General features: G+C 61.7%; 46 protein-coding genes and 3 tRNA genes (1 of these 49 cut by a window edge). 9 read left to right on the top strand and 40 right to left on the bottom strand.

Annotated features, from left to right (window positions below; all coding sequences use genetic code 11):
- Nucleotides 1-344: 344 nt before the first annotated feature.
- The 9 genes from lolD to R3F00_RS14520 form a co-directional block, all read right to left on the bottom strand.
- Nucleotides 345-1031, bottom strand: coding sequence for a lipoprotein-releasing ABC transporter ATP-binding protein LolD (gene lolD / locus R3F00_RS14560; protein ID WP_371282528.1), 687 nt, complete (start codon nucleotides 1029-1031; stop codon nucleotides 345-347).
- A 40-nt stretch (nucleotides 1032-1071) separates the two neighbouring features.
- Nucleotides 1072-2313 carry a lipoprotein-releasing ABC transporter permease subunit gene (locus R3F00_RS14555; protein WP_371282524.1) on the bottom strand — a complete coding sequence of 414 codons (1242 nt, stop codon included), beginning with the start codon at nucleotides 2311-2313 and terminating at the stop codon, nucleotides 1072-1074.
- Between the two features lie 124 nt (nucleotides 2314-2437).
- Nucleotides 2438-2875, bottom strand: a complete 438-nt coding sequence (locus R3F00_RS14550; RefSeq protein WP_371282523.1) for a hypothetical protein — start codon at nucleotides 2873-2875, stop codon at nucleotides 2438-2440.
- On the bottom strand, nucleotides 2847-3092 hold the full coding sequence (locus tag R3F00_RS14545) for a succinate dehydrogenase assembly factor 2 (protein WP_371282522.1): 246 nt from the start codon (nucleotides 3090-3092) through the stop codon (nucleotides 2847-2849). The genes R3F00_RS14550 and R3F00_RS14545 overlap by 29 nt, the downstream gene beginning before the upstream one ends.
- Before the next feature lie 19 nt (nucleotides 3093-3111).
- A complete protein-coding gene (locus tag R3F00_RS14540) occupies nucleotides 3112-3894 on the bottom strand; it encodes a succinate dehydrogenase iron-sulfur subunit (protein ID WP_371282521.1) in 783 nt (260 codons plus the stop codon).
- A gap of 162 nt (nucleotides 3895-4056) precedes the next feature.
- Nucleotides 4057-5847, bottom strand: a complete 1791-nt coding sequence (gene sdhA, locus R3F00_RS14535) for a succinate dehydrogenase flavoprotein subunit (RefSeq protein WP_371282520.1) — start codon at nucleotides 5845-5847, stop codon at nucleotides 4057-4059.
- 2 nt (nucleotides 5848-5849) lie between these two features.
- Entirely contained in the window at nucleotides 5850-6242 is a 393-nt protein-coding gene (sdhD, locus tag R3F00_RS14530; protein WP_371282519.1) for a succinate dehydrogenase, hydrophobic membrane anchor protein, read from the bottom strand.
- Nucleotides 6239-6634, bottom strand: a complete 396-nt coding sequence (gene sdhC / locus R3F00_RS14525; RefSeq protein ID WP_371282518.1) for a succinate dehydrogenase, cytochrome b556 subunit — start codon at nucleotides 6632-6634, stop codon at nucleotides 6239-6241. Before sdhC ends, sdhD begins: the two co-directional genes overlap by 4 nt.
- A 36-nt stretch (nucleotides 6635-6670) precedes the next feature.
- A complete protein-coding gene (locus tag R3F00_RS14520) occupies nucleotides 6671-6862 on the bottom strand; it encodes a DUF1674 domain-containing protein (RefSeq protein WP_371282517.1) in 192 nt (63 codons plus the stop codon).
- 126 nt (nucleotides 6863-6988) lie between these two features.
- Here R3F00_RS14520 and R3F00_RS14515 point away from each other — a divergent pair, with 126 nt between their 5' ends.
- From R3F00_RS14515 to R3F00_RS14505, 3 genes are all read left to right on the top strand, one after another.
- The gene (locus tag R3F00_RS14515; protein ID WP_371282516.1) at nucleotides 6989-7828 is read left to right on the top strand and encodes a folate-binding protein YgfZ; all 840 of its coding nucleotides are present in this window, start codon (nucleotides 6989-6991) and stop codon (nucleotides 7826-7828) included.
- An 85-nt stretch (nucleotides 7829-7913) separates the two neighbouring features.
- The gene (locus R3F00_RS14510; RefSeq protein WP_371282515.1) at nucleotides 7914-8753 is read left to right on the top strand and encodes a phosphate/phosphite/phosphonate ABC transporter substrate-binding protein; all 840 of its coding nucleotides are present in this window, start codon (nucleotides 7914-7916) and stop codon (nucleotides 8751-8753) included.
- A gap of 574 nt (nucleotides 8754-9327) precedes the next feature.
- Nucleotides 9328-9765 carry a cell wall hydrolase gene (locus R3F00_RS14505; protein WP_371282514.1) on the top strand — a complete coding sequence of 146 codons (438 nt, stop codon included), beginning with the start codon at nucleotides 9328-9330 and terminating at the stop codon, nucleotides 9763-9765.
- 87 nt (nucleotides 9766-9852) lie between these two features.
- Here R3F00_RS14505 and R3F00_RS14500 read toward each other — a convergent pair whose 3' ends face one another.
- Entirely contained in the window at nucleotides 9853-10299 is a 447-nt protein-coding gene (locus R3F00_RS14500; RefSeq protein WP_371282513.1) for a glycine zipper 2TM domain-containing protein, read from the bottom strand.
- A 207-nt stretch (nucleotides 10300-10506) separates the two neighbouring features.
- Here R3F00_RS14500 and R3F00_RS14495 point away from each other — a divergent pair, with 207 nt between their 5' ends.
- Both R3F00_RS14495 and R3F00_RS14490 read left to right on the top strand, forming a co-directional pair.
- A complete protein-coding gene (locus tag R3F00_RS14495) occupies nucleotides 10507-11709 on the top strand; it encodes a magnesium transporter (RefSeq protein WP_371282512.1) in 1203 nt (400 codons plus the stop codon).
- 27 nt (nucleotides 11710-11736) lie between these two features.
- Complete coding sequence (locus R3F00_RS14490; protein ID WP_371282511.1) at nucleotides 11737-12498, top strand: TatD family hydrolase; 762 nt, start codon at nucleotides 11737-11739, stop codon at nucleotides 12496-12498.
- Nucleotides 12499-12508: 10 nt separating this feature from the next.
- On the opposite strand, the gene R3F00_RS14485 is transcribed toward R3F00_RS14490, so the two are convergent.
- A complete protein-coding gene (locus tag R3F00_RS14485) occupies nucleotides 12509-13339 on the bottom strand; it encodes a ThiF family adenylyltransferase (RefSeq protein ID WP_371282510.1) in 831 nt (276 codons plus the stop codon).
- A gap of 97 nt (nucleotides 13340-13436) precedes the next feature.
- Here R3F00_RS14485 and R3F00_RS14480 point away from each other — a divergent pair, with 97 nt between their 5' ends.
- The 3 genes from R3F00_RS14480 (at nucleotide 13437) to R3F00_RS14470 (ending at nucleotide 14706) form a co-directional block, all read left to right on the top strand.
- A complete protein-coding gene (locus R3F00_RS14480) occupies nucleotides 13437-13820 on the top strand; it encodes a hypothetical protein (protein ID WP_371282509.1) in 384 nt (127 codons plus the stop codon).
- 105 nt (nucleotides 13821-13925) lie between these two features.
- Complete coding sequence (locus R3F00_RS14475; RefSeq protein WP_371282508.1) at nucleotides 13926-14369, top strand: SRPBCC family protein; 444 nt, start codon at nucleotides 13926-13928, stop codon at nucleotides 14367-14369.
- Nucleotides 14359-14706 carry an ArsR/SmtB family transcription factor gene (locus R3F00_RS14470; protein ID WP_371282507.1) on the top strand — a complete coding sequence of 116 codons (348 nt, stop codon included), beginning with the start codon at nucleotides 14359-14361 and terminating at the stop codon, nucleotides 14704-14706. Before R3F00_RS14475 ends, R3F00_RS14470 begins: the two co-directional genes overlap by 11 nt.
- A gap of 36 nt (nucleotides 14707-14742) precedes the next feature.
- On the opposite strand, the gene R3F00_RS14465 is transcribed toward R3F00_RS14470, so the two are convergent.
- The 24 genes from R3F00_RS14465 to kdsB all read right to left on the bottom strand — a co-directional run bounded on the left by R3F00_RS14465 (nucleotide 14743) and on the right by kdsB (nucleotide 39202).
- The gene (locus R3F00_RS14465) at nucleotides 14743-14901 is read right to left on the bottom strand and encodes a hypothetical protein (RefSeq protein WP_371282506.1); all 159 of its coding nucleotides are present in this window, start codon (nucleotides 14899-14901) and stop codon (nucleotides 14743-14745) included.
- A 56-nt stretch (nucleotides 14902-14957) separates the two neighbouring features.
- Complete coding sequence (locus tag R3F00_RS14460) at nucleotides 14958-15329, bottom strand: hypothetical protein (protein ID WP_371282505.1); 372 nt, start codon at nucleotides 15327-15329, stop codon at nucleotides 14958-14960.
- Nucleotides 15330-15347: 18 nt separating this feature from the next.
- Complete coding sequence (locus R3F00_RS14455; protein ID WP_371282504.1) at nucleotides 15348-18194, bottom strand: esterase-like activity of phytase family protein; 2847 nt, start codon at nucleotides 18192-18194, stop codon at nucleotides 15348-15350.
- Between the two features lie 420 nt (nucleotides 18195-18614).
- Nucleotides 18615-19244, bottom strand: a complete 630-nt coding sequence (locus R3F00_RS14450; RefSeq protein WP_371282503.1) for an OmpW family protein — start codon at nucleotides 19242-19244, stop codon at nucleotides 18615-18617.
- A 546-nt stretch (nucleotides 19245-19790) separates the two neighbouring features.
- Nucleotides 19791-20345: a YdeI/OmpD-associated family protein gene (locus R3F00_RS14445; protein WP_371282502.1), complete on the bottom strand. Its 555-nt coding sequence runs from the start codon at nucleotides 20343-20345 to the stop codon at nucleotides 19791-19793.
- Nucleotides 20346-20437: 92 nt separating this feature from the next.
- A complete protein-coding gene (locus tag R3F00_RS14440; RefSeq protein ID WP_371282501.1) occupies nucleotides 20438-21148 on the bottom strand; it encodes a hypothetical protein in 711 nt (236 codons plus the stop codon).
- A 196-nt stretch (nucleotides 21149-21344) separates the two neighbouring features.
- Entirely contained in the window at nucleotides 21345-22643 is a 1299-nt protein-coding gene (locus R3F00_RS14435; protein WP_371282500.1) for an NAD(P)/FAD-dependent oxidoreductase, read from the bottom strand.
- Between the two features lie 153 nt (nucleotides 22644-22796).
- Nucleotides 22797-24692 carry a prolyl oligopeptidase family serine peptidase gene (locus R3F00_RS14430; RefSeq protein WP_371282499.1) on the bottom strand — a complete coding sequence of 632 codons (1896 nt, stop codon included), beginning with the start codon at nucleotides 24690-24692 and terminating at the stop codon, nucleotides 22797-22799.
- 154 nt (nucleotides 24693-24846) lie between these two features.
- Entirely contained in the window at nucleotides 24847-25455 is a 609-nt protein-coding gene (locus tag R3F00_RS14425) for a GNAT family acetyltransferase (protein ID WP_371282498.1), read from the bottom strand.
- A gap of 1 nt (nucleotide 25456) precedes the next feature.
- On the bottom strand, nucleotides 25457-25864 hold the full coding sequence (locus tag R3F00_RS14420; RefSeq protein WP_371282497.1) for a ketosteroid isomerase-related protein: 408 nt from the start codon (nucleotides 25862-25864) through the stop codon (nucleotides 25457-25459).
- Between the two features lie 473 nt (nucleotides 25865-26337).
- Entirely contained in the window at nucleotides 26338-27150 is an 813-nt protein-coding gene (gene istB, locus R3F00_RS14415; protein WP_371282496.1) for an IS21-like element helper ATPase IstB, read from the bottom strand.
- On the bottom strand, nucleotides 27140-28648 hold the full coding sequence (gene istA / locus R3F00_RS14410; RefSeq protein WP_371282495.1) for an IS21 family transposase: 1509 nt from the start codon (nucleotides 28646-28648) through the stop codon (nucleotides 27140-27142). The genes istB and istA overlap by 11 nt, the downstream gene beginning before the upstream one ends.
- Before the next feature lie 277 nt (nucleotides 28649-28925).
- The gene (locus R3F00_RS14405) at nucleotides 28926-30062 is read right to left on the bottom strand and encodes a hypothetical protein (protein ID WP_371282494.1); all 1137 of its coding nucleotides are present in this window, start codon (nucleotides 30060-30062) and stop codon (nucleotides 28926-28928) included.
- Nucleotides 30062-30688, bottom strand: a complete 627-nt coding sequence (locus R3F00_RS14400) for a hypothetical protein (RefSeq protein ID WP_371282493.1) — start codon at nucleotides 30686-30688, stop codon at nucleotides 30062-30064. The genes R3F00_RS14405 and R3F00_RS14400 overlap by 1 nt, the downstream gene beginning before the upstream one ends.
- A 407-nt stretch (nucleotides 30689-31095) precedes the next feature.
- Entirely contained in the window at nucleotides 31096-31956 is an 861-nt protein-coding gene (locus R3F00_RS14395) for a hypothetical protein (protein ID WP_371282492.1), read from the bottom strand.
- Nucleotides 31957-32266: 310 nt separating this feature from the next.
- Nucleotides 32267-32647, bottom strand: coding sequence for a hypothetical protein (locus R3F00_RS14390; protein ID WP_371282491.1), 381 nt, complete (start codon nucleotides 32645-32647; stop codon nucleotides 32267-32269).
- A gap of 248 nt (nucleotides 32648-32895) precedes the next feature.
- Nucleotides 32896-32982, bottom strand: a tRNA-Leu gene (locus tag R3F00_RS14385).
- Nucleotides 32983-33046: 64 nt separating this feature from the next.
- Nucleotides 33047-33120: transfer RNA gene (locus tag R3F00_RS14380), tRNA-Cys, on the bottom strand.
- A gap of 142 nt (nucleotides 33121-33262) precedes the next feature.
- A tRNA-Gly gene (locus R3F00_RS14375) sits at nucleotides 33263-33338 on the bottom strand.
- Between the two features lie 104 nt (nucleotides 33339-33442).
- Nucleotides 33443-34033 carry a CDP-diacylglycerol--glycerol-3-phosphate 3-phosphatidyltransferase gene (pgsA, locus tag R3F00_RS14370; protein ID WP_371282490.1) on the bottom strand — a complete coding sequence of 197 codons (591 nt, stop codon included), beginning with the start codon at nucleotides 34031-34033 and terminating at the stop codon, nucleotides 33443-33445.
- A gap of 10 nt (nucleotides 34034-34043) precedes the next feature.
- Nucleotides 34044-35861: an excinuclease ABC subunit UvrC gene (uvrC, locus tag R3F00_RS14365; RefSeq protein WP_371282489.1), complete on the bottom strand. Its 1818-nt coding sequence runs from the start codon at nucleotides 35859-35861 to the stop codon at nucleotides 34044-34046.
- A 622-nt stretch (nucleotides 35862-36483) separates the two neighbouring features.
- Nucleotides 36484-37908 (bottom strand): thioredoxin-like domain-containing protein, encoded by a 1425-nt coding sequence (locus R3F00_RS14360; RefSeq protein WP_371282488.1) that lies wholly within the window; start codon nucleotides 37906-37908, stop codon nucleotides 36484-36486.
- Nucleotides 37909-37967: 59 nt separating this feature from the next.
- Nucleotides 37968-38426, bottom strand: coding sequence for a low molecular weight protein-tyrosine-phosphatase (locus R3F00_RS14355; RefSeq protein WP_371282487.1), 459 nt, complete (start codon nucleotides 38424-38426; stop codon nucleotides 37968-37970).
- Nucleotides 38423-39202 carry a 3-deoxy-manno-octulosonate cytidylyltransferase gene (gene kdsB / locus R3F00_RS14350; protein WP_371282486.1) on the bottom strand — a complete coding sequence of 260 codons (780 nt, stop codon included), beginning with the start codon at nucleotides 39200-39202 and terminating at the stop codon, nucleotides 38423-38425. The genes R3F00_RS14355 and kdsB overlap by 4 nt, the downstream gene beginning before the upstream one ends.
- 141 nt (nucleotides 39203-39343) lie before the next feature.
- On the opposite strand from kdsB, the gene R3F00_RS14345 reads away from it, so the two are divergent.
- The gene (locus R3F00_RS14345; protein WP_371282527.1) at nucleotides 39344-40231 is read left to right on the top strand and encodes a DMT family transporter; all 888 of its coding nucleotides are present in this window, start codon (nucleotides 39344-39346) and stop codon (nucleotides 40229-40231) included.
- A gap of 593 nt (nucleotides 40232-40824) precedes the next feature.
- Here R3F00_RS14345 and R3F00_RS14340 read toward each other — a convergent pair.
- The 5 genes in view from R3F00_RS14340 to R3F00_RS14320 are tightly spaced (at most 29 nt apart) and all read right to left on the bottom strand, a layout consistent with a single transcriptional unit that may run on beyond the window.
- Nucleotides 40825-42543: a hypothetical protein gene (locus R3F00_RS14340; protein WP_371282485.1), complete on the bottom strand. Its 1719-nt coding sequence runs from the start codon at nucleotides 42541-42543 to the stop codon at nucleotides 40825-40827.
- Complete coding sequence (locus R3F00_RS14335; RefSeq protein ID WP_371282484.1) at nucleotides 42540-44693, bottom strand: DUF4175 family protein; 2154 nt, start codon at nucleotides 44691-44693, stop codon at nucleotides 42540-42542. Before R3F00_RS14335 ends, R3F00_RS14340 begins: the two co-directional genes overlap by 4 nt.
- A complete protein-coding gene (locus R3F00_RS14330; RefSeq protein ID WP_371282483.1) occupies nucleotides 44690-45838 on the bottom strand; it encodes a BatA domain-containing protein in 1149 nt (382 codons plus the stop codon). Before R3F00_RS14330 ends, R3F00_RS14335 begins: the two co-directional genes overlap by 4 nt.
- The gene (locus R3F00_RS14325; protein WP_371282482.1) at nucleotides 45835-46731 is read right to left on the bottom strand and encodes a DUF58 domain-containing protein; all 897 of its coding nucleotides are present in this window, start codon (nucleotides 46729-46731) and stop codon (nucleotides 45835-45837) included. Before R3F00_RS14325 ends, R3F00_RS14330 begins: the two co-directional genes overlap by 4 nt.
- Before the next feature lie 29 nt (nucleotides 46732-46760).
- Nucleotides 46761-46827, bottom strand: partial view of an AAA family ATPase gene (locus tag R3F00_RS14320; RefSeq protein ID WP_371282481.1) — the 3' end only. 929 nt of this gene lie beyond the right edge of the window; 67 of the gene's 996 nt are visible here — the last part of the coding sequence; its start codon lies off the right edge, out of view — the gene reads right to left on this strand; its stop codon occupies nucleotides 46761-46763.

The raw sequence follows: 46827 nt of genomic DNA, 5'->3' as shown, positions 1-46827 counted from the left end.
AGGCTTGGAAGTGACCAACCGGTGCTAGACCGCGTCTGTTTTTGTGCACTCGTTTGCTCTGCTTCCTGCACGCTATCGTTCCTTCCTGGAAATCGATCAGTTCAAACCCGGCTGACTGCCTGCTCCGAAGTCTCGCTCAAGCCTATTGGAAGTCAAGACCATTGCAACAGGTCGAGGCACCACTGAGCGCGCTCACAAGCTGCACCAACTCAATGTTTCTCCCGCCATTGGGAGAAGCATGCCTTCACTTGGCTGGCTCCTGATTTTCCTTCTCCCGCTGGCGGGAGAAGGTCCCGCAGGGGGATGAGGGTGGACCAACAAAGCACCCAGTGCACATTTGCGAATCAGGTGAGCACTTCCGCGCCCAACTCATGCAGGCTCCCGCCCCGCAACTCCAGCGTACGATCCATGCGTGCGGCGAGACCGCGATCGTGCGTCACCAGCACCAGTGCCGTGCCAATTTCCCGATTGAGTTCAAGCATGAGCTGGTAGACCTGGGCCGCGTTCTCCTCATCCAGATTTCCGGTCGGTTCATCGCCCAGCACGCAAGCCGGTCGTGTGACCAGGGCACGGGCCACGGCCGCGCGCTGGCGCTCGCCACCACTCAATTCTCCAGGCTTGTGCGCCATGCGCGCGCCGAGCCCGACACGCTCGAGCAATGCCGCTGCAAGCTGACGCGCCTGCGGGATCGGCGTGCCGCGAATCAGCAATGGCATGCAGACGTTTTCGAGCGCCGTGAATTCCGGCAGCAGGTGATGGAACTGATAGATAAAGCCGAGTGAGCGATTGCGCAAATCGCCGCGTGCCCTGTCGGACAGGCGCGACATGACCTGGCCATCGACTTCGATTTCCCCGGCCGTCGCCGTATCGAGGCCGCCAAGAATATGCAGCAGGGTGCTCTTGCCGGTGCCCGATGCGCCGACAATCGAAACGGTTTCGCCCCGCTGCACCTGGAAACTGACGTCGTGCAGGACATCCGTACGCAGGTCGCCTTCCTTGTAGATCTTGGCGACGTGGCTGGCGCGCAGGATCACCTGCCTGGCGCCGGATTCATTCGCTTTCACCTTCGAATCACTCATAACGAAGCGCCGCCGCCGGATCGATGCGTGCCGCGCGCCAGGCCGGATACAGCGTGGCGAGGATGCAGAACAGGAATGCCGTCACCGTGATCCAGCCGACATCCGTCCATTGCAGCTCCGAGGGCAGCTCGCTGATGTAGTAGACATCGGCCGAGAGGAAGGAAACGCCGAAGGTCTGCTCGACCCAGCGCACCAGCGCCGACAGATTGAGCGAAAGCGCGACACCGAAGCCGACACCCAACGCGATTCCCAGGGTGCCGACCAGCACACCCTGCACCATGAACACACCCATGATGCTGCCGGGACTTTGTCCCAGAGTGCGCAGGATGGCGATATCCGCCTGCTTGTCGGTGACCAGCATGACCAGGGTGGAAACCAGGTTGAACGCGGCCACGGCCACGATCAGCGACAGGATCAGGAACATGACCTTCTTCTCCATGGCGATGGCCTTGAAGAAATTGCTGTGGCCCTGCATCCAGTCCGATACCCGATAGGACTGACCCAGTTGTCCGGAGATGTCGCGGGCCACGGCATACGCGCGAAACATGTCGTCGAGGCGCAGGCGGATGCCGGTCGGGCCATTGAGCCGGTACAGGGTTTCGGCGTCCTTCATGTGCACGACAGCCAGGGCGCCGTCGTATTCCTGCATGCCGATCTCGAAGATGCCGCTGACCGTAAACCGCTTGAAGCGGGGCTGCACGCCCACCGGCGAGGTACTGACCTCCGGCGTAATCACGGTGGCATGGTCGCCGACACCCACGCCGAGTTTCATGGCCAGTTCGCGACCGAGCAGGATGTTGAATCCTCCCGGCACCAGATCGGCCATCGTTCCCTCGACCATCTTGCGATCGATTTCCGAAACATCAGGTTCGTATTCGGGAAGGACGCCGCGCACGATCGATCCGGAGACACGCTCGCCCTGCAGCATCGCTTCGCGTTCCACATAGGGTGCCGCACCCAGCACATCCGGATTGGCTTCCGCGCGCTTCAGAGCCTCCGGCCAGTCACGCACGCTTTCGCCGACACCTTCGACCGTGGCGTGGGCGACCATGCCCAGGATTCGGCTCTTCAACTCGTGATCGAATCCGTTCATCACCGAGATCACGGTGATCAGCGCGGTCACGCCAACCGCGATGCCCATGATCGACACCAGCGATATGAACGAGATGAAATGATTGCGGCGCTTGGCGCGCGTGTAGCGCAAGCCGATGAAGAATTCGAGCGGTCGGAACATGCCGGATGACTATCCTTGGGAAGCGCTGCACGGAATCGGTATTCCGATAGTGGACCGCGCCAAGGCGGAAGAGTGCCGCAAGCGGGCATCAGGCGGCAAGCACGCACGAAAGAGTCGCACGGATTCAGGCTCGCTGCACGGTCTGTTGGCCGGGCTCGCCTGCAGCAAGTACGAGCAGCAGTCGCCTGCGCAGATCAGCATCGCAATTGTCGGGAGCGAGAAGGAAACGTGTACGAGCCGTCGACTCGGCGCCGAATTCCAGCACCAGCAAGCCGCCGCGTTCGACATGAGCGAGCAGGCTCACCGGATGCTCCCTGGCCTCGCCATCAACCAGGATCCAGCCACCCGCACCATGGGCAATCCTGGAGAATCGCGGACGAAGATGCCGAACCAGGACGAAACAGCCGAATGCCCCGGCCAGCACGGCCGCCAACAGTCGCCACGGAAACGCCAGTCCACTCAGCAGCGCAGCCGTGATGGCAATCGCCGTCATCGCCGCCATGGCCAAGGCCAGCAGGCGACTGGGGCGGTAGTCAAGGGCGATGGCGGGTGCGGATTTCATCGATCACGCGCGCCTGCTCGGTATCTTCCGGCGATCCCTTGCCGAGTATCCAGTTCCACAGATCCGGATCCTGCTGTTCAAGCAGCCCGGCGAATCCGGCGCGAAGTGCCGCATCGGCGCTTGGGTAGCGCTCCTCCAGCCACCAGCCCACGAGCTGATCGAGTTCGCGCGTGCCTCGCCGACATCGCCAGCGCAGACGCTTGAGCTCGGCATCCATGAGAAAAAAGCGAACGCGATCAGGTGCGGCGCTCGATCATGAGCTTCTTGATCTCGGCGATCGCCTTGGCCGGATTCAGCCCCTTCGGACAGGTGCGCGTGCAGTTCATGATCGTATGGCAGCGATACAGGCGGAACGGGTCCTCGAGCTCGTCGAGGCGCTCCCCGGTGTCTTCGTCACGACTGTCGACGATCCAGCGATAGGCTTGCAACAGGATCGCCGGTCCCAGATAGCGATCGCCATTCCACCAGTAGCTCGGACAGCTGGTCGAACAGCAGGCGCAAAGGATGCACTCATACAGACCGTCGAGCTTGGAACGGTCTTCCTTGGATTGCAGGCGTTCTTTCGGTGGCGCGGCGCTCTGGGTGCGCAACCACGGCTTGATCGAGGCGTACTGCGCGTAGAAATGCGTCATGTCCGGAACCAGGTCCTTGACCACCGACATGTGCGGCAAGGGATAGATCGGCACGTCGCCCTTCGAACAATCCTCGATGGCCTTGGTACAGGCCAGCGTGTTGGTTCCGTCGATGTTCATTGCGCAGGATCCGCAGATGCCTTCGCGGCAGGAGCGACGGAAGGTCAAGGTGGGATCGATCTCGTTCTTGATCTTGATCAGCGCGTCGAGAACCATGGGGCCGCAGGTCGACATGTCGACCTCGTAGGTATCGATGCGTGGATTCGCCCCGTCATCCGGACTCCAGCGATAGACACGGAACTCGCGCACATTCTTAGCGCCCGGCTTGGCCGCGTAGCGCTTGCCCTGCTGGATCTTCGAGTTTTTCGGAAGTGCAAACTCAGCCATGACTGGAATTCTCCGTGCGAACCCACTTTGAGATCCGCGACAATTTGGGCCATCGGGAACAAGGCTCCCTCGGTCCTGCGAGTAAAGCATCGCGCCTGAAGGCGCTCCTACAATGGAACCGGCAACCGCCGATTCCCCAATTCCGAATCCCGAATCCCGGACTCAATACACCCGCTTCTTCGGCGGAATCACCTCGACATCGTCGCTCAGCGTGTACATGTGCACCGGGCGGAAGTCGAAGCTGGCCGTACCCTTTTCGTCGACCTTGACCAGGGTGTGTTTCTGCCAGTTAGCATCATCGCGATCCGGGAAATCCTCATGCGCATGTGCGCCGCGGCTTTCCTTTCGCTGCTCTGCCGACGTGATCGTGGCCACCGCGTTGTAGAGCAAATTTTGCAACTCGTAGGTTTCGATCAGATCCGAATTCCAGACCAGTGAGCGATCACTGACCTTCACGTCTTCGAAGCTCGAGAAGACCTTCGCCATCTTCTCGCAACCTTCGGTCAGGGTCTTCGAGGTGCGGAAGACCGCGGCGTCGCTTTGCATGGTGCGCTGCATGTTCAGGCGAATTTCGGCTGTAGGCGAGCTTCCGTTGGCATTGCGCAGCCTGTCGAGATTGGCCAGCGCCTTGTCGCAGACCGAGGCCGGCAGCACCTTGTGCGGCATGCCCGGCTTGATGGTTTCCGCACAGCGGCTGGCAACGGCGCGACCGAACACGACCAGATCCAGCAGCGAATTCGATCCGAGGCGGTTGGCGCCATGCACCGATACGCAAGCCGCTTCGCCGATGGCATAGAGGCCCTGCACGACATGATCCGGATTCTCGCCGACCTTCTGCACGACTTCGCCGTGGTAATTGGTCGGAATGCCGCCCATGTTGTAGTGAACGGTCGGCAGAACCGGGATCGGCTGCCGGGTCACGTCGACGTTGGCGAAGATGCGCGCGCTCTCGGCGATGCCGGGAAGTTTTTCGTGGATGACTTCAGGGCCGAGGTGGGTCAGATCGAGCAGGATGTGGTCCTTCTCTTCGCCAACGCCACGCCCTTCACGAATCTCGATCGTCATCGAGCGACTGACGACATCGCGCGAAGCGAGATCCTTGGAACTCGGTGCATAGCGCTCCATGAAGCGCTCGCCCTTCGAATTGCGCAGGATGCCACCTTCGCCGCGAACGCCCTCGGTAATCAGGCAACCGGCACCGTAGATGCCGGTGGGATGGAACTGCACGAATTCCATGTCCTGCATGGCGAGTCCGGAGCGCATCATCAGGCCGCCGCCATCGCCGGTACAGGTATGTGCGGACGTCGCACTGAAGTAGGCGCGTCCGTAACCACCGGTGGCCAGCACCACGCCATGTCCACGGAACAGATGCAGGGTACCCTCGGCCATGTCCAGCGCGAGCACGCCACAGCATGCGCCGTCGCTGTCCCAGATCAGGTCGAGTGCGAAATACTCGATCATGAAGCGCGCATCGTGGGCAAGCGACTGCTGGTACAGGGTATGCAGCATGGCGTGGCCGGTACGATCGGCTGCCGCGCACGTGCGCTGGGCCGCCGGGCCTTCACCGTATTTGGTCGTCATGCCGCCGAACGGGCGCTGATAGATCTTGCCGTCTTCAGTGCGTGAGAACGGGACGCCGTAGTGCTCGAGTTCGATGATCGCGGCAGGCGCTTCCTTGCACATGTACTCGATCGCATCCTGGTCACCGAGCCAGTCGGATCCCTTGATCGTGTCGTAGTAGTGATAGCGCCAGTCGTCTTCACCCATGTTGCCCAGCGCAGCGGATATGCCGCCCTGTGCAGCCACGGTATGCGAGCGGGTCGGGAAAACCTTGGTCAGGCAGACCGTCTTCAAGCCTTTCGAAGCGAGACCGAAGGTTGCGCGCAAGCCTGCACCGCCGGCGCCGACGACGATCATGTCGTACTGATGTTCCTGGATCTTGTAGGCGGACATGCTCAAGCCCCCAATGCAATTCGAACCACGGCGAAAATGCTCGCCAAGGCAGCGAGGGCACAGACGAACTTGACCACCAGCTGCGAAGTCAACGCCAGCCACGGTGTATGTACGTAATCTTCGATGACCACCTGCATGCCCAGTTGTCCGTGCCAGAACATGGCGACAAGGAAGGCGACCAGCAGGGTTGCATTGCAGGGATGCGCGACGGCAGCGCGGGCAGCCTGGTAGTCGGAACCGATCAGGGATACCAGCAGATAGACCACATACACGCACAAGGCCAGCAGCGCTACCGCGGTTACACGCTGCACCATGAAGTGATGCACGCCATCCTTTGCGGAGCCGAGGCCACGGGCGTTCTTGATCGGGTGGCGGTACTTGTCGCTCTGGCTCATGCAGCACCTCCGCACCAGGCGACCACGGCCCAGACGATTGCGGTCAAGACGAAACTGCCAATCACCGAGATCCAGGAATTGCTGACGAAGCGGGCAATAGAAAAGCCGAATCCGGCATCCTGAAGAAGGTGACGAATGCCATTCAGCCAGTGATAGGCCAACGCCCAGGTCCAGCCGATCAGGATGACCTGCCCGTACCATGCGCCAGCCAGTCCGAGCACGCAGGCCCAGGATTCTGGCCCGCTCGCCAGTGCGAGCAGTGCGGCGGCGACAAGCAGGCTTCCAATGACGAGGATGACACCCGTCGCCCTGTGCAGGATCGAAGTGACCATCTGGATCTGCCAGCGATAAACCTGCAGATGCGGAGACAGCGGTCTAGTGGTTGAAGGCATGGTGCAGGCCCTTGCGGTTGGCTGGCGACCCGAAGGTCAGAGTCCGGGATGACGGTTCCGGAAATCGATGCAGCGACCATTCTTTTCCCAATCGCCGTAGCGAACAGGGTCCGGACCATCACGCCCGCCTATTTCCTCGGGCATTTTCTCGACACGTGACCGATCAGCCGGCTCCACTGGAGCGGGTGATTTCGTGGGTGCGTCGGGATCTGGTCTGGGCTTCGACATGGGATTTGTCTAGTCGGAAATTTTAATGCCCACGGCGGGTTCTGACAACCGCCGCGTACACTTGCGTTGGTGAGCCTATGATCCCACTGTGAAGGCTCAAGCTGTTTTTCGGAGACGACGTCGAAAGTGAGCAAGCTGAGTGACCACGCGGAAGTCGTTGAGCTGTCGGGCCCCGATGCCGAGAATTTCGCGCAATCCCAGTTCAGCAGCGATGTATCGACGCTGGCTGTCGGCAGTTGGCAATGGAGCGCCTGGCTCGATGCTCAGGGTCGCGTACGTTTCCTGTTTGCCCTGCTGCACCCGCAGACAGGTCAATTGGTCGCCTGGTTGCCGCGAGGCAGTGCAACCGACATGGCAAGGGAACTGTCGCGCTTTCTGCTGCGCTCTCGTCTGGCGATCCAGTCTCTGCCCGACGCCTGCCTTGTTGAAACGCCGGCAACGGAGAAAGCCGTACAAACCGTGCTCAGCGATGATAATGGCTGGTCGATAGACTTGCCCGGGGCGCACACGCGGCAAATAACGATCCGCCGTCAGCAAGCAGACGCTTCCACGGACGAAGCGCGCCGCATCGACTGGGAACTGGCGGATATCGCTGCCGGACTGCCCTGGGTCCCCACTGAACTCTCGGGCGAGTTCACCGCAGCTGCGCTGGGCCTGGAGCGACTCGGCGCTGTCAGCCTGAAAAAGGGCTGCTATCCGGGCCAGGAAATCGTCGCCCGGTTGCACTTTCGCGGAGGCAACAAGCGGCAGTGCGTGCGGCTGTACATCGAAGGTGGCGAGCTACCCGCCAGCGGAGAGCCGATCTACAAGGATTTGAGTGAGGCGCCAACAGGGCGCATTCTCTATGCGGCGCGACCTTCGCCGGCCGGCAGCCGGGCATTGGCCATCGTGCCACTGGATCTTGCAGACGGTACCGGCCTGCATCTGGCCACGGGTGGCAGGATCACGCATATTGAAGCTGCCTGATTGCCCGCCGGCATCGACGAAAATGGTACGAACCTTGCATGTTTCGAGTCTGGCGCAGCAACCACCATCCAAGGAAACAGCACGCATGAGCCGCTTGACCAACAAAAGTCCGCAATGCCGACGCACAGCGCACCTGGCATGCCTGGCCCTGCTGCTTGCAGGTTCGGTCGCCGCTGCAGCCGAATATCGATTCACTCCAGAGCCTACCTATACCCCGGAGGCTGCGGAAGAAATCTACAGACCGCTGCTGGACTACCTCAGCAAGGCCACGGGCGAAACCTTCATTCTTGTCGCTCCAGCCAACTACTCGAGCTACTGGCGCGAGATCAGGCAGCCGGACAACACCGACTTTTCCTACGACGAAGCACATTTCGCCGACTATCGGATCCAGCGCGCAAATTTCATTCCGCTTGTTCGAAGGCTGCAGCCAACCTCCTACACCTTGCAGGCCAGCCCCTACTTCGAGGGCAATACCGAAAGCCCCAAGGGCCTGGAAAACGCGAAGATTGCGACCATGCCTGCACCGAGCCTCGGTTACGCCCTGCTTGCCGAGATCTTCCCGGATCCGGTCCAGCAACCCGAAATCAAGTCCAATTCCGCTTCCTGGCGGGATGCCATGGACATCCTCAACAGCGGCGAAGCGGATGCCATGATATTCCCGACCTGGATGCTTGAGACCTTCGGTAACCCAAGCAATATCACCGTATTCACGTCCAGCGAGTTTGCAGGCCCCGCCGTTCTCGCCTCGCCCAGCGTGCCCGAGGACGTTCGCAACAAGGTGCGTGATGCCTTGCTGAACGTCGAAGGCGCCCCGGAGCTGGCTGAGCTGTTGCTCGAACTGGGTGTGACCCGGTTTGTTCCGGCCTCCGCAGAGGACTACAAGGGCAATCAGTCCATGCTGAGCGGGTTTTACGGATACAAGTAAGAGAGCAGACAGCTCGGCAATTGGCGAGAAAATGCGGGTCGCTCAAGGACAGGAGCGCCCGACTGGCCATCTTTCATGCCACATTGCTCTCGCAAGACATCGATGCGTGCAATTGCCGCATTGCAACAATCACTCGAATTCAATCTGAACGGAGCATTCATGTTCAGGTGCATTTTTGAGTGACAACTCAATCCCGAGCAAGTAATCTCCGCGCCGAGTCGTATGAGTGGTGGTGTTCATGCCCGCCCGCAACTTTCAGTTTTGATGATCCAGATTCCGTTCAGTCATCGTTGAGAGAGATACGAAACACCGAGTCAGTGCGACCGCCGCGACAGGCAGACGACTAGGCCCGGATTAGAAGGCGCAGCAGACGAGCGCCGGTTCATTCCAACTAATGCAGTGCGGTGGTAACGAATTCATCAATTCGCAACCGGAACCGCCTGCGCATCGTGGTGTCCGAACTGAGTTCCAGTCGGCATCGGATGGCTGAGAGTTCAAGCGTTCGGTTTCGGCATCCCATTGCAGATGCGACCGTGCGCGAATCCGGCAGCCAGGTTTGCAGGAGAATGCGACAATGAAATTGGCATGGTTACTATGGCTGGCATCCGTTATGCCGGCGCATGAGGCCGATCGAACGTGCCTGGCCGCCATGGTTTATCTGGAGGCCCGCAGCGAATCCCAGCTGGGGCAAGCGGCAGTGGCAGAAGTCGCCATGCGGCGTCGTGAAGATGGCCGTTGGGGTGACAGCGTTTGCGATGTCGTCAATGCACGACTGCAATTCGCTATTTCCACAACCAACAAGAATTACATGTTGCGCAACCCGGAAGCCTGGAAGAAGGCCTGGCTGGTTGCCGATCATGCCATGCAGATGTGGGAGCTTCCGGCCGATCAGCGCGAATTCGTCGTGCCCGACGCCAGCCATTTCGTAGCTGGCGAACACGCATCGCCGGCGTGGAGCAAGGGCCATCCGGTCGCGGTCATTGGTGCTCACAGCTTCTACAACATCAACTGACTCGATAGCGAATGTGAAAAGCAGAAAGCAGGAAGCCGGCCAATGGCCGGCTTCTTTCGTTTCAGCACCTGATGGCCGACGCCATTGCTACCAACCGGGCACGACGTATCCGTTGTCGATATAGACGGGGTCGCCTCGACGAAGCCCGTATGCGTCCGGTTGCTCGAAGGTGTAGGTACGTCCGGAGCGGTCCATGCGCACGAGAATGCGATAGACGGTGCGATACTGGTTGTTGCGGCGTTCGACGTTATTGCCGATCACGCCACCCGCGACGGCGCCGGCAATGGTCGCCGCGGTTCGCCCGTCACCCTTGCCGACCTGGTTTCCAAGCGCACCGCCAATGACCGCGCCTAGCACGGCGCCTCCGCCGGAGGTCGTATTCCTCTGGCCGATGGACTGGATATTCATCACCGTGCCCGATTCTCCCCCGCCATTGGCAGGCGCATAGCCGCCGCCATAGCCGCGCGGCTGCACGGGCGCGCAGGCCACCATGGCGAGCATCGACAGAATCGCTAATGCAGTTCGAAATGACATGAAATCAACTCCTGGTACGCGCTGTTGGAAGATTTGCTTGCGCTCCGTTGCAAGCATGTCATTCACACATGAACCCAGGCTCAATGTTCGCGACGAGGCTGAACGTTGCGTTTTGTTTGCCGCGTTCGCCTCTGCCACCCGGGTGCCCTTCCTGTCCTCCGCAACGGGCATGGGTTAGCATCGCGCGCAGTCCGGGAAAGAACCCTTATGCACGAACAAGTCACGCAACTCGACGATTTGCGAAACATGGATGCGGAAGCGGCGGCTCGCCGCCTGAGTGCCCAGCCTGACGAATCAATCGCCGCGTTGCTGCATGCAATGGGCCCGGGACGTGGACTTGCCATCCTCGACCGCTTCGGACCGGAACGCCGCAGCCGGATCGCCTTCGCTGCCGGCCAGGGCGCCAGCGAGCAATGGCAATCCAGCCGCAACTGGCCCGAGGGCTCGGTCGGCCGCCTGATGGAACCCGCTCCGGAATCCTTCAATCCCGACGTCCAGGTTGCCCACGCGCTGGAACGGCTGCGACCGGTCGCATCGAGAACCCTGGTTACCTATGTCTTCGTGGTCGATGCCAACCACCATCTGGTTGGCGTGGTGACCTTTCGCGAGCTGGTTTTCGCACGACCCGACCAGCGCCTCGAGGAAATCATGGTGCCGCATCCGTTTTCGCTGCGACCCGAAACCGACGTGGTCGATGCGATGCGCGAAGTCGTCCGCCGCCACTACCCGGTCTACCCGGTATGCGATGTCGACGGCAGGCTCATTGGCGTGGTTCGCGGCTCCGTCGTATTCGAGGAGCAGGCATTCGAAATCAGCGCGCAGGCCGGCTCCATGGTCGGTGTCGAGAAGGAAGAACGCCTGAGCACCTCCTGGATGCGCAGCCTGCGGTTTCGTCATCCCTGGCTGCAATTGAATCTCGTGGCCACGTTTGCGACGGCGGCGGTTGTCGGCCTGTTCCAGGACACCATCAACCAGATCGTGCTCCTCGCGGTTTTCCTGCCCGTACTCTCCGACCAGTGCAACAACACCGGTTGCCAGGCGCTGGCCGTCACCCTGCGCGGAATGACATTTGGCGATCTCAAACCCGGAAAGGGATGGCGCCTGATCGGCAAGGAGTCCTGGCTCGGCATGGTCAACGGATCCCTGACCGGCGTTCTGGGTGGTGCTGCGATGTATCTGCTGGCCCGCAATCAGGGCAACAGCGACGCCGTGTTGCTGGCCGTGATCACCTGGCTGGCCATGGCCGGCAGCTGCGGTATCGCAGGTCTGGTGGGTGCCGGCGTACCTCAGGTCCTGCGCAGGTTTGGCGCCGATCCGGCCACGGCCTCGAGCATCTTCCTGACCAAGGCGACCGACATAGTCAGCCTCGGCATGTTCCTCGGTCTCGCCGCCTGGCTGGTGGTTCGCTAGCGACCCGGCGCGCCTCATGCCACGCCCATGCTGATCGACAGCCACAGCCACATCGACACCGAGGCCTTCGATGCCGATCGCGACGCGGTATTGAGCCGTGCCGCTCACGCTGGTGTCGATCGACAGATCGTGCCGGCCATTGCCCGATCAGGCTGGGCGAAGCTCGGCGAACTGTGTGCGGCCAAGGCAGGCCTGTATCCCGCGTACGGCCTGCATCCCATGTATCTGGAGGAGCACCGCCCCGAACACCTCGACGCGCTGGTGGCCATCATCGAACGGGAAAACCCGGTCGCGATCGGCGAATGCGGCCTGGACTACTACGTCGAGGAGCTCGATCACGATGAGCAGATGCGCTACTTCAAGCGCCAGCTGGAGCTGGCCAGACACTACGACCTGCCCGTCGTGGTTCATGCCCGCCGCGCCTTCGACGAGGTAGCCGCCTGCATTCGACGTGTCGGCAAGCTGCGCGGCGTGATTCACAGTTTTTCCGGCAGCACCCAGCAGGCCGAGGCCTTCTACAAGCTCGATTTCATGCTCGGTATCGGCGGACCCGTGACCTACCCGCGCGCGCGCCGACTGCGCGAACTGGTTGCCGACATGCCTGACGAATTCCTGCTGCTGGAAACCGATTCGCCGGATCAGCCGCTGTCAGGCCACCAGGGTGAGCGCAACGAGCCCGCCCGATTGCGCGAGGTCCTTTCCGTCGTTGCAGGATTGCGCAAGGAAAGCGACGAACAGACTGCGCGAATCACGACAATCAATGCCGAGCGACTGTTCGGCCTGACATGAGGCGAGACGCTCAGCGGGTACCTGGAGTCCGCTCCGAGCCCTCTTTCGCCAGCAACTTCTGGATGGCAGCGGCAACAGCAACAAAAGCGAAAGTCGCGGTCACGTGCGTTGCGGCGCCGAGTCCGCCTCCACAATCGAGCTTGAGCCCACCTTCCCCGCTCTCCGGACGAAGGCCGCAAACGCTGCCATCCGCTTGCGGATAGCGCACGTTCTCCAGCGAATAAATGGCCTGTACACCGAAGTAGCGCTTCGGTCCGCGCGGAAAGCGGAACTCCTCGCGCAACTTCTTGCGGATCAGTGCAAGCATGGCATCGTGTTCGGTGCGCGAAAGATCCCGAACGCGGACCAGGGTCGGATCGACGCGGCCACCGGCCGAACCGCTGACGATCAGCGGCAACTTGCGCCGTCGACACCACGCGATCATCTCGACCTTGACACGAAACGCATCACAGCAGTCGATGACCAGGTCGAAGTCGCGGTCCAGCAGCGACTGCAGATTCGCCGGGGTCAGAAATTCGGCGAACGTCTCGATCCGGATCGATGGATTGATCGCGCGCGCGCGCTCGGCCATGACCTCGACCTTGGTCCGACCGAACTGGCCGTCGAGCGCATGCAGCTGACGATTGGTATTGCTGACACAGACCTCGTCCGCGTCGATCAGTGCCAGGTTTCCGACGGCGCTGCGGGCCAGCGCTTCGACGACCCAGGAGCCGACCCCACCGATGCCGACGATGCAGACACGCTTGCCAGCCAGGCGCGCACTGCTGCCCTGACCGTAGAGCCGGTCCAGGCCACGGAATCGTTCGTCGATCACGGCGTTGTTGTCGATGCGGGTATTCATGCGGCGCGGGAGATTAGCATGCGATCGAGTGCTCCGCAGGTACAAAACGCCGGCCAAGTCGTTACCATTCTCCAATCACTGCCTGGAAAAACCCTGCATGCGCTATCTCGTCTGCCTTCTGGTCGGCCTCCTCGTCGGCGCCCTTGTCGCCACCACGGCGGCGAATATCCTCAACCGCAGGGATCCCTACCCCAAGGCTTTGATGAATGTCATGAAACACGAACTGGGCATGGCCAGTGCCGCCGCCGACAGGCTGCAATGCGAAGAAGACCGCTATGCGATGAGCAAGCTGGCCATGATGGCGGGAGACATCGAGATTGCCATGCCGGCAGGTCAGAAACCGGATCGGGTTTTCAAGCAGTATGTGGAAAACTTCAGAAAGGCCATCTACAAGGCCGGCGATACTCCCTGCCCGCAGCGCGCAGAGGCCCTGATCGAGCTCAAGAACGCCTGCGACGACTGCCATCGGGACTATCGCTGACGGGGCTCCGCTCGGCCTCCAGTGCCAAGCATCGGGAAAATGCAACTAAATGGTTGCCTTTTCAGCGCGCGTGTGGAATCCTGATATGCAACCAGGAGGTAGCATATGACCAACACGATCACGAAAGAAATCGAAATCAGCGCTCCCGTTTCACGCGTCTGGAAGGCATTGACCGACCACAAGGAATTCGGCGAGTGGTTCCGGGTGAGAATCGACGGTCCATTCAGGCAAGGCGAACTCAGCCGCGGACAGATCACCGTGCCCGGCTACGAGCACGTGAAATGGGAGGCCACGGTGACGCTCATCGAGCCCGAGCGAAGGTTTGCATACACCTGGCATCCCTACGCCGTCGAGCCTGATACCGACTACTCGAAGGAAGAACCGACCCTCGTCGAATTCACCCTCAAACCCAGCGCCAGCGGCACCCTGCTCAAGGTGGTCGAGTCGGGTTTCGACAGGATTCCCGAAGGTCGCCGCCCTGAAGCCCTGCGCATGAATACGGGGGGCTGGGAAGCGCAGTTGAAAAACATCAAGCGTCATGCCGAATAGCGCACTGAAGAAGCTGGAAGCCAGGACGCCCGAGGCCGCGAACGTCTTCGCGGCACTCGGCGACACGACCCGACTCGGCCTGGTAGCGCGCCTCTGTGACGGTTCGCAATGCTCGATCAGCGAACTGTCACAGGGAACCGCCCTTACCCGCCAGGCCATCACCAAGCATCTGCGCGTGCTCGAAGAAGCGGGCGTCGTCAGCAGCAGAAAATCGGGACGCGAAAGCCTCTACGCGCTCAACCCGCAATGCCTGCATGACGCGACCGCCTACATGGATGTCGTTGCACGCCAGTGGGATCAGGCACTGGGACGCCTCAAGGCCCATGTCGAGGGCTGATCACAGGACAGGAAAACATTCCCCGACAAATACGACCTACTTTCCGGCAACAAATTTCTGCACCCGCCCGCCGCCGATGTCGCCGACATACACCGCGCCATCCTTGCCCACGGCAACATCGTGTGCCATGCGGAACTGGCCGTCATAGTTGCCCCATCGGCCAAAGCGTTCGACCGGAGTTCCATCAAGTTTCACTACGCCCACGCCGGATCGATCAGGTGGATGGTCCGGCGGCTCGCCACCATCGGCAATCAATGCCTGTCGTTTGGTGCAATGGCGATTGCATAGGGACGACCAATGACCGCGCTCTTCCATTGCGCATGGATGCGTCCCTCGGGCAACTCGGGCCAGCCATGCACGACTTCAAACGCTTGCCGTTCGGAAACATCTGGCGGCCGCAGCTGTGTACCGGCAGCGTCGGCCAGGCCGAGCGTGAGAAACGTCGCAAGAACGATCAAACCCTGAAGGTTCATGGCGGCTTTCCTGGAGGAGACCACTTTGGCCATCGATGCGGATCCATTCAGCATTTCGTTCGCGCCGGTCGGTGTTTGCGCAACCCTGCCGTCGATTGCAGGAACCCAGCCGCGAACGCGCCGGCGATCCGGCGCGTTCGCATTCGACATGGGCTGCCACAGGGTCGGTCAATCGAATCCGTTGCGGAACAGCACCGCTGACATCGAGTACAAGGTGGTCGTTCCGCTGATCTCGTTGGCTACGGCGATCATCGAATCCCCAGTGGGGCTTTCGCTGGCCGGGATGAAGCGGATGCCTTCGGGGCCGAGATCACCGGCACCGGCCGGATCGCCATCAAGGTCGATCGTGACAGCAAAGTTGCGATTGTTCGCATAGCCCATCATTTGCACGGCATACGGATCGGTGACATCGAAAACCACAATCCCGCCAATGCGCTCAAGGCCGACGAAGGCATAGGTGCGCCCATCGCTGGCCGTACCCACGGCCAGTGCTTCCGGCTCGGGACCCTTGTTGTCGCTGCGCGATTCGAGGGACTGATTCTCTTCGTTTTCCGAGTTGAAGTCATTCGGATACTGCTGTGCCGTGATCAGCTCGATCAGGTCGCCGCTGTCATAGACAAGATTGCCGAACTTGTCCCAAACCGCCATCGACCGGCTGCCATAGACCTGCAGACGATCATGATCGCCGTCACCATCGAGATCGCCATCGAGGGTGGAGATGCCGAGTCGACCGATTGCAGCGTTGTCCTTCAGGGCGGCCGCATTCGGGAACACGGCCGGATCGAGAATCACGCCGCCGCTGCCGATTCGTGCATCCTCGCCGCGGTCGTCGCCCTCGCCCGCGCTGGCGTAGAAAGTTTCACCGTTGCCGTCGGCGAACGCCGCTACCGTATCAGGCATGTGCATACCGAAGACCGGCCAGTTGGTGATGTTGATTGCCGGACCATCGCGATCGGAGGCATCAAGCCCGCTGCCAATGTCGAATCGCACAAGACCAAGCTGGATCGGTGTCGGTTCGGGATCGAGCGGTACCGTTCCATTCGGTGGATTCGGCAATTGCTCGGGAGCAACGCCGAAATCGTTGTCGTTGAGCAGGGCCAGTTCGCCGTTGCCGAGGATGGCGATACCTTCGAGCTTGTCGCCTTCGAAGTAGCCGATGGAGGGCAGGTTGGCGACCTTGATCTTGGCCACCGCATGGATGCCGGCCTGGACCAGCTGTTCCGGCGTGTGCTGTTCAAGGGTGAGCCCCGGCAACAGGGCCGGCGCCATCGGCCCACGCAGATTGGTGGCCCCGATCAGGTTGAACTCGAACAGCATCTTCTTGCCGCTGCGCTCGACCGAATCATCACGCTCGACGATGTAGAACTGTCCGTTCCCGGCGTACACCGCATCGCCGATCTTGTCGGTGTTCTGCTCGCGAAAGGGCACCTTGTCGATCAGATAGACATACTCGGCAACTACCTGGCCATCCGTCGGGTCGATACCCAGCATGCGGATCACCTTCGAGGCATCGCTCGCGGCCCGGTTCGGGTTGGCCAGCGGCGTCTGGATAAACGCATAGAGGATGCCTGCATCGGTATCCAGCGCCATGCCTTCGAAACCGCGATTGGCGCGCCGCGTGCTGTATTCGGCCGGCAGCGTCTCCAAGCCATAGGTACCCACCGGTTGGCCGCCGAGTGCTGCCGTTCCGGCGGGCACGTAACGTGCGAGCAAGGCTCCGGCCGGACTGAACTGATAGATCGCCGGTCGATATTCGTCGACCATCCAGTAGTTGCCGCTGCCATCGATGACCAGGCCTTCAAGATCGGCGCCGAGCGGATCGTAGTCCAGCACATTGCCGAACAGATCGACCGGCTCCTCATCGACGCCGGCGATGTTGGGCAGGCCGGTCATCGGCGACGTGCCATCTGCCCGCGTCAACATCAGCGGACTTCCAAGCTCGATCTGGCCATTCGCTGGATTGAACATGAACCGGGCAATGCGAGGCTGATAGTCCGGCAGCGCGAATGGGCGTTCCAGCGCTGGATCGCCATCGACGTTGCTCGGCTCGCCATTCGGACCGCGATCCGGCACGGTGGCAAAGCGCAACTTTCCGGTAGGCCCGTCGATTCCCTCGAACCAGAGCGCCGAGAAACCGCCGAGGCGGATATCCTGCCCGCCCGCCGTGGTGCCGAGCACCGGCAAGGTCGGGAAATTGTAGGTCTCGACCCGTGGCAATCCGCGCGCATGATTCTTGAGTCCGGCAGCCACGATATCGAGCACCTGACGCGAGGCGATATCAATGACCGCAAATGCATTCGCTTCCTGCAGCGAAACAAACGCCTGTGAGTTGTCGGGCGAAACCGCGACGTATTCGGGTTCGAGGTCACGGCTTGCCGAGCGGCCCGGGAAGATGCGCACGCCTCGCGCGCGCAACTCTTCTTCACGGCCATCGAAATCGGTCAGACCGATCTGGTAGGCGACGGCCTTGTTGATGCCTTCGGCAAGATCGACCAGGGTGATCGACCCGCGTGGATCGACAAAATCAGGCTCGCCTTCCTCGCCAACCGGCTCGCCCTCGTTTGCAGCCAGCACGGACAACCCGTCTGGACTGAACACCACGTTGTCCGGCAGCACGCCGGCGCTTGCAACGCGCAGGAACTGGCCGTCCGTGTCGAAGAACGCGATGACACCGGGTGCCACGCTCGAGGCATTCGGAATGGCTACCGCAACCAGGCCGTCCTTGACCGCGACACTGGTGACCGTGCTGCCGAACGCGCTGATGTCAATGCTGAAAAGCAAGGCCGGCGCATCCACGTTCGAGGCGTCGATCACGTCGACCGCCCCGGTCGCGCCATTGGTGACGAACAGACGCTGCGTGCCCGCATCGAAAGCGACAATCTCGGAGCCGGCCGTTACGCCGGATGAATACGTTCCGCGCTTGATCAGGTCCAGAGATTGCGCGGCTACCGGCAAGGCCAGTGCGCAACCCAGTGACACGGCCAGCGCCGTGAATCGAAATGGGTGAAGAGTCATGCGTGCTCCCGAGGCAGTAATAATCCTGGGGCGCAGTTCACCATTCGAAAACGTCACTTCGATGACGTCTGCAAGACAGGCGCCGCGGACTGGCGTCCTGTCGATCCAACATAGGAAATCGCTGCGTCAGTCCCGAGCGATACGCAGCGAAGTCTGCGGATGAACGGGTGTTGCCGGTCGCGGACAGATGGACGGCCCGATCTGCACATGCAGGCGCCGATCGCGGTCGGGATCAGGGCCGTGCACTGACCCTTCACCCGACGCGTGAATCAATCACCCGAGGCGCAATGACATTCCGGGATCGCGAGCGGCACGAATCCGTCATTTTGAGCGCCAGAGCGCTCACCCCGCGATGTTCCATCCCGATTGAGTACCATCACGAACTTCCGTGTCAGGAATGCTTTTTCCTGACGAGTCGGATCAGAAGCGGTAGCCGACCGCCAGTCCATATACCAGTGGGTCGATATCCACCGTTCCGACATCCACGCCGTCGACCTTGACGTCACTGGAAATGCCGATCCAGCGAATGTCTCCGGTCATCGACCAATGATCGTTGAACGCGTAGTCCACCCCGACATGCAAGGCCGGGCCCCAGGAGTCGCCAAGGTCGACGCTGGTTCCTTCCAGCGGCCCCTTTTCCTCGATCGAGAAAAAGCGCGTGAAGTTGATGCCGATGCCGATGAACGGATCCAGGCGCGATGCCGTGGGGAAATGCCACTGCGCGGAAAGGGTGGGTGGCAGCTGCTTGGTCGACAAGGCTTCAACGCCGTTGAGGTCCACGTCATGCGAAAACGGCAGGGCGGCAAGCAATTCGATGCCGAAGTTCTGCGTGACGCGATACTCGACCGTGATGGTTGGACTCACACCACTGCCGACGTCGGTCGACAGGGCACCGTTGGCAAGACTGCCATTTCCTGAGGTGGGATCGACAATGCCCAGACCGAACTTCATTTGCCAATCGCCTGCCTGCCAGTCAACGGGCTGTTCGGCGTGGGCAAGTGGGAGTCCGCTGACGAGCAAGGCAAGTGCGAGAGCTGAAAGGCGTTTCATGGTTGGCTCCGTTGGAAAGATAGAAGCCATTCTTGCTGCACGCGCAACGAATCGATTGATCAAGGTCAATCAAGCCGCACCTGCGTCCGTTTGCCACGGGGTGGAACGAGTCCCTTGTATTCACCACACCAATGGACCCGACAGTCATATGCGGGCCAGCCGCTTCTGGCCGCCTCGACCGTGGCGGTATCAATCTTCCCCGTCTTCACCAGAATCATCTGGAAACTCTGGAATCAAGGCAATCGCCAGACTTCCGACCCGCTCGGGAAGCACACCCCTCGGTGGACCCGACAGGAGCGCCTGATCCATCTCGAACCTCAGCCTTCAGAAGCCCCTCTCACGACGGGAGCAGAATCACTCAGCAGCGCAGGAATCGCCCTTCGCCGTGAGGTTCTGCTTCGGATCGCAATCGAATGCATCAAAGCTGAGTCACGCTCCTGCAACAGACGCATGCGAAAGGCTTCACCACCGAAGCAGGCTCCTGCGAATATCCTGCTTATAGCCTTGCACCGCAGGAACCGGCTTTAGCGGCAATGCTCGGGCGAATCAATGGTCCGCCGCCTTCGGGGCGCTTAGCGCCTTGCTGTAGTAGCCGGACGGATCGAAACAGCAAACCCTGCGCTGCCCGGATGCAAGCTTGTCGCAGGCTTCTGCGATTCGCTTGACCCGGGTCCTGGCCTGCCTTGCGGAAACAATCCAGTGTATCCAGTCCAGACGCGCGATGGTCGTGGTGTCATTCCAGACCGACCGGGCTTCGGGGGATGCATCCAGAGCCTTCTGAAAGTCTGCGGGAACCGCCGGTTCTGGCTCGTTCTCGACCGGAATGATCTCGAACCTGACGGCGTCGCCAATCTTGACGCCTGCAGCCTTGAACAACGCATCCTCGACCCGCAGCCAATGACTCAACTGCCCATCCGGTTCGAGCGTCGCCTGAAAGCCCTGACCGTCAAGGGTCCCCTGCACGGTTGTTCTTCCCCTCCTTGGCAGTTTTGCGCTGGCCTGCCTGGGAAGAACGACGAATGCCCAAGGCGGGTAATCGCCCGGATCTGCCGGGCGAAGCAATGTCGCCCTGAACTCAAGTTTCTTGTCGCCCGGTGACATTGCCAGTCGAGTCCTTGCATTCAACGTTGTGCAAAGGACAAATGGTGCGCGTCTCGACTGCACACCGCAATGGCGCTGGATGCGTGCATGCGCTACTTCTTTCCGGAGCGCAGCACGGCGCCCCACTTGTCGCGCTTGCGCTTGTCCCGGGTGTCGGGTGGCTCAGGGGTCGCGCACAACTTGAACACCGCAAGGAGCAGGAAGTAGCTACTGGCGAAGGCCAGCAGGCGTTGTGGCTGTTCAACCCAGATACCCGAGCCGGGCAGACCGAGCCTTCCGATCGTTGCGGCATCCCAGCCGAAGGAAGGCACCGGCAACAGCACGGTCACGAACACCAGCCCCAGCCACAACAAGGTCGAGACGATCCAGAGTTTTCCGATATCCAGATGCTCGTCGTTGCCGCCGAGATTCCACTGCGGCAAGACATAGCGCGATAGCAGCAGCCAGCCGAAGAACAGTGTCGGCCACCACGTATCCACGGCAAGGCTGACACCTGCGGCAGAGCCAAAATAGAGCAGCAGGACAAGTCCAAGTGCGACACGCGGCCAACGCTCGCCGATCAAGACGGTCAGCACCGGCACCATGATCATGCCGTGAATGCTGAGGAATTCGATGATCATGATCACTGCGGTTGCGCGCAGCAGGTTGTCCGGCAACAACTCGGGTGCCCACCAGGCGGCAATGCAGGTCCCGGCCGTAGTCAGATCCGCCAACGCCGACGGCAGCCCCGACAGCACGCGGCGAACCCACCCCACCGCGGGTGGCATCCCGACTTCGCCCGGCTTGCGTTGCTCGCTTCGCATTGGCAAAGCCTAGTCGCTCTGCGCGGCGGGGGCCAGGCGCGATCCCGCATCGAGCACCCTGCTCTTCGGAAGTTGGTGATTCGCCCAGCCAACTGGCGGAGGCATGTCAAGGCAGCTCCGGCTGATTCCAGAACGCTCTTTCCGAGACGACTTCGCAGCTCGACAGCCACCACGTTTCAGAGCGCGCGCATTGACCTCAATGCAACTTGACCAGCGGCTTGGCACGCTTGACCAGGAATCGTGCCAGCGCCAGCACCGCCGTTCGCAAGGTGCCGAGGACGGCCTGGTGATGCATCAGGTGCAGGCTTGCATACATGTAACGGGCAAACAGCCCTTCGATGAACCAGCTTTTCTTGAACAGCGAGCCCATGAGGCTGCCGACCGTGCTGCGGGTGCCGAGCGACACCAGCGAGCCGTGATCCTTGTAGACGAAGGGTGCAGTCGCTTCCGGCTTGCCCCGTTCGCGGCGCAGGAAGGTATCGACCAGATAGTCGGCCTGCTGGTGGGCGGCCTGGGCGCGTGGCGGCACGGTTCTGCCCTCGGCGTCCGGACAGCTCGCGCAGTCGCCCAGCGCCCAGATGTCGTGTTGTCCCTCCACAAGCAGCCTGGGCGTCACCTTCAATTGCTCACCGGGAGTCACCGGCAAACCCAGCGTGGAAAGAAACCGCGGCGCCTGGATGCCCGCGGCCCACACGCACAAGTCAGCCGGATAGCGGTTGCCTGCGGCATCGATCACGACATCGGATTCCACGCGCGCCACCTGGCAGTCCGTGACCACGCGAACATGTCGCTGCGCGAGCAGGTCGGCCGCCGAGGTCGCGAGGGATTCGGGCAAGGGCATCAGGATGCGTGGCGCACCTTCGAGCAGGGTGAGCCGAACATCGCTGTCCGGATTCAAGTGACGCAGCCCATAGTTGGCGTGCACCCTGCAGGCCTCGCGCAACTCGGCTGCGAGCTCGATGCCGGTGGCGCCCCCTCCGATAATGACGATGTCCAGGCTGGCGGCAGGGTCTTTCGCCTTTTCCGCGTCCAGCAGGGTCATGCGCTTGAGCAACGCCAGGCGGAAGCGCTCCGCATCGTCGGGACTGTTGAGCGCAAGCGAATGCTCGCTTGCACCAGGAATGCCGAAGTACCGGGCCGTGCTGCCCACCGCAATAACCAGATCGCCATAGCGAATTCGACGTTCCTCGACGACCACATCGCCCTGCGCGTCGGTTACGGCGCCCACGATCACCTGCTGTGCCTGCGCATCCAGCCCGACCATCGGCCCGTACACAAAATCAAAGCCGTTGTCGTGAGCCAGCATCAGGTAGGACAACCCTTCCTGGTGGATGTCCAGGGTGCCGGCCGCGACTTCGTGCAAGGAGGGTTTCCAGACATGGAACAGCCGATGGTCGATCAGGGTGACCCTGCCCGGCCCGAGCTTTCGACCCAGCTTGCAGGCCAGCTCGAGTCCGCCTGCGCCACCACCGACAATGACAATGGGCTCATTCATTTGCGCACGCCTGGCTATTCGGGGATCGATGGATGCCTGATGGAGACTGGAGCATCGAGCAGACAAATCCGGTGCCGCGCACGGAATCCACTTTCCCGGTTCAAGACAGAGCGCGTTCCGAGACGAGACACCTGGATGATCCTGTCGTCGCACCTAGTCCGATGCAGTGGCCACTTCCGTCACCAGATGCGTGCGAAAGAAGCGCGTCAGCTCGAGTGTCGAACGCACTCGATTGACCTGCTTTCTCCATCCGTGACCTTCGTCCGGGAACAGGATGTACTCCACCTCGACGCCGCGTTTCTTGAGGTTGTCGACCACCTGCTCCGCTTCCACCACGGGGACATTCGTATCGTTGGCGCCATGCATCACCAGCAGGGGCGTGACCACGCGATCGAGCTTGTGGATCGGAGACAGATCACGCAGCAGCTTGAGTTGGGTCTTGGGATCGCCGTATTCGCCGGTCGAGATTGCACCCATCCACGGTGTCGACTGGGCAAAGAAGGTCTCGAAATTGACCATGCCGAACAGGTCCGCTCCGGCGGCGAAAGTATCGGGAAACTCGGTAACGGCGACCAGCACCACATAGCCGCCGTAGGAGCCGCCCATGATGCCCAACCGGCCCTTGGCGCCGATGCCGGCCTCGATCAGGAAATCAGCTGTGGACTTGATGTCGCGATTGGCATCGAAGCGGCCTTCGTGGTTGTCCAGCGACATGAACGCCTTGCCGAAACCCGACGAGCCGCGGATGTTGGGTGCGAACACGGCCATGCCGCTGGCCACGAGGGCCTGGTAGTCGGCGCGGAACGCCGGTTGCTCCTGTCCTTCCGGGCCACCATGAAAGCTCAGTACAACCGGCCCGGGGGCCTTGAACCCTTCGGGCAGGTACAGCCAACCCGACAACTCCAGACCGTCGTGCGCCTTGAAGGTGCGGAGTTCGGGCCGCACCAGCGCAGCCATGTCCACGCCATTGTGCGGACTCCAGGTCAGGCGCGTGTACTTTTCGCTGGCCAGATCGAACTGCCAGAGATCGGGAGGCGCGGTCGAACCGGCCAGGGTCATGGCGATCTTCTTGCCATCCGGCGCGAAGTCCGCGCTGTACAGAAGCTCCGAAGGGGCTGCAGGAAGTGGATGACGCTTGCCGCTCTCGATGTCGATCAGCTCAAGTTCGTTTCGACCGGCAACATTCCAGACCAGCAGCGCGGTCGACTTGTCATCGCTGAGTTCGAAATCCTCAAGTTCGGCGTCATCACGTGCAGCCAGCATTTTCGGTTTTGAGGGCTTGCCGTTCTTGCCGATATCGATACGCGCGAACTCCATGCGGTCCCGACCGAGGTTGTGGCGGAGCAGGACGATCGATGTATCGGTGCCAAACTTCCCGCTCGATTCCGCCACGCCCTTGTGCGGCGTCAGCAGGATCGATTTTCCCGTGTCCAGATCGTCCAGCCAGAGGTTCGAGTTGCCTCGCGTGACCAGTCGCCATACCAGCGCCTGCTGGCCCGACAAGTCGCTGATCCCGCCCAGACCCTGCATCTCGATGGCCAGCCCGGCCTTGCCGGTCGCGGGGTTCCAGATCCAGGTATCCATGCTTTCGCCGCTGCGCGCATTGGATGAGAAGTAGTAACGGCCATCGCTGGCGAAGTCGCCGCTGAAGACATTGTGTTCGCCTTCATTCATGCGCACGACGTCCACGCCATCCGGCGTGGCCAGGTACAACTTCGCGTTATAGCCGCCCCCCGGCGATACCGCATACGCGAGGTGTTTGCCATCCGGCGCCCAGCGAAGACCCGAGACCGTGTCCGAATAGGCAGTCAGCGGCTGCGGATATCCCCCGTTTGCCGGTATTCGCCACCCTTGTGCCGTTCCGCTGAGCGTCGTGATGAAGGCAATCTCGCTGCCATCCGGCGAATACTGTGGATCACTCGCCCGGCCGATGTTTCCCATCGCAGCGATGCGGGTCTCCAGACCGGTCTCGCGAGACGAGTCATCCGCGATCGCATGCAGCGGAATTAGACAGGCAATGGTGCAGAGCACGCGAATCGACAAGATCATTTGGGACTCCGATGACAGAGAAGGATGTGCGGCATGCGTTGCGACTTGACCACCCTGGAAACGCTCGACCCATCTTCGCACAAGCCGATGATTCCGCGGCATGCTGGAGTAGCGCTGCAAGCCGTCGCGGGTTTCAGCCAGGCGAGCCCGGCCCCTACTCCACTGCTTCGAGTTTGCGCATCCAGAACGTCAGGAACTGCTCGGTTTCTCTCGCTTCGCCGATCTGCTTCCAGGCCAGCCGCATGCTCATGGCGGGTTGCCGAACATAGCCGCGTCGGGTCCAGAACAAGTCATTGCCGCGGTAATCCGACGGGCGTCGAGGATCCCCCACGTCGCGGTCGACCGCAGCAAAAGATGTCCATCTGACTGTGCCTAGTGCGCGCGCATGGGCTTCGCGTTCGTCAAAGAATCGATGGCCGAAGCCCAGACCGCGATAGTCGGGCAGGAGGACGGATTCGGCGCAATAGAAGACTTCGTCGACCGGCATTCCGCGCTCGTGGAACGGCGCCTGGAACCCGGGTTCGGTATTCGCCAGCGGAAGCCCGGTCGAGGCCCCGACCACCTGCTCGCCGGACAGCACCAGTACCAGCACGCTGTCAGGTGCCTGCGCAAAGCTGGCAAGGTAACGCTCCTCATAGGCCACGTCTCCGTCATACAGATACGGATAGTCGCGGAATACCGCGATGCGCAGACGTGCCACGGCAGGCAGCCAGTCGACAATCTCGCGGCCACGCAGAGTGAGCACGTGCTGATCGGTCGCCAATTCAGCAGCCCGCCGAAACCTGCGCCAGCCAGTCGGCCAGGTTGTAGTAGTTGCTGACTCTCGCGATCCGGCCACCACGAATCTCGAAGAACGCACCACCGGCAAGCACGTAGCGCTGACCCGTTGCCTCGGGCAGGCCCTCGTCAGTGGACTGGTAAGTCCCATGCACCATGTACTCGGCTGCAGCGCGCGAGCCGTCATCGCTGGCCATCGCCACTATGTCTTCAAGCCGCTCCCCGTAGCAGCGATCCATGCGTGCAAGAAAGGCACGGAATGCGTCGCGTCCCTTTTCGCGATCACCCTGGTTGAGATCGTGTACGACGTCGTCGGTCATCAGGGCCAGCATCGCCACGTGATCGCGACGGTTGAAGGCATCGTAGTAGGCGCGAATCAGATCCAGGGGGTTCACTCGGGTCTCCAAAGGATTCGAAGAGGCTTGCGAACGACAGGATATCCGAGCTGCGGGGCGCTGAAGGACCGGGATCAGAAAGCGCTCATGAAAGATTGCCGAATCCGGGCCAGATTGAGCTTTTCCAAGCTCTGGATAGCGATGCAGCAAACGATGTGGTGCCCGGAGCGGGAATCGAACACGCATGGCCTTGCGGCAGAGGGATTTTAAGTCGGGCTCATGTGTCGATGAGAGTTGCTGAACGCTACTGATTTCAATAGGTTGCGTATTGGCTTCAATTGCCAAATGTTGGTGATTCTAGGATCCTGTGTCCCACAATTGTCCCACGGATTCAATTTTTGGGGAGGGTTTATGGAGCAGAGCGCCGACTGGTTCGAATTCGATTCTCTCCTGACGCCAGGTGTTGATTTCCACGCAAAACTGACCCGGGGTTTTCATCGAAAACTGACCCACCCTCGGTTTGCGTAGTGTAGCTACTCGGTTGTGGATAAGTCGTTCTGGTTTGTCTTCTTCTCTCCTGTTTTGGATGGACTGCTTCGCCTTCGCGGTGTGGTAGCTGCGGAACTGTTCTTGAATCGCCAGGATTCGTTTCCGGTCTCCACGATATGGCAGTGATGGGTCAGTCGGTCGAGCAAGGCAGTGGTCATCTTGGCATCGCCGAACACGCTGGCCCATTCGGTGAAGCTCAGGTTGGTGGTGATGATGACGCTGGTGCGTTCGTACAGGGTTGAGAGCAAGTGGAATAGCAAGGCACCGCCTGCCTGACTAAATGGCAGGTAGCCGAGTTCATCGAGGATGACCAGATCGGCATAGCTCAATCGCTGGGCGATCTTGCCCTGGCGACCCGCGGCCTTCTCTTGTTCCAGTGTGTTGACCAGCTCAACGGTCGACAGGAAGCGCACGCGACGATGATGGTGCTGGATGGCTTCGATACCGATAGCGGTGGCCAGATGAGTCTTGCCTGATCCCGGGCCACCGATCAGCACCACGTTCTGCGCGCTGTCCAGGAACGCACATTCATGCAGGCGACGCACCAGCGCTTCGTCGACGTGGGCCTCGGTGAAGTCGAAGCCGACCAGATCCCGGTGTGCCGGGAAGCGCGCTGCCTTCATCTGATTGGCTTGGCTCTTCACTTCCCGTTCGGCACCCTCGGCGGCAAGCAACTCCGCGAGCCAGTGCTCCGGATCCAGTTCGCGCTGGCGGGCTTTGGCCACCAGTTCCGGCCAGGCCGAGGCCATGCCGTGCAACTTCATCTGACGCAGGCGCGCGATCAGTTCAATGGCCATGACGCACCTCCTGGGCTTGCGCAGATCGCAGGGCGTCGTAGCGATTCACGTTGGCCTGAGGCTCTTGGGCCAAGGTGAGTGTTGTAGCGATACTTTCCCGCGGCAGGACCGGTTCGCTCAGTCGTGCCAGCACGTTGAGGACGTGTTCGCCATTCGGTGCGCCGGATGCCAACACCAGTTCCACCGCCACCAACACGGCCTCCAGTCCGTGTACCGGCACGGCGGCAAGCACTTGGGCCATGACTCGGTCACCGCCAGGTCGGCGCAACAGATGATGTTGCAGGGAGCGTAATGGTGCCGGCATCTCGGCAAACGGTGCGCCATCGCGCAGTGCGCCCGGCTTGCGCTGCACGAGCGGAATGTAGTGTTGCCAGTCGTAGTGAGTCTGATAGCGCTCGAAGCAGCGGGCATGTCGCGCCAGCACCTTGCCCTCGGCCACCAGCACCAGTTCGGTGGGATAGACATGCAGGCTGATGACCCGGTGGACCGCTTCGGTGGGCACGCTGTAGCGATTGCGCTGGAAGTGGATCAGCGCCGTGGCCGAGACCCGGACCGGCTGCTCGATGTAGCCATCAAATGGCGCCGGGTTGGGCATGAACTGGGGTTGCTCGTTCTGCCAGACCTCGGCGATCGTGAGGTCCGGGCAGTCCGGATGGGTCATGACATCCCAGGCGGCACGGCACTCGCTCGTCAGCCAGGCGTTCAGATCGGCCAACGTCGGCCAGTGCCGCTGGCCGGCTTCTGTCCATAACTGACGGCGGCGATCCTGCACGTTCTTCTCGACGACACCCTTCTCCCAACCCGCGGCACGATTGCAGAACTCCGGTTCGAAGAGGTAGTGCCCGCACATGGCCAGGAAGCGCGCATTGACCGTGCGTTCCTTGCCGCGGCCGACCCGATCAACCGCCGTCTTCATGTTGTCGTAGATGCCACGACGCGGCACGCCACCAAACGCAGCAAAGGCGCGCCTATGCGCATCGAACAGCATCTCGTGGCTTTGCATCGGATAGGCGACCAGCAGGAAGGCCCGGCTCGCGGCCAACTTCGCGTGAGCGACCTCCAGGCGCCTGCGCACGCCACCGATGACGGCGTACTCGCAACTCCAGTCGAACTGGAATGCATCGCCCGGCTCAAAGCGCAACGGCACAAACGCCGAACGATGCCGCGTGGCGCCGCCCTCGGCGTGCCAACGGCGGACCGCGGTCGCGACCCGGCCATACCCACCCGGATAGCCTTGTGCCTGCAAGTGTTGAAACATCACCCGTGCGGTGCGTCGATCCCGCTTGGGCCGGTGCCGGTCGGCGCTCAGCCACGCCTCAAGCTGCTCGCGGTAAGGATCAAGGATGCTCGGTGTCACCCGCGCCGGATACACCGGTTCAGTCACGTCTTCCTGGCGCAACCAGCGCCTCAGGGTATTGCGAGAGATACCGTTGCGCTTGGCAATCTCGCGCAACGACAGCTTGTCGCGGAAGTACATCCGCCGAATCTTGGCCAACATGCCCACTGTGATCACTCCTGAAGTCCCCTGAGCACAAAATGATCAGGGTAGTGAAATCAGGTGGGTCAATTTTGGATGGAAATTACCCCGCCAAGTGGGTCAGTTCTGGATGGACATCAACAACTCTGGCACTCGCCAGTGACCGCGCCCCGGTGGCAGCACAACTCCCGGTGAGCAGGATCCACGAAAGCCGGGGCGGTTCAGCATCAGCCAGCGAATGGAGTCGACAAGTGCAACCTGACCCAAGTTTTCCTGGAATTGATCACCAGCAACTATGCTACCGAACAATTACCGATTTCAGTGAGTCCCGATAGGCTGCTAGCATCCCAGACTCCACATTTCGGTTTGGGCTCTGCTCTTTCCACACCTCTCGAACCAGCCGATCCATGTCCACTGAAAGGCTCAGCAAGGCGCTAAACTTATGGGAAGCGTCGAAAATCCGACGCGTGCCATCAGGTACCAATAGCGTCTTTGCATAATCCTGATTCCCATATAGATAATCTAAGTGGCGCTGTGTCTCCGTGAGAATCGCCAGTTCAAAGTACCTACCACTAGCCAGTATCTGCAAATCTGCGTGATACATGATTGATGCAATATCGAAGCTTGAAAGGCTGATCTTGGAGCCTTCCTGTTCTAGGTCTGCTTTGACATGCTTGCAGAGTCGAATCGACTTACGAAGTCCACCCGCTGCTACGTCACAGGAAGCCTTGATCAGCTTGATATGCTTAAAGGGCAGGTTGTCAATGGTCATTGGGACGGACTTGTCCAAGATCGTGACTGCTCGATCGTGCTCAGCAGTCGTCGATTGATAGTCGACTGTGTCGTTCCAATGAGAAGGGACAACGTCCACAGGTCGCGCAAGCGATCCTCCCGAGATCTTGATCGCCTTGCTGCCATTGGCGTCCACCTTTGCAGCTTGAAAAGCGTCGCGTAGCGTTCTTTCGCAATGCGAGCGCAAAGACGAAAGCACATCGATTGATGTCTTGCTACTTCTCGGTCCGTACTGGTTGGTGCGAGCCTTATGGCCAGCTAAAGCGTAAGTACGAAAGTCGCAGTCGATTGTCAGTAGGTCGACATCACTCACTCCACGGATGTGAACGTCGAGCGGCACAGAACCTTGCAGCCGGAAATCCACTTGGCGCTGAGCTGCGTCTAGTGATCGCTTCAGCTGATTTCCAACTCGCTTGGCTGTTTCGATACTGATTCGCGTGTAGTTATCGTCGACTCGCTGCATGGCGCCCAACACCCACCGTGTGTGAGGTTGCTGCTCGCTCGCTCGATCCTGCCAAGCCTCACGAATCTGGTCTCCCGCGAGAACAGCAATTCTCGCTTGCTCCGAAAGCTCCGTGATTCGATCAGTGCCTTGCCGCCTGCTGCGCAGCTGCTCCAGTCGTTGCCGGATATTCTGTGCCATCACTTTCTCGTTAGTTGCATTCGGCCAAATGTGTAGCGCCCGTGGCCGTTGAAGTAGTTGCCTTCAGCGGATCTTAGGTCATCGTTGAACGTCAGTTCCGCAAACCCATGGTGTGTGCGCAGTTCGGGTTCACCAGGGCGTGGATCATTGCGGTAGTTGTATATGAGCCTATAGCCATCGACGCTGTCATGAATAAGCGCAGCATTGATGCTGTTCGAACCTGACTGCTCTGTCTTGAGACGGACCCGAACTTTGTCCCATGTCTGTACGATACTGACGGTAGCCACCCATTCGTAAGTGACTGATCCATCGGCATCGGTAGTCTGCCCGTTACAGGACCACTCGCCGGATAGGTCCGGCACACCGATCAGCCTTGATAGCCACCTCCAGCGCCACGCGAATCGATCGAACAGCCAGTACAAGCCAAAATAGATCGACCCTGTTACGGCTAGTGACAGAATTGTTGGTGGCAGATTCACGTTCCAACCGAGGAAACCGGCAAGATTGACAATGAGGAGGAACAGAAAAACGAGTAGCGCAGCGAGACCGCCGGCTACTGCCGCGATGTATCGGCCTACCTTTGAGCGGTTGACACCGTTGATCAGCGCGTATTCGTGTTCTGTCATGACAATCCTCGGGCATATCGTGAATTGACTGGAGCGTCGTCAATCGGTTTCAACGCGAGCTGGCCACAGCAAATTGGCTACACCCGCCTCGTTCATTTGAACTGGCCGCCCCAAGGTCTTTTGGTTCGATAGCTAGGGTCTACCCTGGCCCCCGGACAATGCAAAGCGGACATAGAATGGGATTCTCTCGCACAAATTGGTGAGCAAAGGGCTTCCCAATGGCTGTCCGACAGGGCGATAGTCAATTGAGCCCAACGACTTAGGTCGTAATTTCCAGCAAGTGACCAATGAGCACTCCCGCTAATGGATTCGTTCCTAGGTCGAAAGATACAACTTTTTGCCGCGCACGTAGCTACCGCCTTGTTCGGACAGATTTCTGCGCGATGCCAACCAACGCCACCCACCGGCTAGCTAGCCTCTGAGTCCGGCTCGGCTGTTGGGCCATCACCAGGAGGCACCACTTCTTGGGGCGCCGAGACGGCGGGACCTTGCTGGACATCACCGCGTGTCATGTCGCGGTTCGGCGCGGGAACGATAAGTGTGCCGTCTTCGGTCACAATTCCCTCGTTCAAGACCATGCAGAGACCGTCCAGCAGCGTCCAGCTGGTGTTGCCGTAGTGATCGACTTGTCGCATCAACCACGCCTTCGCTTCCGTGACGGCTTTTTTGCGCTGCTCAGCGAGTTCTTCGATGCCCATTCCCTCAATGCAGGCGGTGAGCATCGTAAGGCGAGCTAGTTCCGGGTCCGTGTTGCGATGTCGGCGGTGATGAACGTGGTTGCCCCGGACGGTGACCATTGCGCCGAGACTCGCTCTGATGAGCTGTCTTAGCTCTGGCACAAGCTTAGCCAACGCAGGGACGAAATCTTGGTCCTTTGAATACTTGCGTTCAAAGAACGTGACGAGGTCCAGCATTCGAAGCTGGAAAATATACACCTCATTGAGGAACGATTCGCTCCAAAACGTAATCGCCGTGTCAAGGCGCTCCAATGGTGTTGTATCGAGTGTCTGGGCTACGAGCGCCCTCGCTACGTCCAGGGTTTCACACGACTGGATGCACTCCTGAAATTTGTTGAAGAAGTCTCTGAGGAACGTGATTTCGCGAGTCTCATCGACGACTGAGCCCTCGTATTCCCATGGACTATCAATCAACGACTTAACACGCTCCATTGTGTGCTTGTGTCGCTGGTGATTTTCCATGAGCCGCATTGCTGGCTCGCTGAGCGCGTTATTCAGCCGCGCGACGTGACTGGGGCGTTCTCGGATCATCTGTCGGATTCTTCACAGGTAACAAGTGGGAAGTGTGTAGCAGTGCAAGGCGCCATGCCAGAACGGAGAGCGGCGACGAGCCGAAACCCGGGTCAGGTTGCACTTTCCCAAGCTTCACTACGCTGTGTAGCAATCAACTGGTGCCAGAGCGGGAATCGAAGCCGCATGACCCTGCGGCCAAGGGATTTTGAGTCCCATGCGTACGAGACCTGGGTTTTCGAGCCGATTTCTTGCCGGACATTGGCAGCTTTCTTGATGCCAGAAATTTCAGATCGAACGGCATATGAGCAACGTCCCCAATTCATACGATCTAGTGGATGTCGTCGCCACCACCGCATTCGTCAACCCGGTTTGGCCCTTTTGAGTAAATACCAGTGAACTCATCATTGCAGGAGTCGGTTCGCTCAAGGATGAACGGCTCGCCGTAGTAGTCCGTCAAGAAATAATCTTCAGCTCCAACTGGCAGGTTCTTTCCCACTGCATCAAGTCGCACGCATTCCCGGATTTCGTTCGGCAACAAATTCTCGACCCGACATTCCGAAAGGATAGCTCTGAGAAACGATAGTCTTACGTGGGTGGACCCAGACCTCGTGTGCGAAATTTCCATGCTTCCGAGCAGCACCTGGAGCGCCCCTGCAAGAAACAAGGCAATAGCAAGACCAGTGATCCAGGTACTGCGTGCGAAGGCCATGAATCACCACCAGCTGGGTGCGTTCTTGTTTCTGACACCAGAGATGCGTAACGGTTCGGCACCAATCGCCAGCGGACTCAACCTGCCTTGGCGAGCGCCGAACGCTTTTGACTGCATTTCACTTGATCCCGTTGACCCGCGTGCATTCGCGAGACCCGGGTCAGGTGCGCATTCTTCACTGCACCGGTCCAGAAACCCGGGTCAGCTTGCACTTTCCCAGGGCTCCCATAGGCAGGAAGCAATCAATATGGTGCCCGGAGCGGGGGTCGAACCCGCATGGCCTTGCGGCCGAGGGATTTTAAGTCCCTTGCGTATACCAGTTTCGCCATCCGGGCCAACGCGCAGGATGCCCGATGACGCGGCGGGCGGCCAGCGCTTGAAGTAACAATCGGGAAGGGATGGAGGCCTGGGTCGGAATCGAACCGGCGTACGCGGCTTTGCAGGCCGCTGCATGACCACTCTGCCACCAGGCCGGTGGGATGGCGAGCTTAATGCGTCGTCATCAAAAAACAAAACCTCGGGGTCGCCGAGGTTTCTGATCCGGGAGCACCGCGGTAGCGGCCTTGCGGATCTTTCACAACGACGCTGCTGGCAGCCGGACCGTCGTGCACAAACTGGAGCGGGAAAGGAGGCTCGAACTCCCGACCTCAACCTTGGCAAGGTTGCGCTCTACCAACTGAGCTATTCCCGCGTGGGACGCGCATATTACGGAATGCCACGGAAGAGTCAACCTGTTTCGTCCAGAAACGGCATCAAACGGGCCCCTGCGCGCCGATGCCACAGTCAATCGGCGGTTCAGATCTTGCCGCTGTCGGCATCGCGCATGATCGGCCAGGCCGCACGCACGTAGACCAGGGCCGACCAGATCGTCAGCACTGCCGCCACAACGAGCAGCCCTTCGCCGATCCGGTACAGGCGCAATTCCGGAACATCACGCTGGTGCAGGCAGACCACGATGGCGACGATCTGCATGACCGTCTTGAACTTGCCGATCCAGGCCACGCCGACGGCAGCACGCTGGCCGAGCTCGGCCATCCATTCGCGCAGAGCGGAGATGCTGATCTCGCGGCCCACGATGACGGCGCTGGTGACGGCCATCACCGGCGTCGGGTTCTGCTGGACGATCAGGAACAGGGCCACGGCGACCATGAGTTTATCGGCGACCGGGTCGAGAAAGGCGCCAAAAGCCGAGCTCATGTTGTAGCGCCGGGCGATCCAGCCATCGAGCCAGTCGGTGATGGCGGCGGCGATGAAGATGCCGGCGGCGGCGTGGTTCGACCAGCTGCGGCTGGCGGGGAAGTATTCGGGCAGGTAGAAGACGATAACGATGACCGGCAACAATCCGATACGGAACAGGGTGAGGATCGTTGGCAGGGTCAGATGCATGTTTCAGCCATTATCCGTGCAATGCAGCGTAAATGCGTTCGGCAAGTTCACGATTGATCCCGTTGACCTGCATGAGTTCCTCGATTCCGGCCCGGGTTACCCCGGCCAGACCACCAAACTGGCGCAATAGTGCCGCCCTGCGCTTGGCCCCCACTCCCGCCACTTCTTCCAGGCTGGATGCCTCGCGTGCCTTTTCCCTGCGCCCGCGATGGCCGGTGATGGCGAACCGGTGTGCCTCGTCACGTACGGCCTGGATCAGGTGCGATGCCGGGGAATCCGGACCAGGCCACAAGCTGCGGCCGGAATCGCCGAGGATCAAGGTCTCGTGGCCTGCCCGGCGCGCTTCACCCTTGGCTACGCCGACTACTTGTACACCCTCGACACCCAGGGTTGCGAGCACGTCCAGCGCCTGGCGAACCTGGCCGAGGCCGCCGTCGATCAACAGGATATCGGGAAGAATGCCCTGCCCGGCCTGAATGCGCCGGTAGCGGCGCTCCAGCGCCTGGTGCATGGCCGCGTAGTCGTCGCCGCCGGTGATTCCGGTGATATTGAAGCGCCGGTAGTGGGACTTTTCCGGGCCTTCCGGCCCGAACACGACACAGGAAGCGACCGTGGCCTCGCCCATCGTGTGGCTGATGTCGAAGCACTCGATGCGTTGCGGCACTTCTTCAAGCTTGAGCAGGTCGCGCAGGGCTTCGAATCGGCCCAATTGGGTCTGCCGGCTGGCCAGCTTCGCGCTGAGCGCGGCCCCGGCATTGGTGACCGCCATGTCGAGGAAGCGGGCGCGATCGGTGCGCACCGAGGTCTTCAGCTCGACCTTGTGACCGGCGTGGGCGCTCAGGGCCTCTGCCAGCAAGTCGGCCTCGGCAGGCGCATGGCTGAGGACCAGCTCGGACGGCACCGGGCGTTCGAGGTAGTACTGGCCCAGGAACGAGCCGAGCACGTCGGATTCGTCGGCATCCAGGCCGAGGCGCGGATAGAAGTTACGCGAGCCCAGGCTGATGCCGTCACGAAAGAACATCACGCTGACGCAGGCCACACCCTGGCTGATCGCACAGGCGAGGACATCCATGTCGGCGCCGGCCCCGTGCACGTAGTGCCTGGCCTGCACCTTCCTGACCGCGGCAATGCGATCGCGCATCAGCGCCGCGCGCTCGAAGTCCAGCGCCGCGCTGGCCTGCTCCATCCCGGCAATCAGTTCGTCGAGCAATGCATTGCTCTTGCCTTCGAGGAACATCGCGGCATGGCGAACGCTGGTCTGGTATTCCTCGGCGGGAATGAAATCCACGCAGGGCGCGCTGCAGCGACCGATCTGGTATTGCAGGCAGGGGCGCGAGCGGTTCTTGAAGTAGCTGTCCTCGCAGTTGCGGATACGGAACAGCTTCTGCAGAAGGCTCAGGGTTTCCCGGACGGAAATCGCACTCGGATACGGTCCGAAATAGCGCCCTCCCCCGGTGCGTGCACCACGATGGAAGGCCAGGCGCGGGTAGTCACCGGGGGTCAGGTGGATATAGGGGTAACTCTTGTCGTCGCGCAGCAGGATGTTGTAGCGCGGGCGCAGCGACTTGATCAGCTGCGCTTCCAGCAGCAAGGCCTCGGCCTCGGTGCGGGTCAGGGTGATCTCGATGCTGGCGATCTGCGCGACCATGGCCGCGATGCGCGGCTGCATGCTGGGCTTGAGGAAGTAGCTGCCGACGCGCTTCTTCAGATTGCCGGCCTTGCCGACATAGAGAAGATCACCGCTGGCGGCGATCATCCGGTAAACGCCAGGCGCGCTGCTCAGGTTGGCGACAAAGGCCTTGCCGTCGAAGGAGGGTTGATCCTGCATGGGATGGATTGTGGCGTGGATGGGGTGTGGCGGAAACCCGTGTTCAGGTTCAGGAAGTTTTTCCGGCGGCCGTTGGAACTGATGTTTGGCGCGATTGCGTACCCTCGACAGCCGTTCCAGACGCTGTTCTACCTCCTGCATCCATGCAGTCGTCACCCCAACCCTCTCCCATGGGGCGAGGGAGCCAGGACTCAGCTTGCCTCGGCAGAGAGGGCGTTTCCTTCTCCCCTCGGGGGAAGGTGCCCGCAGGGCGGATGGGGGTACGCGTCACCATTAGTCCCCCAATTTCGCGAGGATCTGCATGGCGGTTCTGGAAGCGTTGGAATCTGCGCTTTGTCCGTACCCTCTCCCCAACCCTCTCCCGAGGGGAGAGGGGGTCTGGATTCAGCTCGCCTCGGCAGTGAGGGTGTTTCCTTCTCCCCTCGGGGGAAGGTGCCCGCAGGGCGGATGGGGGTACGCGTCACCATTAGTGCCCCTGCATCGCGAAGTACTCCATGGCGGTTCTGGAAGCGTTGGAATCTGCGCATTGGCCGCACCCTCACCCCAACCCTCTCCCGAGGGGAGAGGGGGAAAAAGCAGATACCCGCGTTGGCTCTTGTACCAAGTACCGGGACGTCAGGTGCTACTCGCCGATCGGCACGCGCTTGGCGATGCCGCTGGCCAGGTCGATGCGGACGATTTCGTGCACGTTGGTGTTGGCGACCCAGAGCGCTCCGGAGGCGATCGAGAGTCCGCCGGGTTCCTGCAGACGATAGTTGACGTTGAGGGTACGCACTGCTCCGCTCTTGAGGCTCAGGGCCTTGATGCGGCCGTTGTAGCTGTCGGCGATGAAGATGATGCCGCGCGGATCCATGACCACATCGAGCGGATTCTGCAGCCGCGCTGTTTCGCGGTTGCCCGACGCATCACCGTATTCATACAGGCCGGCGCCGACCAGGGTCTTGACCCGGCCATCGCTGAGGCGGAGCAGCCGAATCGACGAGGAGGCCGCGTCGCAGATCAGCAGCTGCAAGCCGCTGGGCGAAACGCCGCTCGGCTGGGCAAAGCTGGCTTCCAGTGACAGGCCATCCTGCATGCCGAGCTTTCCGGTACCGGCCAGCACGTCGACACGATTCCGGCCCAGGTCCAGCTCCCAGATCTGGTTCTGGCTGGCCGAAAGCACATAGAGCTTGTCGGCAATGATCGCCAGGCCACTGGGGTTGCTGATCGGGGTCGCGAGCGGATCGGCATCGTGCGGACGTGCACGCCCTTCCTCGCCTGTTCCCAGCACGGTCTCGACATCGCCTCCGTGCAGCCGGATCTTGCGCACGGCGTGATTGCCACGATCGGCCACGAAGAGGAATTCATCGCGCAGGGCCAGACCCTGCGGATCATTGAATCCGCACTCCTGGTTGCGACCGTCCCAGTAGCTGGCATCACCGGATCCGAACTGGCGCAGGATGCGACCATCGTGGTTGCACTCGAGCACCCTGTCATGACCGCTGTCGGAGACATACAGCAGTGAATCCGTTGCCAGAAGCTTGCCGGGGAACGACAGCGGCAGGCGCGGTTCCGGACGCGACGCCGGCGCGGACGCTTCGTACTCGCGCAGGTCGCGCTCGGCCGCTTCATCGAGCAGCCTGGCGATCTGTTCGTCGAGATCCTGCCGCCGCCCCTCGCCGGGAATGACGGCCGCCACCTGGCCTTCGGCATCGATCAGCACCGCACTGGGCCAGGCATCGATGCCGTATTGCTGCCAAAGCGCGTGCTGGGTGTCGTTCGCCATCGGGTGGCGGATGTTGTGCCGGTTGACGGCCTTGAGCACGGCGCCGGAATCACGCTGGGCGGGATACTTGGGCGTGTGCACGCCGATCACGGTCAGGCCGTCGTGATAGCGGTTTTCGAGGAAGGTCAGGTCCGGCAGCAGATTCCAGCAGTAGACATTGTCATAGCTCCAGAACCAGAGCAGGACCACGCGGCCACGCAAATTCGCCAGCATCGGCGCTTCGCTGACATTGACCCAATCGAGCCCGGCTGGAAACTCCGGTGCGGGTGATCGTGAATCCATCCTCTCCCCCTCTGAATGCTCGTTGCGCTGCACACGGGCGCTGCCTGGAACGCTCCGGACTACCGTCCTGTCACTCGATCCACATAGGCCATGATGCCATCGCGGGCCAGATCCAGTGCGCGCTGGAAGTCCCTGTTGCTGCCGTAATACGGATCGGGCAGTTCGACAGGCTCTGAAATGCCGACAAACGGCAGGAACAACTCGACCCGTTCGCGGCCTTCCAGCGGGCCCCTGGCCCGTGCGGCGCGCAGATTCACCTGATCCATCACCAGCAGATGATCGAATCGCGAGAAGTCCTCTGCACAGAGCTGGCGCGCGCGATGGGCCGACATGGGATATCCATGCGCCTCGGCCATGGCGATCGCGCGCGGATCGGCTTGGTCGCCGACGTGGTAGCTCTCGGTGCCCGCCGACTCGACCTCGATGTCGAGCCCGGCGCGGGCGAATTCCACGCGGGCGACGGCCTCAACAGTCGGCGACCGGCAGATATTGCCCATGCAGACGAACAGGATCTTCATGCCGTGGCCTTGTCTGCCAGCAGGCGCTCGACGCGGGCCAGATCCTCCGCAGTATCGACGCCTGCCGGAAAGGGTTCGGGTGCGAGAGCCACGGTGATCGGGCAGCCGTGTTCGATCGCACGCAATTGCTCGAGGGATTCGGCAATCTCCAGCGGCGTTCGCGACATGCCCGCCAGCAACTTGAGGAACCCGGCACGGTAGGCGTAGATGCCGATATGGCGCAGGAAGTTCGTATCCGCAGGCAGGGTTTCGCGTGATTGCGCAAACGTATCGCGCGCCCATGGAATCGGGGCACGGCTGAAGTACAGCGCGTTGCAGGATGCATCGCGCACAAGCTTCACGCAATTCGGATCGAACAGTTCTTCCGCGGTCAGCACCGGGGTTGCCAGGGTGGCCATCGGACAGTTGCCCGAGGCCAGCGCCTCGGCTACGGCACGAATGCCGCTGGCGGGTGCGAGGGGCTCATCGCCTTGCAGGTTGACGACGATGCGCGCGTCATCCCAACCGCGCAGCTCGGCAAGTTCGGCGAGGCGATCGCTGCCCGAGGCATGCTCGCTGCGGGTCAGCGTCGCAGCGACTCCACTGCCTTCGAGCGCGTCCACGATTCGCTGATCGTCGGTGGCAACGACAACCTCGCTTGCGCCGGCCTGCAGCGCGCGCCGCGCCACATGCAGGATCATCGGATCGCCGGCAATGAGGCGCAGCGGCTTGCCCGGAAGGCGCTGCGAACCGTAGCGGGCAGGAATGGCAACGACGAAGTCGATCTCGGGTTTCATGTCCCGATTCTGGCTGAACGGCTCGCAGGAGGCCAGTTGTCGCGAATGACCAGGGATCGTCGAGGTGTATCATGCGCCTTCCGCTTCCCTGGTTTTCAGCCTGACGTGACCAACATCATCAGTGTGCCGTCAGCGCTTCCGTTGCGCGCAGCATTGCTGATGGCGGCAAGCGCCTCGCTGTTCGGCATGATGGCCATAGCCATCCGTTTCGCCTCCAGCGAGCAGCACGCGTTCGAGATTGCATTCTTCCGCTGCCTCTTCGGGGCCTTGTTCGCCCTGCCCCTGATTCGCGTGCACGGCTTCGAAATCCTGCGTACGCGACGTATCGGCTTCTATCTGATTCGTTGCGGGGTCGGCATCATCTCGATGCTGTGCGGATTCTGGGCGCTGGTGCACTTGCCACTGGCTCAGGCCGTGGCCCTGTCCTACTCGACGCCGATGTTCATCACGATCGGCGCGGTGCTCGTGCTCGGTGAAGTGGTGCGCATGCGGCGCTGGAGCGCGGTGATTGTCGGCTTCATCGGCGTGCTCGTCATCGTGCGACCGAGCACGACCGATTTCAGCGTGGCAACCCTGGTCGCGCTGACGGCGGCAGCACTCAGCGGCATGGTCACGATCAGCATCAAGTACCTGTCGCGCACGGATCCACCGGATCGCATCGTGTTGTTGACCACTCTTCTCTGGGTGCCGCTGAGCTTGCCGTTTGCATTGACAGTGTGGGAGTGGCCATCCGCGCACATCTGGCCGTGGCTGGTGCTGTCGGGCGCGCTCGGTACCGGCGGCCACTATTGCTGGACGCGCGCCTTGAAGATGGCGGACGCCTCGGCGCTGGCGCCGTTGAGCTACCTGCAATTCCTCGTGGTCGGCGTGCTTGCCTGGCTGCTGTTCAACGAGACGGTCGATACCTACACCCTGATCGGTGCGGCCATCGTCATCAGCGCCAGCCTGTATATCGCCCGGCGTGAAGCCCAGGTCGCCCGCCAGCAACTCAATGCGGAACTGGCGGCCAGAGCCAAGCCGCAGCTTTGATTGCGCTAGTGGCGTGAGTTGCTTTCTGCACGTTGCCTTTCAAGGAATCATCTCCAGCCTCGAAGCGGCTGCGCGGTTTGCACAAGAGCATCGCCCCTGACGGGCCTCCTACAGAATGCATCGAAACACGGGGCACCAACCTCATCCCGCAGGAGCAGGCTTTGACTTTACTGAGAGGGGACTTTCTTTGGTCGCGATGCCTTTCAGCAGCTTGCGCGAAAGTCTGTGAAAAGCATCGTCCCTGAAGGGGCCTCCTACAGGATGCGTCGAAACAGGGGCATCACACTCACCCCGCAGGAGCAGGTTTTGGCCGACCCGAGAGGGGACTTTCTTTGGTTGCGATGCCTTTCAGCAAGTTGCGCGACAGTCTGTGAAAAGCATCGTCCCTGAAGGGGCCCCCTACAGCAGCAATGAGGCTCGGCGCCCCAATCACTGCGTGCAGGAGTCGAATCCAGCGGAAAGGCTTTTCGTAGGAGGCCCTTCAGGGGCGATGCTCTCTCGCGAGGTTTCGACGAAGAGTCACGACAAGGCGAGGTCCCTCTTAGGAACAGCTGCTACCAGTCCCAGCGGGAAAATCTATCCTTCAGGATTCTTCATGGCTGCGAGATGGGCCTGCGACGCTCCAGCCACCAGACCATTCCGGCCAGTGCCAGCCAGAGCAGGAAGAACGGCCAGCGTGGCATATCGATGAGGGTACGCCGTTCCACCGGCGTTTCATTGACCAGGGCCAGGGTTGCTTCGCGCGTGGCCATGCGCTGCAGGGAATCGGCTTCGCCGCGATCAAGTACATGAATCGGCCAGCGTTCTTCGCCGTTGATCAGTTCATGCCAACCCGCGCGATCCGGCCACCATGCGGCGCTGGAAGATGCGTCGTCGGTCTCGACCAGCAGCGCACGGGAAACGCCGTCCGCGTTTTCGATCTCTGCGCCGGTTTGCAGCCCGCAGATCACGCTGCGCTGATCGACGCGCACCTGCCGTGGCCATTGCGGCGTCGCCTTTCCGCGGGCGCGGGCCAGCGTGGAAAAAGTGTCGCTCCAAAGCGTTTCGTAGGTGTGGCGATCGCCTTCGAGGGTCATGCGCCAGGTATCCAGCGGCAACCAGAGGCCGACCCGGCCCTGCCCCAGCGCACGCCAGCGGGCCAGGTCCGATCCATCCGATGCCACCAGCAAGGGCACCGAATCCGCAGCGCGCACAACAAGCGGACGGCGACTCAGGGTTCGGCTTTCGCCCGGCTCGCCGGGCAGGTTGCCGACTTCGACGCTGCGCGAAACATCGGCATCGTCCAGCTGGAATCCGAGCGCCGCCCAATCCTCGGCCACTTTCGAGGGAACCGGGCCAGTCACGCGCAGCAGCAGTCCCATGCCGGCCTCGACGGCAGCCCGGATCGACTCGCGCGCCGATTGCGGCAACCCGGTCCAGGCACGCTCGTCAAGGATCAGCAGGTCGGTTTCTGCAAGACTGCCGGGATCAAGACTCGCTGCCGACTGGCGTTGCTCGATGCCGCGACTCAATGCGATCTGGCTGCCCAACACATGCCCCGCATCGACTATCCAGCGGCGCAGATACTTCAGCTCGGCGTCGGGCGCACCGGCAATCACCTCGATGCGCAAGGCATCCGCCTTGCCGGCCGCGACCGCGATCGGCGCCTCCTCGACCACTGCATCCTCGGCATCCAGCACGCGCAAGCCGTAACGCATGCGCGTATTCGATCGCGCGACGGTCGACAGTTCGAACCGGCCCTCGGCATCCAGCGGCGCACTCGCGACGACTGCCCCACTGCGATCGAGCAATTCCACGCGTGCATCGGCCACCCCGGATACGCGCCCGCTCACCGACCAGACCGTACCGGCGCCGACGGCCTCGGGCACCTTGAGATCGACCACGCCCCGCGGTTCATCGGCTGCCTCGAATACAAGGCCGCGATCGGCCACAGCAGCGCGATCGCGCTCCGGCAAACCATCGCCCAGTACGTGCAGGCTTTCGATTTCCGGATGCTCGCGCAGGGCACTGGCGAGATCCACGACGCGCTCTCCCGTGTGCGGATCAGACGCCGCTTCGGGCAACACGAGGCGTGTTGCTTCCGGCGCGATGCTCGTCCATTGGCTTTCGGTGGTCCCGGAAGTCGCCACGAATGCTGTTTCGCCACTGCGCGTTATGGGCGGTGGAAACAGCAACAGGGCCAGCGCCGCACCGAGCAGGAGTTGTCCGAGTGAGAACAACCAGCGACGCATGCCGGGAGCACGTCCGCTGCGGAAGCTTCCAATCACGATCGCAACAACAATCACGAGCAGGCTGGCAAGCGATAGGCTCACGGTTGCACCTCCGCGCCGAGCCCATCGAGATAGGCCTTGCCGACGGCATCCGGTTCCGCGCGCGAAGGTGTTTCTGCTGGCGGCACCGGCAACAGCGCCCAGAGCGCATCGAGCACGCTCTCGCGACACGCATCGCAAGCCGGTTCGCGACGCAACACGTCGAGCGCGGCAATCAGGTCCAGCGGATCATCGAGGTGGGATTCGTGCTGGCGCACCCAGGCTTCGAGTACTACGAGGTCGATCGATTCTCCATTCGAGAGCGCGCGGTACGCCTGTTCAAGGAACTCGTCACCGGCATCAGCCGGCATCAGCACGCCGCGCGGATCGCGCAGACCTTCGCGCTTGCCGGACAGGCGCCGGCTTTCATCAACCGGTGGCAGCTCAAGACCGACGCGCGCCAGATAGATGCGCGAAGCCTGCTGCACCTGCTTGATGTAGGCCAGCGCCCGGTTCTCGAACGGCAAAGCCCTGGCCGGCTCGCCGAGACGCAGATGCAGTTCGGCCTGCCACATTTCGGCCAGGGCGGATTTGAGAATCTTCTTTGTTTCCGGATCCAGCAGGGTCGCGGCTTCGGCGTGATCGTGGGCGTGGCCGAACTCGGCGAGCACGTCGTCGGCGACACCGAATTCCGCATTGCCGTGGTCATGCCCGTCATCGTGGCTGTGCCCGGCAGGCAGAGCATCGAGTTGAGTGGGCTCGTCCTTGTGCTCGTCGTCTTCGGACGCCTGATGCTCGGGGCCCGCGCCACCACCGGACTCGAATTCCTCCCCAAGGAACTGCCCATAGCGCAGACGCAGGATCTTCTGATCGACGCCGATCGTGTCGGAACGCGCAAGGAAACGATCGGCGTCCAGTTGATCGCGCTCGGCGAGCAGTGCCTCGGTATCGATGATGATCTGGCGCTGGCTGCGAAAATAGGCAGGCAGGACTTTCTGCACGATGCCTTCCACGCCCTCGCTCTCACTGGCCATTTCCGCTGGCCAGCGCAGGATGTAGCTCGCGCTGCGTGCGACGTTGGCTTGTGGCTTGCGCAGATCACGTACACTGAGCCGAACGATCAGATCGTCGCCGGGCGTGATCCCCGTCGATCCCAGCGACAGCTTTCGCCTGAACGTTTTCTGGCGTGCACTGCCGGCGGACTCGGCACGCAAGCGCTCGCTACGCTCGCTGACCGTGACCTGTTCGCCACTGCCCTGGGCCAGGATGATGCCCAGGCTGGCGTCGCCAACGCCATAGTCGTCGCTGACTTCGAATTCGAGTTGCCATGACTGTTGACCCGGCTCGACCTGGCTCAGTGTCTTCTCGGGCAGGATCACGCGTATGGTCGGCGGCTGGTCCGCGATCGCATCGAGTCGATACAGGCGATCTTCTTCGAGCGGTGGCGCCGCGCCGAGCACGATGCGATACAGGGTCGACTGCCCGAGTTCCGTTTCGGCAGCCCAGGCTTCGCCTTCCTTGCGAAGCGGAAGCGTCGATCCGTCATGGAACTGCAGGGACGCGGCTCCCGGTTCCGGCGAAAATGCGAGCTTCCAGTGCAGGGTCGAACCCTGCGCGGCTTCGACATCGAGGGTGGACTCTCTTCGCGAAGGCAGACCCGTGTAGGCGGGCGGCTCGATGTCGATCCGGATCGACTTCAACGACGTGACGCGGGCGACCTGATCCGGCTGGGCCATTGCTGACGGTGTTTCCGCCTCCGGCATGCCGGCCTCGGGCCGGTACAACGACGCCAGCGCGATGCCCGCTGCAAGCAGGCCGAGCAATGCGATGCGTCGCCACGGCCAGGCTTCGCGCACGTCCGCAGGGCGCGAGCCATCGAGTCGGTCCGAGATACGCCGGCGCTGCAGTTTCTCGAGTGCGGACAGCCCGGCGTCGTCGCGCAGAAGCAGGTCGCTGCTGTCATCGAGCAACGGCATCGATGCATCGAGACGACGGACGACCTGCTCGACGCGGAGACCGCGCAGCGCGAACCAGAGCCAGCCGGCGAGCGCCATCGCCATCGCGACCGCGGTCGCGATGACCAGCGCTGCGGCGAGCTGGTTGCGCATCGCGAACAGCAGGGCCGCAATCATCGGCAAGGCACTGGCCAGGATGATCAGGGCACGGCGCGCACGCATGCCGCGCAACAGGCGATTGGGGACAGACCGACTCATTCCGCTCGCCGCCTTCGCATCGCCACGATGCGTTCGAGCAGAAACACGAGGGCGATGAGCAGACACAGCAGTTGATCCAGCGCTGTGGTCTGCGACGGCATCGATCGATCATGCGTGTGCGGCGCGACCTCGGCGGCAATAGCGCGGCTCGGTGGCGGCGCCGACCCCACCAGCAAGGCGCGCAGTTGTTCCGGGAATTCCGCATCCAGCAGCATCGGCAGGCTTTCGGGAACCAGCGGCTGCACGATTCGGAGGATGGCGCCTGCACCGATCGCCTGCTCGCGCGCGATGGCTGCACCCGTCTTGTCTCGCAGCACGACCGATCCCGAATGTGCCTCGGGCTCGATCAGGACCAACCGCCCCCCCGCCGCGATCCATGGCTGCACTTCGTCGGGCAAGGCCGCACCGAGCCAGATCATGGCGTCATCGTCCGCAGCGACAGGGGCCGAGGCCGGTTGTTCATCGATCTCCCAGCGTCCGGGTTCCGCCTCGCTCAACGCGTCGAGCGCAGCGCGCAGATAACGCAGTCCGTCTGCACTTTCTGCGTCATGACGAATGCCGATCCTGAGCGGCTTGCTGTCGGTTCGGGTGCTTGCCGATCGGTCCGCCGCCGGCACGACTTTCCAGGCAATGCTGCGGCCCAGCGCGATGCGCTCGGCATCGAGCCCGCCCACTACGGACGGCACGAGCACGGTCAGACTATCGGATGGCGGAATGTCCGCCTCGAACTGGCGCAGCAGACTGGCCAGCGGCTGATCCGGTGCCGGCCTTTCGCTTTCGATCTCGGGAAATCCGGGCGCAAGCCAGCGCCATTCGGCCTGCGCGTCGGCAACCCCCGCCTGCGCAGCGGCAAGATCGATGTCGCCGCTGGCGAGCACCCAGTGGCGCGCACCGCGCCACTCCCCGTGGAGCACCGGGACAGCCAGCAGCAAGGCGATCAGCGCAAGCAGAAGCAGGCGCAGCAAGAGCAGGCCGATGTCCTCGAAGCGCAGTCGGCGTCGCGGGCGCTCGCTCTGGCGCAGCCAGCGCAAGGCCGGAAAGTCGTAGGGCGTCTGCTCGGGTCGGCGCACCAGATGGATCAGCAAGGGCAGGATCCATGCGGCCAGGGCGGCCAGACCCAGCGGCAGCAGCAGACTGATGCTCATCGCCGGTCCGCCGCGCGCTGAGGTGCGCCGAACAGTGTGTGCAAGGGCTCGTCCAGCGGCCGATCCAGTACATGTTCCACATGTGCGATGCCACTGGCCGCGAGTCGCCTGGCCAGTGCTGCGCGTGCAGCGGCAAAACGCTCGAGATAGTCGCTGCGTGCGCGTGCGGCATCGACACGCAATTCGACACCGCTTTCCGGATCGCGCATCAGCATGCCGCCACGGAACGGAAAGTCGCGCTCTTCGGCAGTCAGCAACTGGATCGACAGGACTTCGCGCCGCGTCGCCGAGAGACGCACGGCAAGATCGGTCAGCCGATCATCGAAACCATCGCTGAGCAGGAGCACCAGCGAGCCCGGCCGGACCCGATCCCACAGCGCGGCCAGTTGCGAATCGGCGGTGATACTGCCGCCACTGCGCATGCGTTCGAGCTCGACCATGCAGCGGTCGCGCTGGCGCGGACCAGCACCGTCGGCAACGAACTGCAGCGCTTCGCCAGACAGCCCGATCACACCGAAACGATCCCCCTGGCGCAGCGCCAGTTCGATCACGCAGGCCGCGAGCACCCTGGCGGCTTCGAGCTTGCTGAATTCGGGCCGGGCCCGATCCGACTGCGCCATCGAAGCACTGGCGTCGATCAATATCCAGACGGTCAGCGGACTGTCGCGCTCGGCTTCACGCACGAAATAGCGATCGGAGCGCGCGAACAGCTTCCAGTCGATGCGCCGCGGCTCGTCGCCGGGTTCATAGCCTCGATACTGGGCGAACTCCAGGCCTGCCCCGCGGCTGCGGCTGGCATGCATGCCGAGGCCGTCGCCCAGCGAAGGCCCGCGCATGCTCAGGCGCAGGTCGCGCAAACGGGCATGCAGTTCGGGCGGAATGCGCAAGGCCATCGCCGTCGTGCTGTCGTTGCCGACCCGGCTCAGGCCGGAAACGGCACGTCGCGCAGCAGCACGTCGATGACGTCATCGGTGCTGCGACGGTCCGCT

The organism is Dokdonella sp. (assembly GCF_041395345.1).
Lineage (GTDB): Bacteria > Pseudomonadota > Gammaproteobacteria > Xanthomonadales > Rhodanobacteraceae > Dokdonella.
This window is presented reverse-complemented; position numbering and strand designations above follow the sequence as displayed.

Coding starts and splice junctions, on each gene's coding strand:
- R3F00_RS14555 (WP_371282524.1), bottom strand. CDS start 2,313: ATGTTCCGACCGCTCGAATTCTTCATCGGCTTGCGCTACACGCGCGCC.
- R3F00_RS14550 (WP_371282523.1), bottom strand. CDS start 2,875: ATGAAATCCGCACCCGCCATCGCCCTTGACTACCGCCCCAGTCGCCTG.
- R3F00_RS14545 (WP_371282522.1), bottom strand. CDS start 3,092: ATGGATGCCGAGCTCAAGCGTCTGCGCTGGCGATGTCGGCGAGGCACG.
- R3F00_RS14540 (WP_371282521.1), bottom strand. CDS start 3,894: ATGGCTGAGTTTGCACTTCCGAAAAACTCGAAGATCCAGCAGGGCAAG.
- sdhA (WP_371282520.1), bottom strand. CDS start 5,847: ATGTCCGCCTACAAGATCCAGGAACATCAGTACGACATGATCGTCGTC.
- sdhD (WP_371282519.1), bottom strand. CDS start 6,242: ATGAGCCAGAGCGACAAGTACCGCCACCCGATCAAGAACGCCCGTGGC.
- sdhC (WP_371282518.1), bottom strand. CDS start 6,634: ATGCCTTCAACCACTAGACCGCTGTCTCCGCATCTGCAGGTTTATCGC.
- R3F00_RS14520 (WP_371282517.1), bottom strand. CDS start 6,862: ATGTCGAAGCCCAGACCAGATCCCGACGCACCCACGAAATCACCCGCT.
- R3F00_RS14510 (WP_371282515.1), top strand. CDS start 7,914: ATGAGCCGCTTGACCAACAAAAGTCCGCAATGCCGACGCACAGCGCAC.
- R3F00_RS14505 (WP_371282514.1), top strand. CDS start 9,328: ATGAAATTGGCATGGTTACTATGGCTGGCATCCGTTATGCCGGCGCAT.
- R3F00_RS14500 (WP_371282513.1), bottom strand. CDS start 10,299: ATGTCATTTCGAACTGCATTAGCGATTCTGTCGATGCTCGCCATGGTG.
- R3F00_RS14495 (WP_371282512.1), top strand. CDS start 10,507: ATGCACGAACAAGTCACGCAACTCGACGATTTGCGAAACATGGATGCG.
- R3F00_RS14490 (WP_371282511.1), top strand. CDS start 11,737: ATGCTGATCGACAGCCACAGCCACATCGACACCGAGGCCTTCGATGCC.
- R3F00_RS14485 (WP_371282510.1), bottom strand. CDS start 13,339: ATGAATACCCGCATCGACAACAACGCCGTGATCGACGAACGATTCCGT.
- R3F00_RS14480 (WP_371282509.1), top strand. CDS start 13,437: ATGCGCTATCTCGTCTGCCTTCTGGTCGGCCTCCTCGTCGGCGCCCTT.
- R3F00_RS14475 (WP_371282508.1), top strand. CDS start 13,926: ATGACCAACACGATCACGAAAGAAATCGAAATCAGCGCTCCCGTTTCA.
- R3F00_RS14470 (WP_371282507.1), top strand. CDS start 14,359: ATGCCGAATAGCGCACTGAAGAAGCTGGAAGCCAGGACGCCCGAGGCC.
- R3F00_RS14460 (WP_371282505.1), bottom strand. CDS start 15,329: ATGTCGAATGCGAACGCGCCGGATCGCCGGCGCGTTCGCGGCTGGGTT.
- R3F00_RS14455 (WP_371282504.1), bottom strand. CDS start 18,194: ATGACTCTTCACCCATTTCGATTCACGGCGCTGGCCGTGTCACTGGGT.
- R3F00_RS14450 (WP_371282503.1), bottom strand. CDS start 19,244: ATGAAACGCCTTTCAGCTCTCGCACTTGCCTTGCTCGTCAGCGGACTC.
- R3F00_RS14445 (WP_371282502.1), bottom strand. CDS start 20,345: ATGTCACCGGGCGACAAGAAACTTGAGTTCAGGGCGACATTGCTTCGC.
- R3F00_RS14440 (WP_371282501.1), bottom strand. CDS start 21,148: ATGCGAAGCGAGCAACGCAAGCCGGGCGAAGTCGGGATGCCACCCGCG.
- R3F00_RS14435 (WP_371282500.1), bottom strand. CDS start 22,643: ATGAATGAGCCCATTGTCATTGTCGGTGGTGGCGCAGGCGGACTCGAG.
- R3F00_RS14430 (WP_371282499.1), bottom strand. CDS start 24,692: ATGATCTTGTCGATTCGCGTGCTCTGCACCATTGCCTGTCTAATTCCG.
- istB (WP_371282496.1), bottom strand. CDS start 27,150: ATGGCCATTGAACTGATCGCGCGCCTGCGTCAGATGAAGTTGCACGGC.
- istA (WP_371282495.1), bottom strand. CDS start 28,648: ATGTTGGCCAAGATTCGGCGGATGTACTTCCGCGACAAGCTGTCGTTG.
- R3F00_RS14405 (WP_371282494.1), bottom strand. CDS start 30,062: ATGGCACAGAATATCCGGCAACGACTGGAGCAGCTGCGCAGCAGGCGG.
- R3F00_RS14400 (WP_371282493.1), bottom strand. CDS start 30,688: ATGACAGAACACGAATACGCGCTGATCAACGGTGTCAACCGCTCAAAG.
- R3F00_RS14395 (WP_371282492.1), bottom strand. CDS start 31,956: ATGATCCGAGAACGCCCCAGTCACGTCGCGCGGCTGAATAACGCGCTC.
- R3F00_RS14390 (WP_371282491.1), bottom strand. CDS start 32,647: ATGGCCTTCGCACGCAGTACCTGGATCACTGGTCTTGCTATTGCCTTG.
- pgsA (WP_371282490.1), bottom strand. CDS start 34,033: ATGCATCTGACCCTGCCAACGATCCTCACCCTGTTCCGTATCGGATTG.
- uvrC (WP_371282489.1), bottom strand. CDS start 35,861: ATGCAGGATCAACCCTCCTTCGACGGCAAGGCCTTTGTCGCCAACCTG.
- R3F00_RS14360 (WP_371282488.1), bottom strand. CDS start 37,908: ATGGATTCACGATCACCCGCACCGGAGTTTCCAGCCGGGCTCGATTGG.
- R3F00_RS14355 (WP_371282487.1), bottom strand. CDS start 38,426: ATGAAGATCCTGTTCGTCTGCATGGGCAATATCTGCCGGTCGCCGACT.
- kdsB (WP_371282486.1), bottom strand. CDS start 39,202: ATGAAACCCGAGATCGACTTCGTCGTTGCCATTCCTGCCCGCTACGGT.
- R3F00_RS14335 (WP_371282484.1), bottom strand. CDS start 44,693: ATGAGTCGGTCTGTCCCCAATCGCCTGTTGCGCGGCATGCGTGCGCGC.
- R3F00_RS14330 (WP_371282483.1), bottom strand. CDS start 45,838: ATGAGCATCAGTCTGCTGCTGCCGCTGGGTCTGGCCGCCCTGGCCGCA.
- R3F00_RS14325 (WP_371282482.1), bottom strand. CDS start 46,731: ATGGCCTTGCGCATTCCGCCCGAACTGCATGCCCGTTTGCGCGACCTG.